Source organism: Flavobacterium segetis (assembly GCF_900129575.1).
Lineage (GTDB): Bacteria > Bacteroidota > Bacteroidia > Flavobacteriales > Flavobacteriaceae > Flavobacterium > Flavobacterium segetis.
This window is the reverse complement of sequence record NZ_FQWE01000001.1, coordinates 57,672-115,342: the sequence shown is the minus strand read 5'-3', so window position 1 is coordinate 115,342 and position 57,671 is coordinate 57,672. Positions and strand designations below refer to the sequence as shown.

The window sequence follows — 57,671 nt, the reverse complement described above, 5'->3', positions numbered from 1 at the left end:
TTTCATTCGGAAACTCAAAATATGTTGAAATAATTTAGTACGAATATCCTTTACAATATCCTGTCCGAGCCAGTTTGCCCAGTAAACAAAGTAAAATTGTGAAAACACTTCAAATAAAAGCACTATTCCCATAAGCACCACATACAGTAGCAAACCATGCTGATCTTGGGTTGAAATATAACCATCTACCGTTTGTTTAAGTAAGTAAGGTCTTAATGCTGCAAATACGGATAGCGAAATGGCAAATACAATCACACCATTGAATCGATACTGGTATGGCTTTGTGAATTTTAATATTCGTTTGAATAATCTAGTATCAAATGCTTTTGCTTTCATTTTTTTAAGTCCTTAGTTTTTAGCCCTTGGCATTATCCTACTATTTCTAGGAATTAATCACGGGACTAATCTATTTTATTTCAAATAATCGTATTCTATTTCGATTAAGTACAAACCATGGGCTGGAACCGAAAAACCAGCTCTATCTCTATTTTTACTTTTTATGATGTTTTCAAAATCATTCACCGTAATTTTACGTAAACCAACATTGACGAGCGTGCCTACAATTGCGCGAACCATGTTTCTCAAAAACCGATTTGAAGAAATGGTAAAAATTAATTTTTCATTATCTAATATCCATTGTGCCTGATAGATGGTACAATCAAAAGTGTTCACATCAGTATTTACCTTTGAAAAACACTGAAAATCAATATAATTAAATAATAACTTTGCCGCCTCGTTCATAAGAGTAATATCTAAGGATTGATAAAAATACCAACTTTGCCCTTGTGAGAACGGATCTTTACCTAAATTGATTTGGTATTCATATGTTCTTTTTATGGCGTCAAAACGGGCGTGTGCCTCATCAGCAACCAGAATAATATCGTGAACTGCAATATCTTTAGGTAAATAAGAATTTAGTTTATGAATTATGTTAGGAGCGTCAATTATCTTGTCAAAATCAAAATGTGCAAACATTTCTTTAGCATGAACGCCCGTATCTGTTCGTCCTGCTCCCATTAAATTGATTTCAGTGTTTAATATCGTAGATATAGCTATATTAATCGTTTCTTGAACTGAAGTTGCATTTGGCTGCTGTTGCCAACCATGATAATGAGTGCCGCTGTACGCTAGTTTAATAAAATACCTCAAATCTATTATTTTGAAGGCACAAAGATACTTATTAATTTTATGGCTACGAAGTGGGTAAGAAGTAAAAAATGTTAAGATTTTATTAGATTTTTTATTTGAGGACGGAAAGTTTATTTTTACCAAAATTCCTAGCCTAGACTGTCCCGATATTTCGATAAAAATCTTTTTTATTCGCCTTTGCGGCGAAAAATATTAAAACGGCAAGCTGGAAATAGCACTTAGTAAAATTGTTCTTAGTCTCAACCTTAATTATGAAAAAAATACTTCTTCTCTCTGATACCCACAGTCATAGTGATGACACGATTTTAAAATATGTTAACCAAGCTGATGAGGTCTGGCATGCAGGTGATATTGGCGATTTACAAGTAACCGATACAATCAAAAAGCTAAAACCTTTGCGTTGTGTTTATGGTAATATTGATGATGCTCAAGCTCGGCTTGAATTTCCGTTGCATAATCGATTTATGTGTGAGGGTGTTGATGTATGGATTACGCACATAGGAGGTTATCCAGGAAAATACAGTCCTACAATCAAATCTCAAATTAGTTCAAATCCGCCAAATTTATTTATTTGCGGACACTCACATATCTTGAAAGTGATTTTTGATAAGAAAAATAATTTCTTGCACATGAATCCAGGAGCTGCGGGAAAAAGTGGTTTTCACCAAGTACGAACGATGTTACGATTTGTTATTGACGGTGATAAGATCAAAGATTTAGAAATTATTGAGATGGAAAAGCGGGCGTAGCATTTTTAGGATAAACGATGGGAACAATTATTTTGATTGCTGTTCCTTTATTTATTTCGGAGTTTATTTCAATACTTCCCTTTAAGTTATTTAAACGCGCTTTAATTTGGTTTAAACCAAAACCTTCTAGAATATGAAATTTATTAGAGTCAAAGCCTTTTCCATCATCGATTGTATCAATTTTTAGGGATCCTTCGTATTCTTTTAAGCTTAATTTTGCATTTTTGGCTTCACTGTGCTTTATAGTATTATTAAGGAGTTCAGTGATAATAAAATAAATTTTCATTTCGAATTCTTCTTCATATCTGATCATATGGTCTATCGGAGTGTAAAATTCAAATTGCAAAATTGAATTAGAATTTTTTTTACATAACTCGCTTAATGCTTCAAATAAGCCAAATCGAGCTAGAAGCGAAGGCATCAATTCATGAGATAAATCACGGATCTGGTCGTGGGCTTGCTCTAAAATAGATTTAGTATTTAGGATTTCTTGTGAAGAGTTTTTATTTTGAGAGATGTGAGCAAAAAGATGCATTCCAGCTGAGGAAAGTAATGCACTAATATTATCATGAAGGAATGACGCAATCTTTTTTCGTTCCAATTCTTGGCCATTTATAGTTGCATTTATTAAGTTTTCTTGAATTTTACTTTGAATATCTTGCAATCTGTTATTGTGTTTCAGTTTAGCATTTTGAACATAATAATAGAAAACAAAAAATAATAGTATAAGAACAGCGGTTAATGTAATTACAATTTTTTTATTTGTAGATTGTTCCTGAAGAAGTAATTCTTCTTTCGTTTTAAATTCATTGCCAATTTTGTCAATCTCTCTCTTATATTCGTCTATTTGAAGGTTTATGCCTGCAACATTTGCTTTACTTTTTTTCTCCTCATTGTTCAGCTCCTCAGTAATTGTATTGTACCTAGATAAGTTAGTGTAAGCATCTTTAAAGTTACCATTCTTAACTAAAAATTTTGAAAATTCGAGATGTGAGTATGATAAATCAGATTTTTCATTACCTTGAATTCCTAGTGAAATTGCTTTTTCAAAATAAAATTGACTTTTTTTAGTATCGTTGATGAAGTTATTGTACATACCGTTTAACATGTTTAAAACAACTTCTGTCGATGGTGATCCGTACTTATCGTGATGCTTATTTAGATACTTTAAATAAGGCAGACCTTTTTCAAATTGACTTATATCAAAATAAGCCCAAGTTAAATTGATTTTTGTAAAAACCATTTGAGCGGGATCGTTAATTTTAGCGCTGTAATCTAATGCTTTTTTGTAATAATAAATCCCTTTTTCATATTCCTTTTTATCAAAACAGTAAATATTACCAAGATTATTATTTAACCAATTTTTCATAACATCATCATCAGTTTTATTTGCATAAGCTAAACCTTTATGATAATAATAAAATGCTTTATCATATTCAGATAATTGGTCAAAATTGGCTGCAATTGTATTGTAGCAACTCGCGATAAGTTTATTGTCTTTATAGAAAATAGCCAAACTAAGCGCACGTCTTGATAAGATTAAAGATTTTTCATAATTGCCACTTTTCAATAAAGTTATTGCTTCTTTGTTCATCGCAGTAGCATCAGTTTTCATTTTTAATTCTGTCTTTGCAAAAGCAAGAAATGAAACAAGATAAATTATTGAAATCAGTGTAAATAAAACCTTCTTCTTAGACATAGGTTGATTTTTCAATTTTAAAAATGGTTGATATAAAAAAATTTCAAATACCTATAAATGTCTTTTTGATAACTAAAAAACATCTTATAAAGTAATTTCAATTTAGCTTAAGGATTAACTAAATTGTGTTTTATAGCATACTTTACTAGGCTAATAGAGTTTTTTGCATCCAGTTTTTTCATAATGTTTTTTCGATGTGTTTCAACTGTGTTTGCGCTAATAAATAGTTGGTCACTGATTTCCTTGCCACTAAATTCAAGTGAAATTAAAATAATGATTTCTAATTCTCTTTCAGTGAGATTAGAATTTCCCGTAATTATAGTTTTATTTAATTTTGGGTTACCTTTTGTTATGGTAGTAAATATTTTTTGCCTCACATCCTTACAAAAATATTCCTCACCATTATTAACGGCTAAAATTGCATTAATAATATTTTCACCTGCACATTTTTTTGTTAAGTACGCACTGCTTCCCAGCTTCATAACTTCTTTTATAATACGCAAATCATCGTGACTTGAAAGCACTATAATCTTGCATGGAAATCCGTTTTTAGCAAATTCCTTGATAACTTCAATACCATCTACACCCGGCATATTGATATCAAGGATTAATATATCTGCCTTATTGTTTTTTACTTTTTCATATAAATCTGTTCCGTCAGTTGAAAAGCCTACTACTTTAAAAGAACTATTAGTTTGAAGTAAAGTTTTTATTCCATCAATAAGAATTTGATGGTCGTCAGCAAGGTGGATTCTAGTTATAGTTGTCATATTGTAGTTGTTGTAACCAAATGTATAAAAATTTAATAAATATGTGCTGTTTTTAAAATATTTCTTAATAAAATTCGTTTTTAAGCACAAAAAAACCCGAATTGTTACATTCGGGTTTCCTTCGCACTAATAAACTAAAGTTTATAGGTTTACCTCAATCTATCCACTGATTTTACAAGATCTTCGTCCTTTTTAATTGCCTTATTAGCTAAAACCAATAATACAATAGCAAAAACAGGTAAAAACATCCCAATACCTTTCTCAGAAACAGCAGGTGTTTCTCCAGATAAATTTAGTGAACGATATACAAATAATCCTAATAAAATCAAATTTAATATTATATTCAGTCGGCCTACAACAAACTGATTCTGTCTCTTTTTATAGGATAAAATACTTAAAATTGATAGTGTTGTACTCAAACCTAGTAAAATTGTATAAGTTTCGCTTTGCATAAAATAAAAAGCCTTATTGTTACTCATGGTCCAAAGTGGAATGAAAAACAATAAAATTCCAGTAATTACGAAAGCTAAAAATAAATAAACGGTTTGAATTCTTTGTATCATTTTATAAATATGTTACACAAAAATATATTTTCTTTTTTAAAAATACTATTGTCTGATTAAAATTTATTCGTATTATTGCAGTATAATACCGTAAGCACTTCATACTGCGGTCCGTTCAATTTAAAGTTACTACTTATTTTTTACATTTTCCAAAAAAAATTAATTAAACTCATAGGACATTCATGTTTGATATTTCTGCATTAAAAGAAATGAAGCTTTCTGAGCTTCAAGAAATTGCCAAGGCGGCTAAAACAATAAAATTTAATGGTGTAAAAAAAGAGACTTTAGTTGGTCAGATTTTAGAACATCAAGCAAATAAAGCAGACGCTAAATCTGATACTATTTCGGAAAATACAGTTGAAGTTGATAAAACTAAACGCGCTCGTATTATACCCGTAAAGAAAGTAGCTATTCAAAAATCGAAAACAAAATCTCTTTTTGAAACTGATGAAGACGCAACTGATAATATGATTATCGAAAATATTATTACAACTCAATCTTTAATAAAACAGGAAGAAACAGCAGTTCTAATACCTGTGCAGGTCGAAGACAACTTAGAGGAGAAAAAAGCCGGAAAAGCAATTAAATTTAATAAATCAGCTTACGATAAAAAAATAGCTTTAAAAAAGACAAAAGAGGAAGTTAATGACATTCCAAAAGCTGAGCAAACAGTTGTAGAAGTTTTAACCGACGACAAAATAGAAGCTGCATTACCAATAAAAAAAATTAATCCAAACCAGTTGCACAAACAAAATGCAAATGGAAGCCAAAGCACAAATCAAAATCCAAACTTTAAAAATAAAAAAAATAATTTCGCGGCTTCTGATTTTGAATTTGACGGGATTATTGAAAGTGAAGGTGTTTTAGAAATGATGCCAGATGGTTATGGCTTTTTAAGATCTTCTGATTACAATTACTTAGCGTCACCAGATGATATTTATTTATCAACTTCTCAAATTAGATTATTTGGTCTTAAAACCGGAGACACGGTAAAAGGTGTGGTTCGTCCTCCTAAGGAAGGAGAGAAATTTTTTCCTTTAGTTAAAGTTTTAAAAATTAATGGTCATGATCCTCAAGTGGTGCGTGATAGGGTTTCATTCGAACATTTAACTCCTGTTTTTCCCTCTGAAAAATTCAAATTAGCCGAGAAACAAAGTACTATTTCTACTCGAATTATCGACTTGTTTTCTCCAATAGGAAAGGGACAACGTGGTATGATTGTAGCACAGCCAAAAACGGGTAAAACAATGTTGCTTAAGGATATTGCAAATGCAATTGCTGCAAACCATCCCGAAGTATATTTAATTGTTTTGTTAATTGATGAACGACCTGAAGAAGTTACTGATATGCAGCGTTCTGTGCGTGGTGAAGTAATTGCTTCAACATTTGATAGAGAACCTCAAGAACATGTAAAAATTGCTAACATTGTACTTGAAAAAGCAAAACGATTAGTAGAATGCGGTCATGATGTAGTGATTTTACTAGATTCGATTACTCGTTTAGCACGAGCTTACAATACAGTTCAACCCGCATCAGGTAAAGTTTTAAGTGGTGGTGTTGACGCTAACGCATTGCAAAAACCAAAAAGATTTTTTGGTGCTGCTCGTAACGTAGAAAATGGAGGCTCATTAAGTATCATTGCAACGGCACTGACTGAAACTGGTTCAAAAATGGACGAAGTCATCTTCGAAGAATTTAAAGGAACTGGTAATATGGAATTACAATTAGATAGAAAGATTGCCAATAAACGAATATTCCCAGCAATCGATTTGACATCTTCAAGCACTAGACGGGATGATATGCTTTTGGATGCAAAAACTCTACAGCGTATGTGGATTATGAGAAAATATCTTTCAGATATGAATCCTGTGGAAGCAATGGATTTTATTAATGATCGCTTTAAGAAAACAAGAAATAACGAAGAGTTTTTAATATCTATGAATGATTAGAAAATTAAAATTTAAAAATTAAACGAAAAAAAAAAACTCCAATTTTCAAAGCTGAAAGTTGGAGTTTCTTTTTTTAATTAAATTATCAACATTTAATCTTTTTGCTCTTTTCGCTCCATTAAAGCCATGTAAAAACCATCAAAACCTGATTCTGAAGCAAGTATTTTTTGATCTTTAATAAAATTGAATTGTTTCCCAATATCAGTAGCTAAGAAACGAGCAACTTGATCTTGATTTTCAGATGGTAAAACCGAACAAGTAGCATAAACTAATTTCCCACCTGGTTTTACAATTTTTGAATAACTCTCTAAAACTTCTGATTGTACTTTACGGATGTTTTCAATAAATTCAGGTTGTAATTTCCATTTTGCATCGGGATTTCTTTTTAAAACTCCTAATCCACTACAAGGCGCATCAATAAGGACACGATCAGCTTTTTCATGTAGTTTTTTGATAATTTTAGTAGAGTCTATAATTTTATATTCAATGTTAAAAGCACCATCTCTTTTAGCGCGTATTTTCAATTGCTTTAATTTGCTTTCATACAAATCCATTGCAATTAATTGACCTTTATTTTCCATTAAAGCAGCGAGGTGTAATGTTTTCCCACCAGCACCAGCACAAGTGTCAACAACTCTCATACCTGGTTTAACATCAAGGAAAGCAGCTACTAATTGCGAATTAGCGTCCTGAACTTCAAAGAAACCTTGTTTAAATGCATCAGTCAAAAACACATTTGCACGTTCTTTCAACACTAAAGCATCAGGTTGATTTTTCAACGTTTCTGTTTCTATATTTAAATCCATCAAAATAGCACGAAGCACTTCTCTTGTAGTTTTAAGCGTGTTCACACGAAGGATCACTTTTGCTGGTTGATTCTGAGCTGTAATCTCTGTTGTCCAAACTTTTTCTCCTAGCTCTTTTACGCCTAATTCATCCATCCAGTCTGGGATAGATTCCTTCAGGGCTCTCACTTTAGAAAGCTCATCAAAACGCCCTTTAATTTTACGTTCTGGAGTTCCTTCAAGTTGGCGCCAATCTGGAATAGGGTAACCCCTTAAAACTGCCCAAACCGAAAACATTCTCCATAGATTGTCTCGATCAAAAGGTTCTTTCACTTCTGCAATTTCCGCATATAATCGTTTCCAACGCACAATTTCATAGATTGTTTCTGCAACAAACTTTCTATCTGAACTTCCCCAACGTTTGTCTTTTTTCAAGGATCGTGCAACAACTTTATCTGCATATTCGCCTTCATTAAAAATTGCATTTAATGCGTCTATTGTTGTGTAAACTAAATTTCTGTGTAATCTCATTTTAAATTATTGAGGTGCAAAGGTACTATTAATTGATTAAATGTTTTGTCATTAGTACTGAATGTTGATTTTTAATTTGGAAACAAAAAAAAACACTGATTAATAAACAGTGTTTTTAATTTATAAGACCTATTTGTAGTTATTTAATTCTTTTTAAATCCATTTTTTCAGGTGCATGAAGCACTAATGGAAATTTCTCAATTTTTACGGAGCTACTATCTAAACCAAAAGCTTTTTCCTCAGATAAACTCAATTTTTTAATTAAGAAATAAGAATTCATAATTATTTTTTCATGCCATAATAATCGGCTATCATTAGAAAGAAATTTTTCAGATAATACAAATTTGAAATCTCCTATTATATTGTTTTTATTCAGCGATTCGTATCTACTGGTAATATCTACTTCTCCTTTTTTAACCATGTCTTTAATTACCTCTCTAAACATTAAATTTATTTTAGTAGGTTCTCTAAAACCAAGATTGAAATCAACTCGATACAAGTCGTCTTTTAGAATTTCAGTTACTTTATATTCTGCTTTGTAGGGTTCAGTTAAAATATTTACATGTACAAACCAATATATATCAGCTCTTTTTGGTCGTTTTTGCAAAATAGAATACATTACTTTTTCTTCTATTTCATCAGCTCTTCCCGCATTAGTCATGTAAACTAAGTGTGTTGCGTATTTAGGAATTGATAAATCTGCACTTAATTCAACTAGTACTTTTTTATAATCTTCTATTTTGACAATTTTTGTATAACTCTTATTAATTTGTTTAGCGAGATACCAAATTGTCATGATACTAATTAATGCAAAAGCGATAAATAACGTAACGTAGCCACCCTCTGTAAATTTAGTGATGTTAGCCGCTAAAAAACTAAATTCAATCATTAAATATATAGTGATTAAAGGGATTATAAAGTATAATTTCACTCTTTTCATTATCAAATAAAAATTGAGTAAAATAGTGGTCATTATCATGCATAAAATAATGGCTAATCCGTAAGCGTGTTCCATATTGCTGGATTCTTCAAAGTGTAATACTATACCAACACAACCTAAAAATAACAACCAATTTATAGAGGGAATGTACAATTGCCCCTTTAATTCGGTAGGATATTTTATTTTTACTTTAGGCCAAAAATTCAATCTCATAGCTTCATTGATAAGAGTAAAAGAGCCACTTATCAATGCTTGTGATGCTATTACAGCAGCTAAAGTTGCAATTACAATTCCAATAGGCTGGAACCAGTCTGGCATAATGAGATAAAAAGGATTTCCATTTTTTCCTCCAAGACTTTGTAAAGTTTGCCCTTCTTTATGAATTAAATAGGCAGCTTGTCCAAAATAATTAAGCACTAGCGCTGTTTTGACAAAAATCCAACTAATTCTTATATTTTTTCGACCGCAATGACCCATGTCAGAATATAATGCTTCAGCACCTGTTGTACAAAGAAATACGAAACCTAAAACGAAAAATCCCTCAGGATGGATGCTAAGTAGGTGATAAGCATAATAGGGATTTAATGCTTTCAATACTTCAACATTTTGAACAATTTGGCTTAAGCCAAGAACGGCGAGCATTCCAAACCAAATCATCATCATTGGTGCAAAAAATTTACCAACTAATTTTGAGCCAAATTGTTGTATTGCGAAAAGTACAAATAAAATTCCTATCACTATAGGAATAGTATTGATCTCTGGATAAAAAGTCCTAATTCCTTCCACAGCAGATGAAACCGAAATAGGCGGCGTGATTATTCCATCAGCTAGTAGTGCGCTTCCACCAATGATTGCCGGTACAATTAACCATTTAATTTTAGTTTTTTTGACTAAGGCATATAAGGCAAATATACCTCCTTCACCATGATTATCAGCGCTTAAAGTAATAAGTACATACTTTATTGTAGTTTGCAAAGTAAGAGTCCAGAAAACTGCTGAGACTCCACCTAGAACAATATCAGCATTTATAATGTGATCACCCAAAATAGCTTTCATAACATATAATGGAGAAGTTCCAATGTCACCGTATATTATTCCTAATGAAATTAATAAACCACCTAATGTCAATTTACTATGTAAGTCCTTGTGCGCAGCGCTCATGTAATTATTTTAAAAAACTTGTCAAAAGTACACTTTTAAAATAAATTGGAGCTTTTTATAGAACAAAAAAAACACGGTCTTAAAAGCCGTGTTTTTAATAATTCAAATACTCATTTAAGACCTTCTATTCTCAGTTCTTCCGGTTGATGATTCTCTTCGAGATTCCATTCGTTGCGGAGTTGCTACTCTTTCAGAATTTCTTCTTGATTGAGTTTGTATCCTTTCAGGAGTGGAGTCAATTGAACGGCTTGCTCTATTTTCAGAATTTCCTCTTGATTGAGTTTGTATCCTTTCAGGAGTGGAGTCAATTGAACGGCTTGCTCTATTTTGAGAATAATCTTTGGCAGATTCTGTTCTTTGAGGAGCGGAGTCAATTGAACGGCTTTCTCTATTTTGAGAGTAATCTTTTGTAGATTCTGTTCTTTGAGGAGCAGACTCTAATACTCGACTCGCTCTATTTTGAGAGTATTGTCTTGCGTTTTCGTTACTTCGCTGAGTAGACTCAGTTGAGCGACTTGCTCTATTATAAGAATATTGCCTTGAAGATTCCGTTTTTTGTGGAGCCGACTCTATTGAACGACTTGCTCTGTCTTGAGAATAATCTCTTGCTGAATTGTTTCTTTGAGTGGTGATTTCTCTCGAAGAATTTATTCTATTTTGAGAATTTTCTCTTACTGATGAACCTCTTCTACTTGCATAATTGTTTTCATATCTAGAATTTCGGCCCTGCACTAATTCATATCGGTTCGCAACGTTTGCATTTCTTCTTGAAAAAGAATAGCTAGGATTTAAGCGTTCATAACCATTTGAGCTTCTTGAGCTATATAAAATTACTGCACGATTACTTCTTCTGTAATTTACATAATTATAGTAATTATTGTTTGTCAAACAAATATTAATATTATTTCGGTATCTAAAAACTGGAAATGGATTCCAAGCATAATAATAAGAAGGATAATAATTCCAGTTCCAAGTCGAATAATACGGACGATAATTATTTGACCAAAATGATCCATATATTACTGGTGTATTATAATAAACGGGCTCATAAATGTAATTTTGTCCATACATAAAAACATTTCCTACCACTTGTACATGGATCTTATTGTTTCTATCTTTTTCCACATCAATAGTCGCTACGTCTTGATAAACATCTTGATCTAAAACGGATTGAATAATTATCACGTGTGTTCTATTTTCAACGGTTTCAATAACTCGTAAATAATCTACTTGATCATCATTATTCAAGTCTAAATTGGATATTTGTAATTTAGGATCGTTTAATCTTCTTTCAAAGTCTTGTAAATCTCTGGAATCTCCAAAGATTGAAGCCACAGCTCTCAAGTCAAGATTATCGCTAATTTCAGCATTGAAAGCATTTACAGAAGTTCTATTTTGCGCTTGTATTTGTGTTGCGAAAACAGTAGTAAATAAACTCAATAGTAGTAGTTTCGTTTTCATAATTTTTGTGTCTAAATGTTTATTTTTAGGAACTTTCAATTACTGTGCCAATACATTTTTTGCCTACAATTCCAATTCTTTTAAATATTGTAAATTAGCACCTTAAAATAATTATTATGCAAAAATTTTTTATATTTCCATTGCTTCTGCTTTGTTTTGCATCCTGTAAAACAGCAATTTATAATTCTGATAAATCTTCATCTTTAAATTATAAATCTCTTACGATCGATACTTTATTTCAGGATGAAATCAGTATTCGAGCAATAGAATTAGATAATAATAAAATTTGGTATACCGCTAATAAAGGAAGATTTGGTTTTTTTAACATGGATAGTAATTTTAAAAAAGAAATCATCCTATCAAAGGATTCGCTCAAGCTAGAATTTAGAAGTATAGCTCAAACTATGGATAATCTTTATATCGTAAATGTTGGAAGTCCTGCTGTACTTTACAAAATTTCAAAAAACGAATTAGATCCTAAATTAGTATATCAAGAAAATAATGATAAAGTGTTTTTTGATAGTATGAAGTTTTGGGATCATGATAATGGAATTGCGATGGGAGATCCTATTTCTAATTGCTTAAATATAATTATTACAAAGGACGGTGGCAATTCATGGCACAAAATTCCTTGTGAAAAACTACCAAAAACAGAAGAGGGAGAAGCTGCATTTGCGGCAAGTAATACAAACATTATTATAAAGGGCAATAGCACTTGGATTGTCTCTGGTGGAAAAAAATCAAGAGTTTTTCATTCGCCTGATCGAGCTTTAAACTGGAAAGTTTATGAAACACCCATTGTCCAAGGTAAGGCAATGACTGGAATATTCACGGCTGACTTCTACAATGAAAAATTAGGCTTTGTTGCTGGAGGGAATTATGATGTTCAAGGTCAGAACTTTGCTAATAAAGCAGTGACAACAAATGGTGGAAAAACCTGGAAACTTATTGCTGAAAATTTAGGATTTGGTTATGCGTCATGTGTGCAATATGTTCCCGAGAGTAAAGGAAATTCACTTGTCGTTGTAGGAACTTCTGGAGTGTATTATTCCGCTAATGCTGGAAAAACATGGAAGCTTTTATCTGAGGATACAAGTTTTTATACCTTGCGTTTTATAAATGAAAATACAGCAATAGCAGCAGGGAAAAATAAGATGGTTCGACTAAATTTCAAGTAATAAAAAACCCTAAACATAGATTATCATTTAGTTCAGGGAATTTAGAATTAATAAAATTTATTTTTTTAAGTTTTTATTTCTGTACTGTTGTAATAATTTTCGATTGAAGTCTTCTTCAGCTTTTTTCAATTTAACAATTTTTACCGCCGGTAATACTGATTTTACATTCTGCATAAATTTTTTGCGAAGTAAAAATAATTCTTCTTCTGTATCTTCTATTTGGGAAAGAAAATAAGTTGCTTCTTTTTCAGTGATTTTGTCCAAAGAGCCATCATTCATCCTTCTACTAAAAGCTTTCATTTTATTGTGCCTCAATTCAAATTGATTATCATCAAATGTGTTATAAAGAGGCCAGAATTTTTCGGCTTCATTGGTGGTAAAGTCTAATTCTGTCGTGAAGAATGCAACTTTCAAACTTCTTATTTGTTCTTTTTTATCTTTCATACTTTCGCTTTGAGCGAAAAAAGTAAAAGAAATTAAGAGCAATAAAAAGGTACTCAATTTTCGATTATTCATTTTTTTTATTTTTAGTGCGTAAATGAGTTATTCAGTAATTAAATTTTCCACATTAGGATTATAGGATAATATCTCTTCTATGGTTTTATCTTCAATTGCTAAACTTACATTCATGCTGTTAATATCATCTTCTTCTAATGCATTTATTAAATCGTACTGGTTTACATTTGTTTGATATGTAATGTAATTTTCTAATGCAACAGCATCTAATTCCGTTGACTTTGCTGACCAATTGTTAACTATTGGAATCATTAAAGCAAATAGTAACAGCGCGGCAGCACTAAAAAACAAATATTTTCTTTTTTGAAAAATAGAAATAACTTTTGTTTCATTAGTCACTATTTGATCCATCATTTTTAACGAAAAATTTTTAAAATAGTGATCCGGCGTTATAAATCCTGATTCGATTTTAGGTTCGTTTTCTAACTTAAATGTTTTCATATGCTTTAGACACTTTTACTTTAAAAAGGTTTAATTTGTGTTGAGGAATGCTTCAATTTTTTTTACAGCTATATGATACGATGCTTTTAAACCACCTACAGAAGTTCCTAAAATTTCAGACATAGCATCGTACTTCAGTTCCTCAAAATATTTCATCTTGAAAATTAATTGTTGTTTTGCAGGAAGAAGAACAATTGCTTTTTGTAATTTTAGTTGGATTTCATCACCGTCAAAAAAGACATCGGCTTCTAAATTGTCAATTATTTTACTTTGAAGTGCTTCAGAAGAAATTCCACTTTTCTTAGATTTTTGCTTTAAAAAAGTTAAAGCCTCATTGGTAGCTATCCTATACATCCAGGAGAATAGTTTACTATCGCCTTTAAAATTTTTTAAATTTTGGTAAACTTTTACAAGTGTGTTTTGTAAAACATCATCAGTATCATCGTGATTTAAAACTATATTTCTAATCTGATTGTAAAGTGGTCTTTGATACATTTGTATCAGTCTTTCAAACGCTTGATTCTGCGTTTTCGAATCTAATAGTTGTTGTATAAATTTCTGCTCTTCTTGCAAAATTATTTTTGTTTATTAGAATAGCATTTAGATAAAAGGTTTAATAGATGATAAAGTATTTTAGAATTCAGAAGGTTCTTCTTCTTTAATAATTTTTGAAATTGGTATTTTTACCTCCTCTACTTTCTTAACGGGAACATAAATTCTCACAGGAATTACCTTTGGTTTTATAGGAAAATAAATTTCAGTAACCCATTTGGAAGGGCTTTTGTTTTCTAATTTACTTACTTTATAGATTTCCAAAAATGAAAACGTCACATCTAAGTCAATTGTATTAGCATTAACATAAGCAATTGTTTTGTCAATTGCTTTTTTACTATGAGAATAGTCTCCTGTTAAAGTTGTTTTTACCGCATCAAATGCTTTAAGTTCTCCTGTTAAAATATCGCTACCAGCGCTAGTTAACATTTTGTTTTTAATGGGAACACAAAAAGATACTCGAGTTACATCATTTATGAGATCGTATGTATGATAAAGTAAAAATGGATTTCCGTTCCTCTCGATGTTATTTTGATCACAAAAATTAATGATCTTCCTAAATACGATTCTCGAATTTTTAGTGACATTAGAAATTTTACTTGTAAAGGACTGTCGTAAATAAAAAGTACTATCTTTCTTTACTAATCCGTCTACTTTGATATCAAAAGTATTTATTTCAAAATCTAGGATTTTATCAAGATTGGCAAGACTTTTTTCATACATCGTTCCAATTATTTTATTTATTCCACCGTTGAATACATTGTAAACTTTCATCGAAAAATTCATGCTTCCTACTGTTTTCCAAGTGACTTTTGTCCCACCAACGGTATCTTTAAAACTCCAGAACACTGAGGAAGTGGTATTATCAAAATTCATTTTCTGTGAAATACTGTCATTCTCATTTATAAAATAAGTTCTAACATCTCCAGATCCACTTTTACCTTGCCAGGAGAAAGACGCGCCGGAACCAATTGTTTTATTAGAATAAGTGATTTGTGCTGTAGGATCATCAGTGATCCAAGTGCTAAAGTCGCCCCAATTTCGATAATCGTTTACAAAATTAAATACAGTTGATTTTGGAGAATTTATAATTTTACTTTTCTCAACTGTATATTCTCCTTTTTGAGTGGCAATAAAAATAGTTACAGCTACAAAACTAAGTAGTACCAAAAGAAATAAATATTTTAAAATCCTCATAATTTGTGCTTTAATTGAATTTGTAAAGTTATTGATTTAATTTAGATGTAATTGTAACAGTTTAAAAAAGATAATGATATTTTCTGAATAAATAAAATTAAAATCCGCCATAATTTTACTGCTAATTATCAAAAAAACGTTTGCAGTCAAAGAAGTGTTATCTTTTCTTTGTAACTCAGAAAATGGAAGGTTGTTTATTTACTCTTCAAGCACGTTGATTATGTAGATTAGATTTTCGACCTAATGGAGTTTGAAAATAAACTTAACAGAATTTAAATAGTGGATTTTTTAATTTCCAAATCTAACGTTTAAAAAATATTTTTATCAAAAACAGAACAGCAATAAAACCAACAAAAGCAATTAAGATTTTATAATTATCTTTGTAAAATATCTTATGTAACGCTAAGTCTTTTCGATAAGCATAATACACAGCTATGACAAACGCAATAAAAAAGAGACCTGCAAACACTAACTGTCCTTGACTAAACATAGTTTAAATTTTTTTTACAAATTTAGCTATTTGTTTAATAAAATTTAGCTAAAATATATTTCATTTAACAAAAATTATAAAATGCAAAAACAACTTAATGCCGTTAAAGAATTTCATAAAACTTTTAAAATCGACTTTAGTGAAACTATTACTGCAGATTTAGGAACTAATAAACACAAACTTCGTTATGATTTAATGAAGGAGGAAAATGAGGAATATTTGGATGCCGTTGAAAAGAAAGATATTGTAGAAATAGCTGATGCTCTTGGTGATATGTTATACACACTATGTGGAACTATAATTGAGCATGGATTACAGTATAAAATCGAAGCTATTTTTAATGAAATTCAGCGCAGTAATATGAGTAAATTAGATCATGAAGGAAACCCAATTTATCGTGAGGATGGAAAAGTTATGAAAGGTTCTAATTATTCTAAACCTGATTTTTCAAAAATTCTTTAAATAAATTCATATTTGCATCTTCTTAATAGAATAAATAAATTGTGGTCACCTTAAATATAAAAGGCGATTTACATCATGAAAATCGCCTTTTATATTTGAATTATAAATGTTACACTTTTACAGTCCATCCAAATTTATCTTCTTCTAATTTATTTTGGATGTTTGTTAATTTATTTTTGAGGTGAGCCGCAACAGAATTGTCAATTTTTGGCAATTCATAGTAAATATCTTGATATGAAAACCCAGAAATTTGACTCACAACAGCCGCTGTTCCCGCACCGAAAATTTCTTGTAAAGTACCATTTTTCGCAGCCTCTACAAGATCCGAAACTAAAACTGGACGAACTTCTACATTTATATTTTCGCTTGTAGCTAGATCAATTAAGGTTTTTCTAGTTACACCATCTAAAATTCGTTCGCTTACTGGTGCTGTTAGTAAAACATTATTAATTACAAAGAAAACATTCATTGTTCCTGCTTCCTCGAGTTTTGTATGCGTTGCATCATCCGTCCAAATAACTTGTTGAAATCCCGCTTCGTTAGCTAGATTAGTTGGGTAGAATTGAGCAGCATAATTTCCCGCAGCTTTAGCAGCTCCAATTCCTCCATTAGCAGCACGACTAAAATGCTCTGCAATCAATACTTTTACCTCACCTGCGTAATACGAAGTTACTGGTGATAAAATGATCATAAATTTATATTCGTTTGATGGATTTGCAATAACTCCTTTTCCTGTTGCAATCATAAAAGGCCTGATATACATTGCGTTTCCACTTCCTTTTTTAATCCAAGCTTCGTCTAATTGTAACAATTGGTTCAAACCGTTCATGAATATTTCCTCAGGAACTTCTGGCATTGCCATTCTAACAGCTGATTTATTAAAACGCTTGTAATTTTCATCAGGTCTAAAAAGCCAAACAGTCTCTTGAGTATCTTTATATGCTTTCATACCTTCAAAAATAGCTTGTCCGTAGTGAAAAACTCTACTTGATGGATCTAGTAAAAATGGCGCATAAGGTTTTATAATTGGTTTTTGCCATTCACCATTTTTAAAATCACATTCAAATAAATGATCGGTAAAAACGGAGCCAAAACTTAAGTTTTCAAAATCTACTTCATTTATTTTTGTAGTAGGAGATTTTAAAATTTCAATTTGGTTGGTTTGAGTTGTGCTCATAATAGTGTATTGTGTTTTAATTTTTAGCCTAAATTATTAATAATTGTATTTTAAATACCTAAATTAATCTTTTGCAAAATTAAATAAAAATCGGCAAATTGATTGTCAAAAAAACATTTATAACGACTAATATTTAATTATTGTTTGAATTTTAACTAATTTTAAAAAATTGTGTGTTATTATGGTTTATTTACAATAATTAGTCTCTTTTCGAAGGTAAAATCTCAACTTTTCATTAATTTTACGTTGTTTGAAAAACATTACAATCACCTAAATCTACAATCAAACTTTGAAAAGGGAAATTATACAAACTTTAGATGGATCTACAACGATTCATTTACCAGAATGGAACGAATGCTATCATTCAAAACACGGAGCAATACAAGAAGCGCAACATGTGTTCATCAAAAATGGATTGAAATTATTTGAAAATAAAAAAGTTGCCATTCTTGAAATTGGCTTTGGCACCGGTTTGAATGCTTTTATAACATTATTAGAATCAAGGAAATTAAATCAAAATATTGAATACGTTGGAGTCGAGGCTTACCCGATTTCTGCGGATGAGGTAATAAGTATGAATTTTGTTAACGAATTAGATGCTAATGCTGAAGGTAATCTTTTTAAAAAGATGCACGAGAGTAATTGGGAAGAGGAAATTACACTAGAAAATGATTTTAAACTTGTAAAAAGGAAACAGTATTTTAACGAAATTAATGATGAAAATAAATTTGATTTAATTTATTTTGACGCTTTTGGGTACAGAGTACAACCAGAGTTGTGGAGTACCGAAATTTTTAGGAAAATGTATAATGCTCTTAAAGTAAATGGAATACTAGTAACTTATGCTGCAAGAGGAGTTGTTAAGCGTAGCATGATAGAAGTAGGTTTTACAGTTGAAAAATTAGCTGGACCTCCTGGTAAAAGGGAAATGTTTAGAGCTATAAAAAGTAAATGACAACTTTAAATTGTGCATAAGTCGTTAAAAATCAATAATGTAAAATTGTTGAAATATAAAACTAAATACTACGTTAAATGTTTATAAAGTAATTTGAAAAGAATGTATTTTTACATCAATTTCAATTTGGGTATTAACCAAAATATATGTTTTACCATGACAAAAATTATGTTTGATTATACAAAATCAGTTTTAGAAAGAGTAAGTTTTGATCCGAAGCTTTTTTGTAAAGAGTTGGAAAAAGCAATAAAAATGTTGTTGCCTTATGAAATGGAGCAACTGAGAGAGTGGTTAATAAGTTTTACTTTAGAAAAACCAGAATTAAGACAATATTTATTAATAGTTAATTCATAAAAAAAAGGGAATCGTTTATCGGTTCCTTTTTTTATTTCTTGTGTACTGAACTTATAATTTGAACGTTTTGAAAAACAATTGCACCTTTTATGACTCCTGCGATTGTAGCTCTTAAAGCTTCTATAATTTGAATTTTTAATTCATTTTTAGGATAAATTAAACTAACTTCTCGGGCAGGCTTTGGCTCTTTGAAATGTCTCAATTTCATCTTATCGCTTTCCTTTAAATCTAATGTGTGTAAATAAGGTAGTAAGGTTGTGCCAAGACCTTCATCAGCAAGTTTTATTAGGGTTTCAAAACTCCCGCTTTCAATTTGAAAATGTCCATTATCGGTTCGAGTGCTATTTTTACAAAGATTTAAAATACCATCCCGAAAACAATGTCCGTCTTGCAATAATAATATTTCGTCTAAATTTAAATCTGAAATTTCAATTTCTTCTTTTTGATAATGATGATGACTTTCTGGAATATAAGCCACAAACGGCTCGAAATATAGGACTATTTCTTTAATTTTTTCCTCCAGCAGTGGTGTAGCAGCAATTGCAGCGTCTAGATGACCATTATTAAGTTTAACTATTATTTCATCTGTATTAAGCTCTTCAATAATCAACTTAACTTTTGGATATTTTTTAATAAAATTATTCAAAAACATAGGAAGTAGCGTTGGCATTATCGTGGGAATAATTCCTAATCTAAATTCGCCACCAATAAAACCTTTCTGCTGTTCTACAATATCTTGAATTCGATCTGCTTCATTAACAATATTTTTGGCTTGATTCACAATTTTTTGGCCAATATCAGTCAATTGAATTGGTTTTTTTGTGCGGTCAAATATCTGAATGCTTAATTCTTCCTCTATTTTTTGGATTTGCATACTTAAAGTAGGCTGAGTAACAAAGCACTTTTCAGCCGCTAGAGTGAAATTTTTATGTTCAGCTACCGCTAAAACATATTTTAATTGAGTAATTGTCATGTTATAATCTTTTCTAATGCAAATTTAGTGAAACAATAACTTTTTGTTATGCTGTTTCTCTTATTATTTGATTAAATTTACATAAATAAATAATAAAAATACTATAAAATGAAAACAAATATCCTAGGGTTACCCGTGAAAGAATCAGAAGCAATTGTAAATGAGTTAAATGTCTTATTATCAAATTTTCAAGTGTATTACCAAAACTTAAGAGGGATACATTGGAATATCAGAGGTAAAAGATTTTTTGATCTTCATGTGAAGTTTGAAGAATTATATACCGACTCGCAAATAAAAATAGACTTAATTGCAGAAAGAGTTTTAACCGTTGGCGGTACGCCACTACATACGTTTGAAGATTATGTAAAACACAACCAACTTGTCGTAGGTAAAAATATTTCTATAGATGAAGAAGCAGTACAATTAATTGTGACATCCTTATCCCATTTATTAAAGTTAGAGCGGGAAATTTTAAATAAATCGGCAGAAATCAATGATGAAGGTACTAATGCACTGATGAGTGATTTTATTGCTGAACAAGAAAAAACAATCTGGATGATGCAAGCTTGGTTAGAAGAAAGTTTATAAGTTTCTGAATATTTTTATAAAAGCAAAATAAGATATAACTATTTTATTTTGCTTTTTTTTGTCGTTGTGATACTTAATTATTATTTAAACAAAAGATAGAAATAAGCAAAAGATATTTTTTTTAAAAAAAAAATCAATTGATTAAACCATAATAACACCAATTGTGAAATTTATTTACTTGTCAAGCGATATGATTTAATAAAACATAAATTTATTGAAGATAAAAATAATTACTTTAGCAAAAATTTAAATGCTGTTCAATACTTAGTTTATCGATTATTGAATACGTTACACAGCTATAATTATTTAATTTATGACAGATTTTTATAATCAAATCTTAGAAAATAATAAAAAATGGGTTGAAACCACTTTGGAAAGTGATCCAAATTATTTTAAGGATTTAGCTAAAGGTCAAACGCCACCTTTATTATGGATAGGTTGTTCCGATAGTCGTGTTCCTGCAAATGAAATTATAGGAGCAAAAGCAGGCGAAGTTTTTGTCCATAGAAACATTGCTAATATGGTTGTACATACCGATATGAATATGTTAAGCGTTTTAGACTATGCGGTGAATGTTTTAAAAGTGAAGCATGTATTAGTTTGCGGGCATTATGGATGTGGAGGTATAAAAGCTGCAATGGGCAATGATTCTATTGGAATAATTGACAACTGGATTAGGCATATAAAAAATGTCTATAGATTACACAGTAAATATTTGGATTCGATCCATGACGAAACTAGCCGATTTAATAAGTTTGTTGAGATCAATGTTCAAGAGCAAGTAATTGATCTTGCTAAAACATCAATTGTTCAAAACGCTTGGCGTAATGGGCAAATTCTTACGTTACATGGCTGGGTTTACGGTCTAAATTCAGGTTATGTTACTGATTTAGATGTAAATATGAGCAGCAATGATGATCTAGATGACACTTATAAATTGAAGTTTAGCATTTAATAAGCCATTATAATTGACAAATAAATAGGCATTCCAAAGGTGATATTAAAAGGAAATGTCACTGCAAGTGCCATAGGTAAGAATAAACCTGGATTTGCTTTTGGCACGGCAATTTTCATCGCCGCTGGAACTGCAATATAAGAAGCACTCGCTGCAAGAACGGCTAATATGAAGCGATTACCAATATCATGGGTAACAAATTGACTTGTAATTGCAACAATACAGCCGTTTACTAATGGAATTGCTATTGCAAAAATCACTGCAAACCAACCACTTTTAATAAAATCATTTAATTTTCTCCCGCTTACAATTCCCATATCCAATAGAAATATTGCTAAAAATCCTTTAAATAAATCAGTGGTAAATGGTTTAATTCCTAGTGCTTGCTCTTCACTAGCTAGCATACCAATTATTAAACTTCCTAAAATTAGTAGAACGCTTCCATTGGTAAAGGAATGTTTAACTAAAGATATTATAGATGTACTGGATTCATTTTTTTTATCGAACATTCTTATTAAAATAACTCCTACTATAATTGCTGGTGCTTCCATCAATGCCATTACCGCTACCATGTGACCACTAAAAGTCATATTTTGTAATTCAAGAAAACTGGCTGCCGTGACAAAAGTTACTGCACTAACAGAGCCATAAGCTGCAGCAATTGCTCCAGAATCATAAATATTAAATTTTCTTCGTAAAATAAAATAGGAATAAACAGGAATGACTAGTGCAATAAAAACCCCAAATAATACTGACCACACAATTTCCATAGTAAAATCGCTATGCGCTAATTCTTGACCACCTTTAAAACCGATAGAAAATAGTAAATAAAGAGAGATGAATTTTGAAGAGCCTTCAGGAATTTCCAGATCGCTTTTTAATTTAACTGCTACAACGCCTAGTATAAAAAATAGTAATGCAGGATTGGTAAGGTTTTCAAATAGTAAATCTAAGTTCATATTTTATTAATTTTTTGTCGCGCGTTCTAAACGATCGTTTATTGATTTTCCTAAATTGTTTTCTGGAAATTTTTCGGCAATTATAACATCTAAATTTTGCTTATCTAAGCGATGCATTGCGGCATATAAATTTGACATTGCTTCTTTTAAATTTCCTTTTTCTGATAATATCTCCTTCGATAAAATAATTGGATTGTGCGAGGAATCTTGGAATAATAAAACACCTATTTTTTTATTGGGATGCAAATCTAATTCTTTTTCAACATTTTCAGCTAGTATGGTTTTCGTTTTTGGTGCATAATGTCTCGATAACATTCCAGGAGCATTAGGTGACTTTTCTTCATTATTTTTAATCTTTATTTTGCCAATGACATTCTCTACCTCCTCAATAGAAATCGAACCAAGACGGTATAAAATAGCCTCTTCACCTTCAAAGCCAACGATTGTAGATTCTATTCCGTTTTTACAACTTCCACCATCTAAGACTAGTGATAAATCATTAGGAAAATAATCGGCTACGTGTTGCGCAGTGGTTGGACTAATAGATCCAAAGGGATTTGCACTTGGCGCTGCTAATGGAAAATCTAATGATTGTAATAATGCTAAAGTCATAGGATGGTTTGGCACCCGAACTGCAACTGAATCTTTTCCGGCAGTGATCAAATCAGGAATGTTGTTTTTCTTTTTTAAAACTAACGTTAGCGATCCAGGCCAGAAAGCTTTGGCAAGTTTTTGAGCTTTTACAGGTATTTCAGCAGCTATGGTATGTAATAAATCTTTGGAATAAATATGCACAATCAAAGGATTAAAAAAAGGTCGATTTTTAGTCTCAAATATCTTTTTTATCGCTTTTTCATTATAGATATTGCCTGCTAATCCATAAACGGTCTCGGTAGGAATAGCAACTAATTCATTGTTTTCAAGAATTTTTTTTGCTTTATTGATATCAGTAGAAATTTCAATCATCATATTTATTAGGGATTACAATAGTCACAATAAGTAGGTTCTTCAAATTGAAGACCTCGTGGAAATATTTTTTCTTCTTTGAATTCGCATTTTTTACATTGATAAATATGACTTAAAGTTGATCGCGTGGGCGAGCCACAACTCCTGCAAGGTAAGCCAGAAATTGTATTTATTATATCAAAGCCCGGTGTTTCACAACGAGTACAACAGTTTTTTATTTTTTTTAAAAGGGCCAATGTTGCTTTTTCTATTACCTTCATACGAGTTGGATTGAATTGAGCACGCATATCAGTTTCTACAAACACAGATGAAAAAGTTTTATGCAATTCTCTATATTTTTCCAATAAAATTTTGTTAGAAACAATTCCTTTTTCAATAATCAGCGGATTTATTTCTGTTGATTTTAAAATGATTCCATGCGCTGGAAAGTGCGATAAAGTTGCAAATTCTAAAAGCTCATCTTCTGAAAAAACAATCTTTCCATTAAAATTTGTATCCAAACTAATTTCCCTAGCTATAATTTCTATATCATTCTTGAAGTCCTTTAACATTACCAACTCTTCATTGGCAGAAGCGAAAAATAAAGTAGGATGTGCACCAAAAGATCCTTCGCTGGCAATAACTAAATCACAATTAGTGTTATTGAACCCTAATTCGCATTTCGTTCGTAAAGTATTTAAAGCGTTGTCTTTTCGCAAAATTTCTCCTGAAAAAGTACCTAAACTATCAGTATCAAAAAAATCTGAAGTAAAACAATGCACTCCCATTTCATTTTCTAAAATTGGCGCGATCACTGTTTCTTTCTGATGTTTAGTAGCGATTAAAACTGTTCTATTTAAAAAGATGTTATTTTTCAAAGCTTATGGTAATTGTACTTTTTATGACCAAGTTTGAAGGATTCATTTTTGATTCTTCTAGCATTACTTTAATTGCATTTTTCGCATCAATAAGTTCTTGAATTCGTTGTTTTGAAGTCGAAATGTCTTTATTAAATCGAATATGGTTGCTAAAATCTTCTCTATTGTGGTAATCAATTTTATAATTGAATAATGCAGTCAAAATATTTCCCGCTTCTTCATTAGAAAATATGCCATCAATTAATTTATAATCCTTCTTTAATTCCATATTTTCCATTTAAAATTTGATTAAAAAGATGTGTTGCAATAATATCTTTGTTTTTACAAAAGTTTACTATTTAAAATAAGATTTATTTCTTTTGCCACAAAGTCTTGTTGACTTTGTGGCAAAAGAAATAAAAAAGATTCACTACTGTTTAAAATATAAAGATCAATACTTACTGGATGTGAATCGAGGATTCTAGCGTCACGTTATTAGTTTTAGTGTTCAAAAATACTCTTATTTCATAAAGCGATTTTTGTAGTTTTTTTATTTTATTTTCACGACTTTTGATATCTTCTTCTTGATGGGAGTTGCATATTTTACTCTCATGAAATTTTATTTTAATATCAATCATTTTTACAATTAATTCTAAAGCTTCATTAGAATTGAATTCACCTTCAAGAAGTTGTATATCCATTTTTTTGTGATTTAAAATTATTGTCCTTGTCCTAGAGAGTAACCTGACTTTCCATCAAATTCGTATAAGTTTTCTGTTTTGATAACATCAACTTGAGTGTCGATTGCATTAGACAACAACTCTATAATTTGCTTTTTTGTAATCGTTTTACCATCGTTTGGTTTAAACCTACAACGCCAATGATCTGTGCAAAAAGTCTCTTCAAAACCTTCTGGCCATACTTTAATACCTCTATTGGTTATCATTGTCAAATCAGTATTAGGTAAAGTAACCGCTTTTAATTTTTTAGCTATCTCATTAGGATTTGTTCCGTTCCAGTGTACAAATAAGTCTACACCAACTAACTCTTTTTTAGCAGCAGGTTTTTTAACGTACTTTGGAAGATTCAAAACTACATTTTTATCAAATGAAACCTCTTTTAAAATAGAAGGCTTATTTCCTAAATTTTTTATAACTGCTTCTGCAAACTCTTTAGTTCCTACTTTTTCTTTACTAATACCTTCTTTGTAAATGTCATATGTATGAATTCCGTCCTCAATAGTTTTTAACCACGCGTTTTGAACTTTTTCTGCAACTTCAGTTTGCCCGATATGATTAAGCATCATTACTGCTCCTTCTAATAAACCAGATGGATTGGCTAAATTTTGCCCGGCGCGTCTTGGGGCTGAACCGTGAATTGCTTCAAACATAGCACATCCCTCACCTATGTTAGCCGATCCGGCAAGTCCTACTGATCCTGCAATTTGGGCAGCAATATCAGATAAAACATCGCCATAAAGATTCAGTGTTACAATTACATCAAAAATTTCTGGAGTGTCGGCCATTTTAGCAGCTCCTATGTCAATAATCCAGTGTTCATTTTCAATTTCAGGATATTCTGCAGCTATCTCGTCAAAAACTTGGTGAAACAATCCGTCTGTTTGCTTCATGATATTGTCTTTAGTAAAGCAAGTCACTTTTTTTCTACCATAAACTTTAGCATATTCAAAAGCATACCGTACGATTTTCTCACATCCAGGACGGCTTATCAATTTTAAACATTGGATTACCTCATCTGTTTGTTGATGCTCAATTCCAGCATATAAATCCTCTTCATTTTCACGGATGATTACAATATCCATTTTAGGATGTTTAGTCTCTACGAAAGGATGTAAACTCATACAAGGTCTGACATTTGAGTACAACCCTAGAAATTTTCTCGTGGTAACATTCAAACTTTTATATCCACCACCTTGAGGAGTTGTAATAGGAGCTTTTAAGAAAATTTTGTTTCTTCGGATAATATCCCATGACTCAGCTGCTATTCCTGAACTATTTCCTGACAAATATACTTTTTCACCTACTTCAATTTCATCAATTTCAATTTCTGCTCCTGCTGCTTTGATAATTTCTAAAGTGGCATTCATGATTTCTGGACCTATTCCATCTCCTTTTGCTACTGTAATTCGTGTCATATTAGTTTGCGTTTTATTATTTGATGGAACAAAAGTCTAGATTTTATTTCATATATTTTTATTTATCTTTGTAATGAAATACATAAACTTTTTTTATGAACTATACTTTACACCAACTTCAAGTTTTTTTAATAGTAACTAAAACATTAAGTATCACTCGTGCTGCCGAAGAGCTTTTTTTAACTCAGCCCGCTGTATCTATTCAGTTAAAAAATTTTCAAAATCAGTTCGAAATACCTTTAACAGAAGTGATTAAAAAACGCTTGTATGTGACTGATTTTGGGAAAGAAATCGCTCTTGCAGCCGAAAATATTTTGAACGAAGTATATGCTATAAATTATAAAACGTTAGCGTTTAAAGGAAAATTATCTGGTAGACTGAAACTTTCAGTTGTGTCAACTGGAAAATATGTTATCCCATACTATTTAAGTAATTTTCTAAAAAATTATAATGAAATAGAACTAGAGATGGATGTCAACAATAAAAAAAATGTAGTAAAAGCTTTAAAAAATAATGAAGTTGATTTTGCTTTTGTTTCTGTTTTGCCAAAAGAATTGGACATTGAATCAGAGATTTTATTAGAAAACAATTTGTATCTTGTTGGTGACGCTGCGGTTTATAATAAAACTAATACTGATTTTTTATCTCTTTTCTCTTCATCGCCTTTAATCTCGCGAGAATTAGGATCAGCAACACGTACTGCAATGGAAGATTATATTGCACAGCAAAACATTCAACCTAAAACAAGAATAACACTCACTTCTAATGAAGCGGTAAAACAAGCAGTTATAGCTGGAATAGGTATTTCTATTATGCCAATTATAGGACTCAAAAACGAATTAGATAACGGTAGTTTGTTCTTATTGCCGGCTAATGGCCTACCTATTGTTACCTCATGGAGATTAATTTGGTTAAAAGGAAAAAAAATGAGTCCCGTAGCAAGTGCTTTTTTAGACTATATAAAAAGTAATAAAAATGAAATAAAAGAAAGTCATTTTTCTTGGATAAAAAATTATTGATCCACTTTATTCTCGTTGAATGTCGATGGAAGCAGTTGAGGTATAAATTTTATTAAAATGGGTAATAATAAGCTGCCTCCTGGCAGTAAAAATATTGCTAATGATGGCACTGTCTTACAAATTTCTAAAAGTTGTTTTTTAACTTTTTTCTTTTCTTTATCGTCTAAATCTCTAATTGTGGAATTACTCAGCAATACCATAAGTTCCTTACTTTGCATTAATTCCTTTACCAGCCTGTTTTTATTCCTACTAATTATGGTAATAACATTTTGAGTGGTTTGACCATAAAAATGTTTTACTGGATTTGAATAATTAAAGTATGGAATTTCCTTTTTGTGCGTGATTATAAAATCATGTGTGCTTTTAATACTATTACTTACAAAATTATCTGAAATTGATAGAGTAGAAGCCAGTGAATGTAAAAAATATAACTCTTCATTTTCAACTGTTGTATCACTCCACAATGCCATTCCCGCCATGTCTAGCAGATAATTTTTTTCTAATTCATTTGTAAAATAATCTAGTTGTATAGTTTCTAAATTTTGGACAGAGACTTTCGAAAATTTACTATAACGGATAGATGCCTCAAAAAGTTTGATTAATAAATCATCATATTGTGATTTTTTAGATTTTACTTTGAGAGCAAGCGTTACGATATTTACAATAGTTTCCTCAATTTTCTTTAGATATTTTTCAGGAATTTCTCCATGTATCATAAACTGATGGAAGGCTAATACATCTATGAATAATAATGCATTTGTAACTAAATGAGAAAAGTTTTTTGAAATTATGCTATTATTTGTCTGGACTCTTTCATCAATTATTTTTTCTAAAGTTAAAGATGTTGAGTTTTTCGGTAGTATTTTTTTGAAAATATTATAACCTTGCGGATTCATCTTATTATAAAAATTGACGGCTTTTTCGAGAAAAATAGCTTCAGATAAATCTTTATTGTTTATGCAATAAATACCATACATCGTATTAAGTAAGGCAACTTTTGAGACCTCATCTTTAAACCAGCCTTTAATATCAATTAATTTTTCTGTATTAAATGATATGATGTGACCGTAAATAAAACCAGTACTTCGGGTGTTATTATAAAATATAGTTGGATCGGTAGAAACAGTTTCTTTTGTAAATTTTTGTACTATGAAAAATTTATCAATCCAACCAGATGCAGAAGGGTTAATCATTTTATTAATTTGATGCTACAAAGCTATACTTTTTTTTCATAGATATGGCGAGCATTTTTTAGTTTAACAATGTGATGACATTTACTTAGTATGGTTTTTAAATTCAGTTAAAAAAGATATATTTTCATAATTTATCTCTGAATATTATGAATTAATTGAGCTCTGAATATCAACTGTAATTCAAAGCTCAATTAGATTACTAGAATTAAGAATTGAATAGTTCTTCTGCTTTATCCCAATTTACAACATTCCAAAATGAAGATACATAATCAGCTCTTTTATTTTGATTTTTTAGATAATAAGCATGTTCCCAAACATCTAGTGCGAGTACTGGCTTTCCTTTCAAACCTTTTCCCCGTAATCGCATTAATGGATTATCCTGATTTGGTGTAGAACCAATAACTAATTTATCGTCTTGCACAACTAACCAAGCCCAGCCGGATCCAAATCTTTTCATTGATGCATCAGCAAACTGTTTTTTAAATTCATCAAAAGATCCAAAAGTAGTCATTATGGCATCGGCCAATTTACCTTTTGGAGTGCCACCTCCGTTTGGCTTCATCAAGGTCCAAAATAGACTATGATTGTAATGTCCACCACCATTATTTCGGACAGATTCAGGAAATTTAGACATTTTTTCAAAAATATTCTCTAATGATTTTGAATGAGCAACTAAATTAGCATCTAAAGTTTCAAGTGCTTTATTTAAGTTCGTCACATACCCTTTATGGTGTTTACTATGATGGATTTCCATAGTCATTTTATCTATATGTGGCTCTAATCCATCGTAATTATATCCCAATTTAGGAAGTGTATAAAGACCATCCGTTACAGAAGTTTCTACTTCTAATATGCTATTGATATTCGTTCGTGATTCATCACTTGCATAAGCATTTGTAAATAGGCTGCTACCTATAATTGTTCCAGTTGAGAGAATTGCTGTTTGTTTTAAAAAGTTTCTTCGTGTGTTATTATTTTCCATAAGTGGTATATTATTCTAATGATTATTTTATTAAGATAAATTTAGTTATTATAATTTACTATGTGGTTAAGAAATAGATAAATTATCTACTTAAATTTATATTTTACGATGGTATGGAATGAAGTAGCGAAGTGAATTATATAAAAATTTCTACATAACTCTATGAAGTATTTTTGTAATTTTGAACTATTTAATGGTACAAATTATAATATGAAAGTCAAAAAATTTACTGCTACAAGTTGGAGATTATTAAAGCAAACTTATACAGAATTTGATAAAGATAATGCTATAAAATTAAGTGCTTCTTTATCATATTATACGATATTTTCATTACCTCCTTTATTAATTATTATACTATCTATTTTTAGTTTTTTCTTTGGCAGAGATGCGGTAACAGGAAGATTTTTTGGACAAATTAACGGTCTGGTTGGGAACTCGGCTGCGATACAAATACAGGAAACAATAAAAAATATAGAGTTATCTGATTCTAATACTTTTGCTGCTATATTTGGTGGTATTATGCTTTTGATAGGAGCATCTGGAGTTTTTGCTGAAATTCAAAGTTCGATAAATTTTATTTGGGGACTTAAAGCAAAACCAAACAAAGGAATAATGAAATTTATCAAAAATAGATTAATGTCGTTTTCGATGATTGCTTCTGTTGGTTTCTTGCTAATGGTAAGTCTAATGGTAAATACCGTGATGGATTTAATAAATGCACGTTTAGTCCTTTACTTTCCGGATCTTACAGTTTACATATTTTATGTCGTTAATATTATAATCCTATTTGCAACTACTACAGTATTATTTGCCACCATTTTTAAAACATTACCTGATGGCGAAATTGGATGGAAAGATGCTTTAATAGGTTCTGGCTTTACTTCGTTCTTTTTTATGTTTGGAAAATTTGCCATCGGCTTCTACCTTGGTAGTTCGTCCATTGCTTCTATTTATGGAGCTGCTGGTTCTGTTATTATAATTTTAATTTGGGTTTACTATTCGGCTATTATATTATATTTTGGCGCTGAATTCACCAAAGTCTATGCTTTTGAGAAGGGAAACAAGATTATTCCAAATTCTTATGCGGTCGAGATAAAAACAGCGGTCTTAGAGGTTAAATAAGACTAGATAAATAGCTACGCTCGATAATAGATTGTGTTGCATCTAAAAAGTTAGAAGCTATTTAGGAGAGCTTTTATTTTTATATCGCCTCTTAGTAATAGAGCGCTTTTATTAGGTTTTTTGAATTTCCATAACTGCTTACTTTAGGTTTTACAGGTTAGGATGCGTCATTTTAATTTTATAAAACAGTATTTTAATTCTCTTTTTAGAGATTTGAAATACCTAATTGTACAAATTTATTTTTTATTAATGAAAGTTTTTATCAGTTAACATCCAGTTAATTTTGTCTGCTTAATTAATTTCACAATATTCGCTTTAATTCGTAATATTGAGCTTTAATAATAATCAGTAACCGCTCAATTTTCTTAAAGATTCTCTTCCTAGGTTGTAACATTATTTAATGGGCTGAAACAACACTATAATCTGCTATTAATAACTTGTTGTAAAGGCAATAATGATGTAACTTTTTACAATAATTTCGTAAGTTTTTTTAGACTTTTGTTCTTTCCTTTGCTGATATAAATTAAACAATTTAAATCAAAAAAAACAAAATGAAAAATTTAAAAAAGAATTTCAGCGCAGTATTTTTAACGATTTGCGTTTTATCAGGTTTCTTATTTACATCATGTGATAAAGAGGAAACTGAAGCAAATTTAATTGTGAAAAATTGGACATTAGAGTCTAAAACCGTTTTAGGAGCTAGCGTAATAACTGATTGTGAAAAAGGTTCTACTTGGAATTTTAAAACTGGTGGCAAGTATGAAATTAAAGATTGTCAAGACACAAAAACTGGAACTTGGAGAATAGCAGATGATGGAAAAACACTAACATTAGACGATGTAAAAGCGTACAAAGTTGTTGAAAAAAGCTTCTCTAACCTTGTGATTGAATTACAAGCGGGTGACTTAGGCCTTGTTCGTTGGACATTTAAATAATTCTTGTTTTATAGGGGGTCAAAACACAAAACTCTAAATTTTTCATTTTTATAAGTGAATTATTTAGAGTTTTTTTTATCATAAATTTCAATTCATTTTTAAACATTAGAATGTTTTTTAAAAGTAGATACTAAAATTGAAAATAAAGTTTTATCAAAAAATCACTTAGCCCACAATTGTTTTGATAATTTCTGAAACTGGCAATATCGCTTTCGTATTTTCAATTGTGGGACCAGCAACCCACACCGTTTTATATGTAACTTCAGTAGCAGCTTTTGTAACTGTATTCGATCCAAGTAAATAGCGAATCATTTTAACCCATTTTTTGAGTGTCTTATTTTTGCTTAAAGTCCGCTCGATCCAAGATTGCTTTGTACCAACTTTTTGAACATAGGGTGTATTGATAACAGTGCAGGGTGTTCCAGAAATTTTTTCAGTTAGTACAATATCTTTGGCACCATAATCTACGCAAGCTTGCTTATAATCCTGCGAAACAGCAGATTCAGTTGATGCTATAAAAGGACTGCCTACCGAAACGCCAACAGCTCCATAATTCATCATTTTTTCTAAATCCAATCTTGTACTTACTCCACCAGCTGAAATAACGGGTAAAGTTGTATTTAAATTCAACGCTCTAATTAAGTCTTCAGGAGCAAAGTTACCACGATGTCCTCCAGCAAGATTATTAACAGCGATCAAAGCATCAGCTCCTAATGCTTCTACTTTTTTGGCGAAAGCCAAATCAGTCACGTCACAAAAAACTTTAATTCCTACCTTATGAGCTTCTCTTATGGTCTCTTCGGGTGAACCTAAGGAAGTAATTATAAAGTCAACTTTTTCTTCGCACAAAACAGTTAATTGATCCTTGTATTTAATATTAGATTTATTAACAATCAAATTGTATCCAAAGCTACCTCCATCTACTTTTGCAGATTTAAGTTCGATAATTGAATTTCGCAATTCTGCCAACGTGCGATAATTTAGCGCTGGAATGCAGCCGGCAACACCTGATTTCATTCCTTCAATTATCATTTTAGTATTCGAAACTAGAAACATGGGTGCAATTATAAGCGGCTTTTCAATTTTTAAAAGTGCTGTTAAAGAAGTTTTAATCATGAGCTAATTTTTGTAAAAACAAATATAGATTAATTTACTATGCGTGCCTACTATTTTTACAACTAATAATAAAGTAGTTACATTAATATAATTATTACCATTTAAAATCTAAAATTTACAGCTCTTAGTTCCCACTAACAACGCACAAAAATGAAGTCATAAAAAAAACAATTAGATAGTAAACTACAGTAGACAAAAACTAACAATTTATTAAGAATCAGATTCTTGTCATAACAAATAAGAAATCGATTTCGTTGATCCCGAAAATATTTTTTTTTAATTTTCTTTTTAATTTAAAAAAGTAAACGTAATTCTATATTTTTAATTAATTTGCGACAAAATTAAATCTAATAATCATGATTGCAGTTACCAGACTTTTTGATTTTCCATATTATCAGCAAGAAAAATACGCCAACATTCCTGATGCGCTGGTAACTAAGCAAAACGGTATTTGGGAAAAAACTTCTACCGAAACATACATACTTAAATCGAATACCATTTCCAGAGCATTACTGAGAATGGGAATTCAAAAGAATGATAAAATCGCCATCATTTCCACTAATAATAGAACTGAATGGCATATCATGGATATTGGTATTTTGCAGACCGGTGCTCAAACAGTGCCAATTTATCCTACTATTTCTGAGGATGATTACGAGTACATCTTGAATCATTCCGAGGCAAATTACTGTTTTGTATCAGATGAAGAAGTTCTGAGAAAAATAAATTTGATTAAGCATAAAGTTCCTAATTTAAAAGAAGTTTACTCTTTCAATACTATTGAAGGTTGTAAAAATTGGAACGAATTATTGATTCTTGGCGAAGATCAAAGCAATCAAGACGAGGTTGAAAATCGCAAAAACAGTGTAAGTGCACACGATTTAGCAACTATAATATATACTTCTGGCACAACAGGTAAACCAAAAGGAGTGATGCTTTCCCACGATAACATTGTTTCAGATGTTATTAATAGCGCTCCAAGAATTCCTTTTGCTGCTGGTGCAAGTCGGGCTCTGAGTTTTCTTCCTATCTGCCATATTTTTGAGAGAATGATTTTATATCTATATCAATATTATGGAGTTTCTGTTTATTTTGGAGAAGCAATTGACAAAATTAGCGATAATTTAAAAGAAGTTAAGCCTACCGTGATGACAGCAGTTCCTCGTTTACTTGAAAAGGTTTACGATAAAATATATGCAAAAGGAACCGAGTTGACCGGAATTAAAAAAAATCTGTTTTTCTGGGCAATTGATTTAGGGCTAAGATATAAGCCTTACGGTGCTAATGGAGCCTGGTATGAATTTCAACTTAAAATAGCTCGTAAATTGATTTTCAGTAAATGGAAAGAGGGTTTAGGTGGTAATCTGGATCTGATGGTATCAGGAAGTGCTGCATTGCAACCTCGATTAGCTAGAATATTTGCTGCGGCAGAAATTCCAGTCATGGAAGGTTACGGTTTAACCGAAACTTCACCTGTAATTTCTGTCAATGATATGAGAAATAAAGGATTTAGAGTAGGGACTGTTGGGAAAGTAATATCAGGCGTAGAGGTGAAAATCGCAAGCGACGGCGAAATTCTTTGTAAGGGACCTAATGTTATGATGGGTTATTATAAAGATGAAAAGTTAACTAATGAAGCTATTATTGATGGTTATTTTCACACTGGTGACATAGGCGAATTTGATAGTGATGGTTTTCTGAAAATTACGGATCGTAAAAAAGAAATGTTTAAAACCTCCGGCGGGAAATACATTGCACCTCAAATAATTGAAAATACGATGAAGCAGTCACGTTTTATCGATCAACTAATGGTTATTGGTGATGGACAAAAAATGCCCGCTGCGTTTATTCAAATTAATTTTGACTTTATTAAGGAATGGGCTCAAATACATAAATTAGAAATTGGTAGCACGAATGCGGAAATAATTTCTAATGAAAAAGTAATTGAAAGAATTCAGGAAGAAATCAATTTGTATAATGAGAAATTTGGTCATTGGGAACAATTGAAGCGTTTTGAACTAACTCCAGAAATTTGGTCAATAGAAGGTGGAGAAATGACGCCAACTCTTAAACTGAGAAGAAAACCAATAATGGAAAAATATAAATCCTTATTTGATAAAATTTACAGTTAATCCTTTTGATCAGCAAGCCCAGAAATTATTATTTGGATAATTACTTTTAATTCAATACAAAACTCCTCAAATGCTGAGGAGTTTTTTTTATATTACTTTTTAACAAAAAAATAATGCAATATATTATGCATGCATAGTATTTTTTATTATATTTGAAATCCTTATAGTTAGTTATGAAAGATAAAACAATAGATTATATTTTGCGCGCGACGTGGCAAGCCGTTTCCCGAATGTATAATGAGGAAGCGTCAAAATATGGTGCTACAATGGCAACTGGATTCGCATTGCTAAGCATGGATAAGGAGAAAGGAACTCCTTCAACAGCTTTAGGACCAAAAATGGGAATGGAGGCTACAAGTTTGACTCGAACCTTAAAATCTATGGAGGAAAAAGGTTTAATTGTTCGTAAAAAAAATCCAGAAGATGGTCGAGGTGTCTTAATTTACCTGACTGAATTTGGCAAAGAAAAAAGAGAATTATCAAAAAATACGGTACTTAGATTTAATGAAAGTATTAAACAAAATGTTTCTGAAGAAAAATTTCAACATTTTGTAGAAGTAGCTGAAATCATAAATGAGTTAATTTTAGATAAAAATATATTCAATCCAGCTTCTAAAAACGAAGTTTTATAAAAAAATAGTGAAATTAATTCACTGCTATTCGACAATAAATAGCGCATCCAAATAGAAATAAATAGTAATTAGATATGAAACGCACTATTAAAAAAGTTGCAGTAATTGGATCCGGAATAATGGGATCAGGGATTGCTTGTCATTTTGCAAACATTGGGGTCGAAGTTTTACTTCTGGATATCATTCCTAGAGAACCCAATGAAGCCGAAACTAAAAAAGGGCTTACTATAGAAAGTAAAATTGTTAGGAACCGCCTGGTGAATGAGCATTTAGCCAATTCATTAAAGTCAAAGGCTTCTCCTATTTACAGTCAGAAGTTTGCTTCTAGAATCACTACTGGAAATACTACGGACGATATGTCAAAAATCGCTAACGTTGATTGGATTATCGAAGTTGTTGTAGAGCGTTTAGACATTAAGAAAATGGTATTTGAGCAAATTGAAAAATTTAGAAAGCCTGGTACATTAGTAACTTCGAACACTTCAGGGATTCCAATTCATTTTATGAGTGAAGGTCGAAGCGAAGATTTCCAAAAACACTTCTGCGGAACGCACTTTTTTAATCCTGCGCGTTATTTAAAATTATTCGAAATTATTCCTGGTCCACAAACTTCAACTGAAGTGTTGGACTTCCTTACTATATATGGTGAGAAATTCTTAGGAAAAACTTCTGTTGTTGCTAAGGATACTCCTGCTTTTATTGGAAACAGAATTGGTATTTACGGAATTCAGAGTTTATTTCATTTGGTGAAAGAAATGGGATTAACTATTGAAGAAGTTGATAAGTTGACTGGTCCAGTCATTGGTCGTCCAAAATCAGCTACTTTTCGCACCGTTGATGTAGTTGGTTTAGATACATTAGTGCATGTTGCAAATGGTATTTATGAAAACTGTCCAAACGATGAGCAACACGAATTGTTCAAACTTCCTGAATTTGTCAATAAAATGATGGAAAATAAATGGTTAGGAAGTAAAACAGGTCAAGGTTTTTACAAAAAGGAAGGAAAAGAGATTCTGACTTTAGATTTAGATACTTTAGAATATCGTTCCGCTAAAAAAGCTTCATTTGGAACCTTAGAACTAACAAAAACAATTGATAAGCCAATCAATCGCTTTAAAGTTTTAGTAAAGGGAAAAGACAAAGCGGGAGAATTTTATAGAAAAAGTTTTTCTGGCATGTTTGCTTATGTTTCAAATAGAATTCCTGAAATCTCAGATGAGTTATACAAGATTGATGATGCCATGAAAGCTGGTTTTGGTTGGGAAAATGGTCCATTCGAAATTTGGGATGCTATTGGTGTTGAAAAAGGAATTGAAATCATGAAAGCGGAAGGTCTAGAACCTGCTGCCTGGGTAACTAAAATGATAGCTTCTGGAAGCAAAAGTTTTTATATCATTAAAGAAGGTGCAACTTTCTTTTATAATATTCCAACAAAAGCACAAACTAAAGTTCCTGGTCAAGATTCGTTTATTATCCTGAACAACATTCGCGAAAGCAAAAAAGTTTGGAGTAATAGTGGTGCAATCATACAAGATTTAGGAGATGGAATTTTGAACTTAGAATTCCAATCTAAAATGAATACTATTGGTGGCGATGTTTTAGCAGCTATTAATAAAGCGATTGATTTATCTGAGAAAGAATATCAAGGGTTAGTTATTGGTAATCAAGCAGCAAATTTCTCTGTGGGTGCTAATATCGGAATGATATTTATGATGGCGGTGGAACAGGAATACGATGAATTGAACATGGCGATCAAAATGTTCCAAGACACTATGATGCGCGTTCGTTATTCTGGAATTCCAGTCGTGGTTGCCCCACACGGAATGACTTTTGGAGGTGGATGCGAAATGAGTTTGCATGCTGATAAAGTAGTTGCTGCTGCAGAAACATACATGGGATTAGTAGAGTTTGGTGTTGGAGTAATTCCTGGCGGTGGCGGATCTAAAGAGTTAGCTTTAAGAGCTTCTGATTTATTCCATAAAAATGATGTTGAGCTGAATGTATTGCAAGAGTATTTCTTGACAATTGCTATGGCAAAAGTATCGACTTCTGGTTATGAAGCATTTGATACTGGACTATTACAACATGGAAAAGATATTATAGTTGTGAATAAGGATCGCCAAATTGCAGAAGCTAAAAAGCATGCTTTAATTATGGCTGAAGCTGGTTATACACAACCAATAAGAAGAACTGATGTAAAAGTTTTAGGAAAGCAAGCTTTAGGAATGTTCCTAGTAGGTACAGACCAAATGGAAGCTGGAAAATACATCTCTGAACACGACAAAAAAATAGCTAACAAATTAGCTTACGTAATGGCGGGTGGAGATTTATCCGAACCAACGCTAGTAGCGGAGCAATATTTATTAGATCTAGAACGCGAAGCTTTCTTATCACTTTGTACAGAAAGAAAAACGTTAGAAAGAATACAATTTATGTTGACCAAGGGGAAACCTTTAAGAAACTAGTATCAAGTAATAAGAATTAAGTATTAAGAGATGCACCAATTTGAAAAATTAAAAATTTGGCAAAAAGCATGGATGTAGCGGTTCATGTTTATGAAATTTCTTCGTTGTTACCCAATGATGAAAAATTCAATTTAATTCATCAAATAAAAAAATGTGCGGTATCAATTCCTTCAAATATAGCTGAAGGTTCTGGTACAAATTCAGACAAAGAATTCATGCATTTTCTAGGAATTGCAAATGGTTCAACTTTTGAATTAATAACTCAATTAATACTTGCTAAAAGACTTAATCTTGTCAATGAAGATTTAATCCAACCAACTATTAATCAATTAGTAGAGGTTTCAAATATGAATTTTTCATTTCAAAGAGCATTAAAAGATAAAATAAACACAAAAATTGGAAAATCTTAATTCTTAATTCTCCAATCTTAATACAATCATTTATGAAAACAGCCTATATAGTAAAAGCATACAGAACTGCCGTTGGTAAAGCACCAAAAGGAGTTTTTAGATTTAAAAGACCTGATGAATTGGCTTCAGAAACCATTCAATATATGATGAATGAGTTACCAGATTTCGATAAAACTCGCATCGATGATGTGATGGTTGGAAACGCCATGCCAGAGGCAGAACAAGGACTTAATGTTGCGCGATTAATTTCTTTGATGGGTTTAAAAGTTGAAGATGTTCCTGGTGTAACTGTTAATAGGTATTGTGCCTCTGGATTAGAAACGATTGGTATGGCTACGGCCAAAATCCAATCAGGAATGGCACATTGTATTATTGCTGGTGGAGCAGAAAGTATGAGTTTTATACCGATGGGAGGTTATAAACCAACTCCTGATTATGCTGTTGCAAAAGCAGGAAACGAAGATTATTATTGGGGAATGGGGCTTACTGCAGAAGCTGTTGCCAATCAGTTTAAAGTATCTAGAGAAGATCAAGATGAGTTTGCTTATCATTCGCACATGAAAGCTTTAAAAGCGCAAGCAGAGGGAAAATTTGACAAACAAATTGTACCTATAACTATTGAGCAAACGTTTATTAACGAAAACGGAAAGAAAGAAACTAAGTCTTACGTTGTTAACAAAGATGAAGGTCCTAGAGCTGGAACTTCTAAAGAGGCTTTAGCAGGTTTAAGACCCGTTTTTGCAGTTGATGGAAGTGTAACAGCAGGTAACTCTTCACAAATGAGTGATGGTGCTGCTTTCGTTTTAGTGATGAGTGAAGAAATGGTAAAAGAATTAAATTTAGAACCAATTGCTCGATTAGTAAACTTTGCTTCAGCTGGAGTAGAGCCAAGAATTATGGGAATGGGACCAGTAAAAGCAATTCCGAAGGTTTTAAAGCAAGCAGGAATGGATTTGAAAGATATTGATTTAATTGAGTTAAACGAAGCTTTTGCTTCTCAAGCTATAGCAGTTACACGTGAGCTAGGATTAAATCCTGATATAGTTAACGTAAATGGTGGTGCAATTGCTTTAGGTCACCCATTAGGATGTACTGGAGCAAAATTATCTGTTCAATTATTTGATGAGATGAAACGCCGTGGAAACAAATACGGAATTGTCTCGATGTGTGTAGGAACTGGACAGGGTAGTGCGGGTATTTATGAATTACTATAACTAAGAACTTTTAAAAAAAATAAAAAAATGAGTGAGATAACAAGAGGAGGTCAATTCCTAGTTAAAGAAACAAAATGTGAGGATATATTCACACCAGAAGATTTCACAGATGAGCAACTTATGATGCGAGACTCTGTAAAGGAATTTACAGACAAAGAATTATGGGCACATAAAGACAGATTTGAGAAAAAAGATTATGCTTACACTGAAGCATCTATGCGTAAGGCTGGAGAAATGGGGTTTTTAGGTATAGCAGTTCCTGAGGCTTATGGTGGTTTAGGAATGGGATTTGTAGATACTTGTCTTGTGTGTGATTATATTTCTGGCGCTACAGGTTCATTTTCAACCGCTTTTGGAGCGCATACTGGAATTGGAACAATGCCAATTACTTTATACGGAAATGAGGAACAAAAATTGAAGTATGTTCCAAAATTAGCTTCGGGAGAATGGTTTGGTGCTTATTGCTTAACTGAACCAGGCGCGGGATCTGATGCCAACTCAGGAAAGACAAAAGCAGTGTTATCAGAAGATGGAAAAAGTTATTCGATTACTGGACAAAAAATGTGGATTTCTAATGCGGGATTTTGTTCCGTATTTATAGTATTTGCTAGAATTAGCGATGATAAAAACATTACAGGTTTTATTGTTGAAAATGATGCTTCAAATGGAATTTCAATGGGCGAAGAAGAGCACAAATTAGGAATTCGTGCTTCATCTACGCGTCAGGTATTTTTCAATGAAACGAAAGTTCCAGTTGAAAATATGCTTTCTGAAAGAGGAAATGGATTTAAAATTGCAATGAATTCATTAAATGTAGGACGTATAAAATTAGCAGCCGCGTGTTTAGATGCGCAACGTAGAGTGACTTCAGGAGCTGTAAAATATGCAAATGAACGAGTGCAATTTAATACTGCAATTGCACAATTTGGAGCCATTAGATATAAATTAGCTGAAATGGCTACCTCTACTTATGCTGGCGAAAGTGCAACATATCGTGCTGCAAAAGCTATTGAAGATCGTATTAACGCGAGGGTAGCGGAGGGAAATTCTCATCAAGAAGCAGAATTAAAAGGTGTTGAAGAATTTGCAATAGAATGTTCAATATTAAAAGTTGCGGTTTCTGAAGATGTCCAGAATTGCGCTGATGAAGGTATTCAGATCTTTGGTGGAATGGGATTTTCAGAAGATACTCCAATGGAATCTGCGTGGCGTGATGCACGTATTGCAAGAATTTATGAGGGTACAAATGAAATTAATAGAATGCTATCAGTAGGAATGTTGATAAAAAAAGCAATGAAAGGTCATGTAGACTTATTAGGACCGGCATCAAAAGTTCAAGAAGAATTGATGGGTATTCCATCATTTGACACGCCAGACTTCACTGAATTGTTTGCCGAAGAAAAAGCTATAGTAATTAATTTGAAAAAAGCTTTTTTAATGGTTGCTGGGGGAGCAGTACAAAAATTTGGACCAGATTTAGATAGCCACCAACAACTTCTAATGGCTGCTGCAGATATGCTTATTGAAGTTTATATGGCAGAAAGTACTATTTTACGAACTGAAAAATTAGCTAAAAAAGAAGGTGAAGATAAAGTAAAGGAGCAAATTGCAATGGCAAAATTATATCTTTACAAGGCAGTAGATATTGTTAATCTAAAAGGAAAAGAAAGTATAATATCTTTTGCGGAAGGCGATGAACAACGAATGATGCTTATGGGATTACGCCGTTTTACTAAATATACTAATATGCCAAATGTTGTGGCACTACGAGAAACAATTACTTCAAAACTTGTTTCAGAAAACAATTATTGCTTTTAACAGCACAAAAAATTATATTAATTAAAATTTATAAAAATCCGTTAGTTTAGTTAAGGCTAAAATGGCGGTTTTTTTTATAAAAATTACTAATTCATTATTACTTAAACTAGTCTTTTTTGATGATGTGACATGTATTGTTCTCTTGATTTTAACAACTTTGTTGATTGAATTAAATCATATTTATGTTAAGTAGCCATATGCAAATCAGTGATTTAAAATAAAGTCGATTTCTTATTTAGTGAGGCAATAAAAAACGGTATTTTAATAAAGTTTAAATACCGTTTTTATACAATAAAAGAATATTACTTTAAAGCCTTTACAAACGCATCAATTCTTCCAATTCCATTTGTTGTTAAATCCTTTATAAAAGCACTTCCTATAATTGCGCCTTTAGCAAATTGCGTGGCTTGCGTAAATGTTTGTTTGTCACTAATACCAAATCCAATTACTTGAGGATTTTTTAAATTCATATCGGCAATGCGTTTGAAATACTCCTCTTGTACGCTTCCAAAACCAGTTTGCGATCCTGTTACGCTTGCAGAACTCACCATATAAATGAACCCATCAGATACGCCATCGATAAAATGGATGCGTTCCACTGATGTTTGTGGCGTAATCAGGAATATATTCTTTAAACCATATTTTTCGAACGTGGTTTTATATTCGTCAGCAAATACATCAACAGGTAGATCTGGAATTATTAAACCGTCAATTCCTATTTCAGAACATTTTTTGCAGAAATTCTCGATTCCATATTGTAGCATTGGATTAAAATATCCCATAATTATCAAAGGAATACTAACTGTTTTCCGAATGTCTTTTAACTGATTAAATAGAACTTGAGAGTTCATTCCGTTATGTAAAGCTTGAGTAGAACTTTCTTGAATAGTTGGTCCATCGGCCAACGGATCACTAAATGGCAACCCAATTTCGATCATGTCAACACCATTTTTTTCTAAATCTTGAATGATTTGGACAGTATCGTTTAGGTTAGGATACCCAGCTGAAAAATAGATAGATAGTATTTTTTTAGATTCTTGTAATTTTTTATTTATTCTATTCATTTTATTTTAATAATCGATTTAAAACCTGAAAATAAATCTTTAATAAATTTGATTTAAAATATCAGCTTCTTATTTAGTACTGTAAATTCTTGTAGTTTCTTTTAATGTAACATTTAATTTTCATGTAAAAATAGTAGTTTAAATTGTACAATAATACTACCTCATTTGTCCTGTAAAACGTAGATAATTCTGGCTTTATTTTGATGAAGTTTATTATATTTACTACTTCAAATAAAATTTGTTAAGATAGTCCGTGATTCTAATTGTATCGTACTAATTCTTAGTACTCCATTGAAAAAAAAAGTAAATCTTAAAACTTCATATCTCGTTTCTTAAAAAGCTGCGCTGTAAGCCCATGCTTTTTGATTGGATTGCAATTGTACCTCAATCCTTTTGTAATGTAACCCTTCATAAAGATCGACTTGATTCAGTTCTTGTTTAGTAATATCATAAACAATACCCGAAATTGTATCTTCTGGTTTGTGAGTTGCAGTAATAATAGGATATTGAACTAGTCCAAATTCCTCTTCAATTTGGATTTCTTTCAGCATATAACCAACTAATGTTTCGTGCGTACCGATAAGAATACGACCAAAAAGATCTTTTTGATGGTCTTCATTTTTTAAGCTGGCGTATGCAAATAATTTCTCCATAGTTTTAGTTTTTTAAAATGTAAATTTAACTTTATTTGGTTTTGGTTAGTTTGCATTAAAATTGTTCTAGGTTTTTTTCAATCGTAATAGGAATTAGGCAAACTTTCTTTACGATGATTTTTTTTTATTGTTAAAATGGCAAAAATTGTAACGATATACTTAATCAAGCTGTATAAAGTGGTGAAATATCGTATAAAAATACTTATAATTTAAAATAATCGATATAAGTATTTAAATCTTTGTCTCCACGACCCGAAAGATTAATTACAACAACATCATCTGGTTTGAATTTCATTTCGTCGAGTACTGCAAAGGCATGAGCGCTTTCAATAGCTGGAATTAGTCCTTCTTTCTGGGATAATTTGATGCCCCATTCCATAGCTTGCTCATCAGTAATGGAGATAAATTGTGCTCTGCCAGTTTTGAATAAATTAGCGTGCATAGGTCCTACACCAGGATAATCTAATCCTGCTGAAATCGAATAAGGTTCTGTGATTTGGCCATCAAGCGACTGCATCAACAAGGTTTTACTACCGTGAATAACTCCCACTTTTCCTAATGCAGATGTAGCAGCGCTTTCTCCAGAATCAACTCCTAATCCTGCAGCTTCAACCGCTATAATATGTACATCCTTATCATCTAGAAAATGGTAATATGTTCCAGCCGCATTACTGCCTCCTCCTACACAAGCTATTACATAATCAGGGTTTTCACGACCTTCTTTTTCTAATAATTGTTCTTTTATTTCCTTAGAAATAACCGATTGAAAACGAGCTACCATATCTGGATAAGGGTGCGGTCCTACTACAGATCCAATAATATAATAGGTATCTACAGGATTGTTAATCCAATCCCTAATTGCTTCATTTGTTGCGTCTTTTAATGTTTTTGAACCAGACATAGCAGGACGAACTTCAGCTCCTAGCATTTTCATGCGAGCTACATTTGGAGCTTGACGTTTTATGTCTACTTCACCCATATAAACAATACATTCTAATCCCATCAAAGCGCAAACAGTTGCCGTTGCTACACCATGTTGACCAGCACCAGTTTCTGCAATTATTCTAGTTTTACCTAAGCGTTTTGCTAATAAAATTTGTCCAATTGTATTATTGATTTTGTGCGCACCAGTGTGACATAAATCTTCTCTCTTCAGATAGATTTTAGTATTATATTCTTCTGATAATCGTTTTGCAAAGTAAAGGGGAGTTGGTCTACCCACATATTCCTTAAGTAATTCCTCAAATTCAGCTTGAAACTCAGGTTCAGCTGTTATTTTCAAATAATTCTGACGTAATTCTTCTACATTTGGATATAGCATTTCAGGAATGAAAGCACCACCAAATTCTCCGTAATAGCCTTTTTCATTGACGTTGTAACTCATTTTATTTAAAGTTTAAAGGTTTAAATTGATTTGAAAATTTTCAAATAGTAATTTATCTTTTAATCCTGGCTCTGTTTCAAATTTACTATTTAAATCCAAAGCATGGATAGGTAATTGTGTTTTTAAAATTTCTTTTATTGAATTAAGCTCTTCAGGACCAATACCACCACTTAAAAAAAATGGTTTGTTAGATGGATATTTTTCTAATACTTTCCAGTCAAAAGTCCTTCCGTTTCCTCCCGGTAATTTCCCTTTTGTATCAAAAAGGAAATAATCGCAAACAGTTTCAAATGGTTTTAAAAGGTCGAAATCAAAGCCATCACTTATTGAAAATACTTTAATAATTTTAATTTCATTTGATATTTTATTTTTTAAAATTTCACAAAAGTCAGCCTGTTCTTTTCCGTGCAATTGAATAGCTTGTAAATTGTATTTTTCGGCTTTTGCCAAAATAATATCAATTGTCTCATCTACAAATACACCGACTTTTTTAACCGACTTTGGTAAATTGGGAATTAGATCATCAAAATAACGAGCTGACTTCTTCCAAAATATAAATCCCATATAATCTGGTAGGAGTGAACCTATTTCGATTATGTTTTTGGTGAATTTCATGCCACAGATTTTAATGCGTACGTCTGTGGAAGCAATATGAGCCAGAATATTTTGCTGATCTTTAACTTTTTTCATAACTTGGATGTAGCTTAGATTTTCGTATTTTAAAAAATTAAATTTGTAAAAATTTATACAATCTGTGTTTTATTTTTTTGTAAATCATAAATGAATTCTTTAGCTGCTTTTCCGGCGTTGTCGGTTTTCATAAAGTTTTCACCAATTAAAAATCCTTTGTAACCAAATGGCTTTAGTTCGTTGATTGCTTCGATTGAACTAATACCACTTTCAGAAATTTTTACAAAATCCTTTGGGATTTGTGCTGCTAACTGCTTGCTAAAATCTAAACTCACCTCAAACGTTTTTAGATTCCTATTGTTTACACCTATCATGTCTAATGTTGGCATAATTGATTTTTGTAGCTCCTCTAAACTGTGCACCTCTAATAGTACTTCAAGTTCTAAACTCTTAGCAAATTTCGATAAAGATTTAATTTCCTCCCGAGTCAATATTGCTGCAATCAGCAAAATCAAATCGGCGCCATGAGCTTTTGCCTCAAGAATTTGATATTCATCGACTATAAATTCCTTGCGCAATAACGGAATCTTTACGGTAGCTCTGGCTAATAGTAAATCGTCTAAAGAACCTCCAAAATATTTTCCATCCGTTAAAACTGAAATTCCACATGCACCTGCATCCTCATAGCCCTTAGTTACTTCTTCTACGGTGAAACTATAATTTATTTCTGCTTTAGAAGGGGAACGACGCTTATGCTCTGCAATAATTCCTGTTGTACTTTTTAGCAAACCGTCACTCAAAGAGATCGTCTTTTTTTCGAAGAAAATTGAATTTTCTAACTGCGATATTGGAATGATTGATTTTTTTAGAATCACTTCCCGTTTTTTATCAACTACTATTTTGTCTAAAATATTCATGTATTTTTACCTATGAAGAATTCTACTTATTTAATTTTTTTAATGCCTGAAAGGCACAAGTTTTTTAATCGGGTTTAGTCTTTGCTCAATTCTTGTAATTTCTTCAAAGATAAATGTGCATTTCCAGATAATAAACTTTCTTTTGCTATTTGAAATCCTTCTAAAGGAGAATATTTACTCACAGTCGCAATTGCCATTCCTGCATTGGCACAAACCACATTATTTTGTGCTTCACTCCCTTTTCCAGAGATAATATTTATAAACATTTGAGCAGAATCATCGATAGTTAATCCGCCTGCAATCTCACTTTGCTTTAATAGACTAACACCAAAATCTTCCGGATTTAACATTCCTTCCGTTTTACCGGTAATAATTTTTGTAGACCCAGTCAATGAAATTTCGTCATATCCGTCAAGCGAATGCAAGATGGTAAAATTAGTATCAGTGTTTTGGTATAGATAGGCGTACATTCTCGCTAATTCAAGGTTAAATACACCAACTAACTGATTTTGAGGAAATGCAGGATTTACCATTGGTCCAACCATATTAAAAAAAGTCTTTATCCCTAATTCTTTTCGAATTGGTCCCACATTTTTCATCGCGGGATGAAATAAAGGAGCATGCAATATCGCAATTCCCGCTTTATCGATACATCGCTCTATAAAATCAGCGTCATTTGTGAACTTTATACCCAGTTTTTCCATCACGTTACTGGAGCCTGAAATGGACGAAAGACCATAATTACCATGTTTTGCCACTTTCACTCCAGCGCCAGCTGTTACAAAAGAAGACAAGGTAGAAATATTGAAGGTATCTTTTCCGTCGCCTCCCGTTCCGCACAGATCAATGGTGTTGTATGCCGATAAATCAATTTTAATACACAATTCTAATAATGCTTCTCTAAAGCCCGAAAGCTCCTCAATGCTAATACTTCGCATCATATAAACGGTGAGGAAAGAAGCGATTTGACTGGTGTTATAATTCCCATTTGATATATTGACCAACACATTTTTAGCCTCCTCTGCGGAAAGTGTTTCGTGATTGATGAGTCTGTTTAATATGTTTTTCATTTTATTTTGTGATCCTAATTTTTATTTAACTGAAAGCTATAACTAATTTAATTTTCCTTTTTATGTTCTGCCATATATTTTAAATAGGCAACTATTTCTAGCGACTGTTTTTTATTTAATCCAGTTTTAGGCATTTTCACCTTATGTCTAAAAGCTGCGGGATTTACAATATAGTCTACTAATTCCTTTTCTTTCCAATATTCGGTAACACTTTTGGGATAATTCAATTCTGGTCCCATTGTTCCACCAATATCATTGATAGCATGGCACGTAATACAGTGATTTTGAAATAAATTATAACCAATTACTACGTTTTTGTTCTCCGCTGGATACAATGATTTTTTCGAATCATTTAGTGGCTTCAAATGAACTTTTATCAGATTATAAGGCCATTTATAACGCGCATCATTCTCTGAAATCAATGTATAAACTAAATAAAATGGTGCAGCATCCATCTCATTTCCATCTTTCACTATTTTTTCCCAAATTAATCCTTTTGCAGCGCCTAGATCTTGGAAGGCTAAATATGATTTTGTATGTAAAAAGAGCTCAAGCGGCATTTCAGGTTGATAACCATCCTTACATTCAAAAATAATTTTAGTATTTTTGATATCAATTTTATGAAAGTCAATTTTACTTCTTAATAATCTTAAAGCATCGACAGCTTGGTATTTTTTTGTTTTGTGATAAACAGGGTCATTATCAATAGTTACTATGGTATCTTTTCCCAATTCTTGCTTTAATTGTAAATCAAGCAAATCCAATACTATTTTATTTTCAGCATAAGCTTTAGGCTCATTTTTTAACTCTTTATTCTGATTACAAGAAATAAAGCCAAAAATAAACAGAGAAATAAGGACACTATAGATGTTAGCTATTTTCATATGCTTAATATTGAGTTCTGTTTATTTTTTTAATGTTTATAAAAAATTCAATTTACAAAACTAATTATTCAACCAATTCTCTAAAATCTTTTTCCCGTTTGGAGTGAGCACACTTTCCGGGTGAAATTGAACGCCACGCACATCGAACTTTTTATGGCGCAACGACATAACTTGCCCGTTCTCGTCAAAAGATGTTGCTTCTAAAGATTCAGGTAAAGTTACGTCAACAACCCAAGAGTGATATCGACCTACTTCAAACTCGTTTCCTAAGCCGTCAAATAAATGTTCGTCAATAACTGATGTCTTTACCATAGAAGAAACGCCATGATAAACTTTGTCTAAATTGGATAGCGTTCCGCCATATACTTCACCTATAGCTTGTTGACCTAAACAAACCCCTAAAATACTTTTAGTTGCTCCATATTTCCGAATCACTTCTTTCAACAATCCTGCTTCATCTGGAATTCCTGGACCAGGAGAAAGTAAAATTTTATCAAAGATTGCTATTTCATCGATATCAAATTCATCGTTTCTGTAAACCGTAACTTCGCAACTTAAATCCTCTAGATAATGTACTAAATTGTATGTGAAACTATCGTAATTGTCTATGACTAATATTTTTTTCATTTTATTATTTTTTTATTATTGGCGTAACACTCCAAGCGCTTAAAATTAAAAAGGGAAAACTAACTATTATTCTAAATTGTTTCTGCTAAATCTAACGCTTTGTTCAGCGCTAATAACTTATTATATACTTCTTGCATTTCGCTTTCTTCATCTGAACTTGCTACAATTCCTGCACCTGCTTGACTGTGCAGTTGATGATTTTTACTTAAAAAAGTTCTTATCATTATGGCATGATTAAAATTTCCTTCAAAATCCATAAACCCTATTGCACCGCCATAAAAATTACGGTTAGTTTTTTCATATTCCTCTATTAGTTGTATTGCACGATGTTTTGGTGCTCCGCTCAAAGTTCCAGCGGGGAAAGTGTCGGCAACAACTTGCATCGTGGTTGCGTTTTCATGCAAATGTCCAGTAACTTTAGAAACCAAATGAATGACGTGAGAAAAAAATTGAACTTCTCTATATTTATCTACATTCACGTTGTGACCGTTACGACTCAAGTCATTTCTAGCTAAGTCAACAAGCATGACATGCTCACTATTTTCTTTTTTATCCTCCGACAACTGTTTGGCAAGAACGGCATCTTTTTCATCATCACCGGTTCTTTTAAAAGTACCTGCAATAGGATGAATTTCAGCTTTACGATCTTTTACAATGATTTGCGCTTCGGGTGACGAGCCAAATATTTTAAAATCGCCGTAGTCAAAAAAGAATAAATAGGGTGAAGGATTGATGCTTCTTAAAGCTCTGTAAACATTAAATTCATCGCCTTTAAAACCTTGAGTAAACCTTCTAGATAATACTAACTGGAACACATCACCTCTATAACAATGCTTTTTAGCCAAAGCCACATTATGCTTAAATTCTTCATCAGTCAAATTAGAAAAACCTTTACCTTCTTTGAAAAACTTATATGATGCTATGTTTCTCGATTGTAGTAATTGTTCAATTTCTGAAATATTATTTCTACCGTCAAGACTATGACAGAAAATAAAGGCCTCATTTTTAAAATGGTTGATAGCAATTATATTTTGGTAAACTGCATAATAAACATCTGGAATAGTATTGCTATTTTCTTTTTTAGCAATCGCAACTTTCTCAAAATATCGAACAGCATCGTAAGAGATATATCCAAACAATCCGTTATTTATGAATTTGAAATCATTCTTTTCTGATTTAAATTGATGAGAGAAGTCTTGAATGATTTTTGGAACGTTAGTAGTAGAATCAATTACTGTTTTTTCTGAAGTTCCATCAGGGAAAGTTTTAAAAACCGTTTCATTTTCTATCTTTATTGATGCAATAGGATTGCAGCAGATATAAGAAAAACTATTGTCGTTACCGTGATAATCACTGCTTTCTAATAGTAAACTGTTTGGGAATTTATCTCTAATTTTAAGATAAACGCTTACTGGAGTTATTGTATCAGCAAGAATTTGTTTGTATTTTGTGTTTAAGATAAAAGATTTCATTTTTGTGTTTATTTGCGATTGATTTATTACAATCTGACGATACTAATTAATTCGAATTTAAAACAAAAAAAAGGCCTGTCGTGATGACAAGCCTTTTAAATTTATAGTTTTAAATATTACTATAGGAGCTTAGTTCACGACGACTGACGTAAATTGTTCCACCACCAAGTATTATTTAAGATTGAGTTCATTTTTATTTTATTACGACAAATGTATAAATGAATTTTCATTTATCAAATATATCAATAGTTAAATTTAATAAATTTTAAGTTATTTTGTAAATTTAAGAAATTAAGTTTAGAATTTGGTTATACTTAATAACTGCGTTTATACTAAAATTTCAATGAAACTGCTAAATCAAAATTGTCGTTGATAGCCTTGTCTCCTAAATTATCAAAGAAACTGCCTGAACCATATTTAATGTCGTATTTCGTTCTATCAATTTTTACATTAGCTAAGGCAGTATTAACTGTGGTAGCAAGTTCAAAGGTTACCGGCTTAGTAATTCCTTTTATCGTTAGATCCCCATTAACCGTGTAAACATTAGGTGATTTTATACTTACTTTTTTGAATAGTAAAGTTGCAATTTCATGTTTGTCAGTTCCAAAAAAATCATCTGCTTTCAAGTGTCCTTCTAATTTCTCTTTCCCTTGTCCAGCTTTTAAATCAGTTACTGTCATGGAAGTCATATCAACATTAAATGTTCCACCTACTACTGTTTTTCCTTTGAAAACTAAATTTCCGTCTTTTAAATTTATTGTTCCTTCATGAGACCCAGTTACTTTTTTCCCAGTCCAGATGATAGAACTTTTTGCAGCGTCTACTTTTTTAGTTTGCGCTGAAACTGCTACTGTAGATAAAACTACTACTAATGCTAATGCAATTGATTTAAATTTTTTCATATTTTGAGTGTTTAAATTTATTTAATTTTTATAATGTGATAAAAAGTTCTTCGTTTGATTTTCTAACTTTTTTTAAATGTTGAGTTGCATCCTCTTCGTGTCTGTAACCTAAAGTTGCAATAAGAGTAGCATTTAATCCAAGTTGATTTAGTCCTAATATTTCATTAACTTGTTCTGGAACAAAACCTTCCATGGGTGTAAGATCAATTTTTAAATCAGCTGCTGCATTCAATAGGTTTCCTAAAGCTAAATAGGTTTGTTTCGCTGACCAATTATTTCTCTCATCAGGTGTAAGAGCAGTAATTGTTTTTTTTAGGAACTCAATGTATCCTTTCATGTTATCAAGTGTAGCATTCCTGGTTTCACTAACATTTTTGAAGTAGTTATCAATTCCTTCTTCTCCAAAATTGATTTCATTAGCAAAAATAATTATGTGTGAAGCATCTTTAATTTGCGATTGTCCCCACGCTGCTGGTTGTAATTGGGCTCTTAATTCTGGGTTTTCAACTATAATAACCCTGTAAGGTTGTAATCCGTAAGATGATGAACTTAGGCGGATAGCTTCTTTTAATATTGTAATATCCTCAGCTGCTATTTTTTTAGAGGCATCAAATTTTTTTGTAGCGTATCTCCAATTTTGATTTTCTATAAACGTATTCATTTTTTGTTCTTTATTTAATGGTTTCTGTATTTTTCTAACAAATGGTTCAATTGAATAATTTCGTCAGCGGTTAATTTATTGGATAAAGAATTTTCGTGATTGATTACTTTTGGATCTAATTCTTTTAAAACATCTAATCCTTTTTTTGTGACTAGTACCTCTATTTTACGTCTGTTTTCTGAACAAACTTTTCGAGTAACAAAATCTTTTATGAGCAATTTATCTACTAATCGAGTTGTATTACTAGTTTTTGCCAGCATTCTATCCTGAATAAGTGACATATTTGCAGGATTTCCTTTTTGTCCCCTCAATATTCTTAATACGTTGTATTGCTCGCTTGATATGTCATAGGGTTTTAAAATATCATTAAAATTTTCGGCAATCATGTGATGCGTGTATAAAATATTTAAAATAATTTTTTTAGAATTATCAATTGGGATTGTTGATTTTAAAATTTCTTCAATTTTCATATTTGTCTATATGTAATTTGTTGGGACAAATGTAACACTTTTTATTATTGTCTATACAAATGAAATGAAAATTTTTAATTAATTTTAATTTACATTCTACTTTTCGATCCTTTTTTAAATTCAAAACTTTGAATCTAGTGTGTATTTAAGTTGGTTTCATTGTCGAAAATGCGACAAATAGTATTTTTTAGTTTTATAATTTTTTTTTATATTTATCGAATAATTTATAAAATGAGTATGAGCACACCACAACGTACTTATAATGATCTTCTCAATATGTTACAGGAGAAGGATTTAGAGATAAATCGTTTACATCAAAAGGCGATAATGGACAATAACTTTGGAAATCTTATCCAAGGATCTCAGGATTTAGTGTGCCTTGTGGGATTTGATGGTTACTTTAAAAAAATAAATGCTGCTTTCACTGCTATCTTAGGTTATTCAGAGCAGGAATTACTTTCGCAACCTTTTCTATCATTTATTCACGAAGACGATCGGGAAAGAAGTGCTGCCGAAATCTACTCGTTTTCGGTGGGAAAATCATCTGCTAATTTTAATAATAGATATGTTAAAAAAAATAAAGAAGTCATCGCTGTCCATTGGATAGTAACGTATTCTAAATCAAATGAATTAATTTACGCGATAGGTAGAGACTTTACTGATTTTTTATTAATTGAAGACAACTTGATAAAAAGTGAAAATTTATTGAATGACGCTCAGCATAAAGCTAAACTTGGAAGTTGGGAGTTGATTTTAGAGTGTAAAAAAATGACTTGGTCAAGAGAGATGTTTGCTATTTTTGGATTAAAGCAAGAACATAATCTTAATTTATTGGATGAGTTTTTAAAAATACTTTCTGAAAAGGATAAATTAAATTTTTTAAATAAAATAAAAACTGCAACTAGTGACAAAAAGTTATTTGAGATGGAACAAGGTGTTTTGTTGTCAAATGGAAGTGAGAGATATTTTAAATCTAGCATTTTACCATCAGATAGTGAAGGAATAAAAATATTAGTCTTAAGAGGAACCACGCAAGATATTACAGAAAAAAAAGAGATAGAAAATACAATTGAGCAAAAAGAGACAGCTGTTATCGACCTTAAAGTTAAATTGATAGAGGAAGAGAGCAATGTTAAATTTAAAAATTATATTCAAAATGCTCCTGACGCAGTTTTTGTGTGTGATCAAGATGGAAATTATTTAGATGTTAATCGCGCCTCAGTTGTACTTACGGGTTATTCACGTGAGGAACTTTTAACGATGAAATTTGGCGATTTATCTACACCACTATATGCTGCAATGGTTCCTGATCTAATTGATGTTTTAAGGAATAAGGGTGCGGTAGAAATGGAAATGGAAATTTTTAGTAAAGATCATAAAAAAATATTTTGCTTACTGAACGCAGTGATGCTCTCTAATGATCGCTTTTTAGGTTTTGTAAGAGATATCAGTTTTAGGAAGATTGCTGATGAAAAAATTTTACAAAGTGAAAGAAGATTTAGAAGTTTAGTCGAATTTAATGATGGTATAATAACCGTTTTAGATAAAGACCTAAATACAATTTATAGAAGCCCCTCATCCGCAAGAACTACAGGATATACTGATGAAGAATTTGAAAAAATTAATAGCGTTGAATATTACCATCCCGACTACTTGGATTATGTAAAGCTAATGATTAAGAGATCAATAGAACAGCCCGATGTTCCTCTAGATTTAATATTTAAAGTCAAACATAAAAACGGGAAGTATATTTGGTTACAAGGAATACTAAATAATAAAATTTTAGATAAAAGCGTAGTAGGGATCATTGCAAATTTAAAGGACGTTACTGAATTTAAAAATGCAAATTCATCTTTAAGAAAAGAGCAGGATAAATTTATAAAAATTGCTGCGACTTCCCCTGGTTTAATCTATTCGATGCGTCAAAATAAAGATGGATCGTTGAGTTTTCCCTACGCCAGTAACGCGGTTGAAAAAGTTTATGGATTTACTTTTGCAGAAATTGAAAATAATTTTGACAAAGTTTTTCAACGTATTCATCCTGAAGATGCTGACCGAGTAATGCGAAGCATCAAAGAAACGAAGTCTAAGTTAATACCATTAAAAGAAGAATATCGTTATTTTCATCCCGTTAATGGGTTAGTTTGGCATAATGTACATTCATTGCCCGTCATTGAACAAGAGGGCACCGTAATTTGTCACGGGATTGTTACTGACGTCACCTATCGAATTCATGCTGAACAGAAAATTATCAGAGCTAATAGATTGTATTTATTTATTAGCCAAATAAACCAAATGATTGTCAGGACTAAGGATCAAAAAACTTTATTTTCAGGTGCTTGTTCTATAGCCGTTACTCTTGGGAATTTTAAAATGGCTTGGGTAGGCCTTGTCGATAGCGAGTCAAATAAAGTTATTCCAGCAATGATTGCGGGAGATGATAGTGGCTATTTCACTAAAATTAAATCTATCTCAATAGATGATGAGCCTACGGGTAGAGGCCCAGCAGGACGATGTATTAGAGAAGGAAAATCAGTTGTTATCAACGACATTGCAAATGATTTGATGATGTTACCTTGGCGCGAAGAGGCAATGTTGCGAGGTTATTTATCTTTAATGTCAGTTCCACTTATAAAATTTGGAAATGTAGTAGGTTCTTTCTCTTTTTATTCGGAAGATAAAGATTTTTTTGATCACGAAGAAATTGCATTATTAGAGGAAGCAACAAGGGATGTAGCATATGCCTTAGAAAATTTTGAAAAAGAGAATTTACGCAATAAAGCAGAGCAAGAAATAAAAGAAAGTGAACAAAGATTTCATACTTTGACGGAAGTTTCCCCTGTTGGAATATTTAGAACTGACCTGGCCGGTTTCACTACTTACGTCAATACATGCTGGTCTGAAATTTCTGGCTTAACTTTTCAAGAAGCGATGGGTAATGGCTGGTTTAAAGCAGTTCATCATGATGATTTACTTTCGATAACTGATAGTTGGAAAAAAGCTTCAATCAATCAAGAAGTATCGTTATCAGAATACCGCTTTATACGTCCTGATGGAACTACTGCTTGGGTAATAGGTAAAGCAATTCCAGAAATGAACTTTAAAAATGAAATTGTAGGTTATATAGGTACGATTACAGATATTTCTGAACGTAAAATTGCAGAGAAAACAATTTTGCGGGAAAAACAATTGTCAGAAATGATAATTAATAATTTGCCCGGTATTTTCTATTTATATGAAGCTTCAGGTAAATTTGTAAAGTGGAATAAAAATTTTGAAAAAGTCATAGGTTATGATGCTGCAACAATTGCAACGATGGGTGCTGTCGATTTTGTAGACGGTAAAGAAAAAGAAAAAATAAAAAAACGTATTAAGCAAGTTTTATCTAATGCGGAAAATTCGAATAATATTGAATCAAAAGGCATAGAAATTGAATTTTTTACTAAGAATAAATACAAAATCCCTTATTACATAAACTCAAATGCTATAGATTATAAAGGGAAACAATGCATCTTAGGTATGGGAATTGATCTCTCTGAAATTAAGAAAGCAGAGGCAAAAATTAAAATGGCTAATGCACGTTATGAGATGATTTCAGCAGCCACTAATGATGCAGTTTTCGAAGTAGATTTAACAACTGGACAGAGTTGGAACAATAAAAAATTTACTGATCTTTTAGGTTTTGGTAGTACTGAACCTGATGGTGTAGTGAACAAAGTGATATGGCGCTCAAGAGTTCATCCTGAGGATAGAGAAAGAGTAATAAAAAAGCTTGACGATTCGTATGCAGGAACTGAAAATTTTTGGTCTGATGAATTTCGTTTTTTAAAAGCAGATGGAACTTACGGTATTTTTTACGATCGTGGCATGATTACGCGTGATGAAACAGGTAGAGCAATTCGATTAAATGGCGCATTAATTGAAATTACAGAATTAGCGAATGTTAAAAATCAATTAATTAGTAGTGAGGAGAAGTACAAGAGTTTAATCGAGCAGGCCTCAGATGCAATTTTTATTAATGATACTGATGGCCACTTGCTAGAGGTTAATGAAAGTGCTTGTAGAATGCTAGGTTACACAAAGGAAGAGTTATGTACCAAAAGTTTACCCGATTTATATACATTAGAGGAATTAATTGAAAGACCGATTATGTATAAAGAATTGTTAAGTGGTGAACAAACACTGCTGGAACGGGAAATGTTGCATAAAAATGGAAATTTAATTGCTGTAGAGATAACGGCTAAAATGGTAGTTGACGGTCGTATTGTTGCAATTGTACGAAACATAAGTGAAAGAAAAATAATTGATGATGCATTTAAAAAAATGCATAAAAAAATTGAAGCAATCCTAGACGCTATTCCTGATCTCTTATTTGAAGTTGATTTGAATGGCAATATTTATAATTATCACTCCCGTCGGGAAGATTTACTTTTGATGCCATCCAATGAATTAATTGGGAAAAATTTTATTGATTTTCTTCCTTTAGAGTCGACAAATGTTATTCTTTCTTCGATACGAGAGGCTCAAATAGAAGGTTTTTCTGCGGGAAAACAATATACACTAGATTCAGGTTCTGGATTACAATGGTTTGAACTTTCAGTAGCACCTATGCATGAAAGTGTAGATAATGAGATACACTTTATATGTTTATGTAGAGATATCACTCAAGCTAAAAATGCAGATTTGGCGTTATTTAAAAGTGAGGAAAGATATCGTGGTTTGTTACATAATTTGGATGCAGGAATTGTAATTCATTCTGCTGATGCATCAATCATAAATTCAAATTCGAAAGCCGCTGAATTATTAGGTGTGACTGATGATCAAATGAAGGGAATTACAGCCATTGATCCTATGTGGAATTGTGTAAGTGAGGATAACACTATATTACCGCCAGATCATTATCCGGTTAGTCAAATTATAGCTACTAAAAAACCCTTGAAGAATTTCATAATGGGAGTGCATCGTCCTGTAACTAAAGATATAATTTGGATAGTCGTTAATGGATATCCAGACATCGATCAAAACGGGAATATTAATGAAATTGTAACAAGTTTTCTTGATGTCACTGAGCAACGATTGATGGACTTAGAACTCATTAAATCAAAAGAGTTAGCAGAATCTGCTAGTAAAGCTAAAACAGATTTTTTAGCGAATATGAGTCATGAAATTAGAACACCTTTAAATGGCATTATTGGTTTCACGCATCTTTTAATGAAATCGGATTTAAAGAAAAATCAAGCTGAGTACATGGCTACCGTGAACGAATCTGCAATTTCATTAATGGAAATTGTAAATGATGTTTTGGACTTTTCAAAAATTGAATCTGGAAAGTTGGAGCTAAATATAGAAAGAGTAAACCTTCATAAGTTAGCTAATCAGGTCGTTAAT

At 31.6% G+C, this 57,671-nt stretch carries 53 protein-coding genes (2 of these 53 cut by a window edge); 18 read left to right on the top strand and 35 right to left on the bottom strand.

Translation table 11 applies throughout. The features are described 5' to 3' along the window. Together BUA99_RS00535 and truA are read right to left on the bottom strand one after the other, a co-directional pair. Positions 1 to 336, bottom strand: partial view of an ABC transporter ATP-binding protein gene (locus BUA99_RS00535; protein ID WP_072986815.1) — the start only. 1,419 nt of this gene lie to the left of the window's left edge; only the first 336 of its 1,755 coding nucleotides appear in the window; the start codon lies at positions 334 to 336; its stop codon lies off the left edge, out of view. A 75-nt stretch (positions 337 to 411) separates the two neighbouring features. Continuing rightward, positions 412 to 1,149, bottom strand: a complete 738-nt coding sequence (truA, locus tag BUA99_RS00530; RefSeq protein WP_072986812.1) for a tRNA pseudouridine(38-40) synthase TruA — start codon at positions 1,147 to 1,149, stop codon at positions 412 to 414. A gap of 251 nt (positions 1,150 to 1,400) precedes the next feature. Here truA and BUA99_RS00525 point away from each other — a divergent pair, with 251 nt between their 5' ends. Continuing rightward, on the top strand, positions 1,401 to 1,898 hold the full coding sequence (locus BUA99_RS00525) for a metallophosphoesterase family protein (protein WP_072986810.1): 498 nt from the start codon (positions 1,401 to 1,403) through the stop codon (positions 1,896 to 1,898). Here the strand turns inward: BUA99_RS00525 and BUA99_RS00520 are convergent. From BUA99_RS00520 to BUA99_RS00510, 3 genes are all read right to left on the bottom strand, one after another. Continuing rightward, complete coding sequence (locus tag BUA99_RS00520; RefSeq protein ID WP_072986808.1) at positions 1,873 to 3,597, bottom strand: tetratricopeptide repeat-containing sensor histidine kinase; 1,725 nt, start codon at positions 3,595 to 3,597, stop codon at positions 1,873 to 1,875. The two genes, BUA99_RS00525 and BUA99_RS00520, sit on opposite strands and share 26 nt — an antisense overlap. Positions 3,598 to 3,704: 107 nt before the next feature. Further along, the gene (locus BUA99_RS00515; RefSeq protein ID WP_072986805.1) at positions 3,705 to 4,367 is read right to left on the bottom strand and encodes a response regulator; all 663 of its coding nucleotides are present in this window, start codon (positions 4,365 to 4,367) and stop codon (positions 3,705 to 3,707) included. 149 nt (positions 4,368 to 4,516) lie between these two features. After that, positions 4,517 to 4,930, bottom strand: coding sequence for a DUF4293 domain-containing protein (locus BUA99_RS00510; protein WP_072986803.1), 414 nt, complete (start codon positions 4,928 to 4,930; stop codon positions 4,517 to 4,519). A gap of 182 nt (positions 4,931 to 5,112) precedes the next feature. On the opposite strand from BUA99_RS00510, the gene rho reads away from it, so the two are divergent. Then, positions 5,113 to 6,879 (top strand): transcription termination factor Rho, encoded by a 1,767-nt coding sequence (gene rho / locus BUA99_RS00505; RefSeq protein ID WP_072986800.1) that lies wholly within the window; start codon positions 5,113 to 5,115, stop codon positions 6,877 to 6,879. A gap of 92 nt (positions 6,880 to 6,971) precedes the next feature. On the opposite strand, the gene BUA99_RS00500 is transcribed toward rho, so the two are convergent. From BUA99_RS00500 to BUA99_RS00490, 3 genes are all read right to left on the bottom strand, one after another. Continuing rightward, positions 6,972 to 8,195, bottom strand: coding sequence for an RsmB/NOP family class I SAM-dependent RNA methyltransferase (locus BUA99_RS00500; RefSeq protein ID WP_072986797.1), 1,224 nt, complete (start codon positions 8,193 to 8,195; stop codon positions 6,972 to 6,974). A 139-nt stretch (positions 8,196 to 8,334) separates the two neighbouring features. Beyond that, positions 8,335 to 10,296, bottom strand: a complete 1,962-nt coding sequence (locus BUA99_RS00495) for a KUP/HAK/KT family potassium transporter (RefSeq protein WP_072986794.1) — start codon at positions 10,294 to 10,296, stop codon at positions 8,335 to 8,337. Between the two features lie 114 nt (positions 10,297 to 10,410). Then, positions 10,411 to 11,757 carry a splicing factor U2AF large subunit gene (locus tag BUA99_RS00490; RefSeq protein ID WP_072987684.1) on the bottom strand — a complete coding sequence of 449 codons (1,347 nt, stop codon included), beginning with the start codon at positions 11,755 to 11,757 and terminating at the stop codon, positions 10,411 to 10,413. Positions 11,758 to 11,873: 116 nt separating this feature from the next. Here BUA99_RS00490 and BUA99_RS00485 point away from each other — a divergent pair, with 116 nt between their 5' ends. After that, positions 11,874 to 12,935 carry a WD40/YVTN/BNR-like repeat-containing protein gene (locus BUA99_RS00485; RefSeq protein ID WP_072986792.1) on the top strand — a complete coding sequence of 354 codons (1,062 nt, stop codon included), beginning with the start codon at positions 11,874 to 11,876 and terminating at the stop codon, positions 12,933 to 12,935. A 57-nt stretch (positions 12,936 to 12,992) separates the two neighbouring features. On the opposite strand, the gene BUA99_RS00480 is transcribed toward BUA99_RS00485, so the two are convergent. The 4 genes from BUA99_RS00480 to BUA99_RS00465 all read right to left on the bottom strand — a co-directional run bounded on the left by BUA99_RS00480 (position 12,993) and on the right by BUA99_RS00465 (position 15,641). Then, the gene (locus BUA99_RS00480; protein WP_234972864.1) at positions 12,993 to 13,379 is read right to left on the bottom strand and encodes a sensor of ECF-type sigma factor; all 387 of its coding nucleotides are present in this window, start codon (positions 13,377 to 13,379) and stop codon (positions 12,993 to 12,995) included. Between the two features lie 99 nt (positions 13,380 to 13,478). Continuing rightward, positions 13,479 to 13,892: a hypothetical protein gene (locus tag BUA99_RS00475; RefSeq protein WP_072986788.1), complete on the bottom strand. Its 414-nt coding sequence runs from the start codon at positions 13,890 to 13,892 to the stop codon at positions 13,479 to 13,481. 30 nt (positions 13,893 to 13,922) lie between these two features. Continuing rightward, the gene (locus tag BUA99_RS00470; protein ID WP_072986786.1) at positions 13,923 to 14,465 is read right to left on the bottom strand and encodes an RNA polymerase sigma factor; all 543 of its coding nucleotides are present in this window, start codon (positions 14,463 to 14,465) and stop codon (positions 13,923 to 13,925) included. 60 nt (positions 14,466 to 14,525) lie between these two features. Further along, entirely contained in the window at positions 14,526 to 15,641 is a 1,116-nt protein-coding gene (locus BUA99_RS00465; RefSeq protein ID WP_072986785.1) for an SRPBCC family protein, read from the bottom strand. Positions 15,642 to 16,212: 571 nt separating this feature from the next. Between BUA99_RS00465 and BUA99_RS00455 the strand changes: the two genes are divergently transcribed. Then, complete coding sequence (locus BUA99_RS00455; protein ID WP_072986780.1) at positions 16,213 to 16,593, top strand: pyrophosphohydrolase domain-containing protein; 381 nt, start codon at positions 16,213 to 16,215, stop codon at positions 16,591 to 16,593. 109 nt (positions 16,594 to 16,702) lie between these two features. On the opposite strand, the gene BUA99_RS00450 is transcribed toward BUA99_RS00455, so the two are convergent. Beyond that, on the bottom strand, positions 16,703 to 17,770 hold the full coding sequence (locus BUA99_RS00450) for a branched-chain amino acid aminotransferase (protein WP_072986778.1): 1,068 nt from the start codon (positions 17,768 to 17,770) through the stop codon (positions 16,703 to 16,705). Positions 17,771 to 18,059: 289 nt separating this feature from the next. Here BUA99_RS00450 and mnmD point away from each other — a divergent pair, with 289 nt between their 5' ends. Beyond that, on the top strand, positions 18,060 to 18,725 hold the full coding sequence (mnmD, locus tag BUA99_RS00445) for a tRNA (5-methylaminomethyl-2-thiouridine)(34)-methyltransferase MnmC2 (RefSeq protein ID WP_072986775.1): 666 nt from the start codon (positions 18,060 to 18,062) through the stop codon (positions 18,723 to 18,725). 156 nt (positions 18,726 to 18,881) lie between these two features. Further along, positions 18,882 to 19,079 (top strand): hypothetical protein, encoded by a 198-nt coding sequence (locus BUA99_RS00440; protein WP_072986774.1) that lies wholly within the window; start codon positions 18,882 to 18,884, stop codon positions 19,077 to 19,079. A gap of 31 nt (positions 19,080 to 19,110) precedes the next feature. On the opposite strand, the gene BUA99_RS00435 is transcribed toward BUA99_RS00440, so the two are convergent. Further along, positions 19,111 to 20,052: a LysR substrate-binding domain-containing protein gene (locus BUA99_RS00435; protein ID WP_072986771.1), complete on the bottom strand. Its 942-nt coding sequence runs from the start codon at positions 20,050 to 20,052 to the stop codon at positions 19,111 to 19,113. 108 nt (positions 20,053 to 20,160) lie between these two features. Here BUA99_RS00435 and BUA99_RS00430 point away from each other — a divergent pair, with 108 nt between their 5' ends. Next, entirely contained in the window at positions 20,161 to 20,640 is a 480-nt protein-coding gene (locus BUA99_RS00430; protein WP_072986769.1) for a Dps family protein, read from the top strand. A gap of 313 nt (positions 20,641 to 20,953) precedes the next feature. Next, positions 20,954 to 21,595: a carbonate dehydratase gene (can, locus tag BUA99_RS00425; RefSeq protein WP_072986767.1), complete on the top strand. Its 642-nt coding sequence runs from the start codon at positions 20,954 to 20,956 to the stop codon at positions 21,593 to 21,595. Here can and BUA99_RS00420 read toward each other — a convergent pair. The 6 genes from BUA99_RS00420 to BUA99_RS00395 form a co-directional block, all read right to left on the bottom strand. Next, positions 21,592 to 22,554 (bottom strand): sodium-dependent bicarbonate transport family permease, encoded by a 963-nt coding sequence (locus tag BUA99_RS00420; RefSeq protein WP_072986764.1) that lies wholly within the window; start codon positions 22,552 to 22,554, stop codon positions 21,592 to 21,594. The two genes, can and BUA99_RS00420, sit on opposite strands and share 4 nt — an antisense overlap. Before the next feature lie 6 nt (positions 22,555 to 22,560). Next, complete coding sequence (locus BUA99_RS00415; RefSeq protein WP_072986761.1) at positions 22,561 to 23,520, bottom strand: L-threonylcarbamoyladenylate synthase; 960 nt, start codon at positions 23,518 to 23,520, stop codon at positions 22,561 to 22,563. Positions 23,521 to 23,528: 8 nt separating this feature from the next. Then, the gene (locus BUA99_RS00410) at positions 23,529 to 24,377 is read right to left on the bottom strand and encodes a DUF6671 family protein (protein WP_234972863.1); all 849 of its coding nucleotides are present in this window, start codon (positions 24,375 to 24,377) and stop codon (positions 23,529 to 23,531) included. Next, positions 24,367 to 24,654: a hypothetical protein gene (locus tag BUA99_RS00405; protein ID WP_072986759.1), complete on the bottom strand. Its 288-nt coding sequence runs from the start codon at positions 24,652 to 24,654 to the stop codon at positions 24,367 to 24,369. Before BUA99_RS00405 ends, BUA99_RS00410 begins: the two co-directional genes overlap by 11 nt. Positions 24,655 to 24,814: 160 nt before the next feature. Then, positions 24,815 to 25,057 carry a hypothetical protein gene (locus BUA99_RS00400; RefSeq protein WP_072986756.1) on the bottom strand — a complete coding sequence of 81 codons (243 nt, stop codon included), beginning with the start codon at positions 25,055 to 25,057 and terminating at the stop codon, positions 24,815 to 24,817. A gap of 17 nt (positions 25,058 to 25,074) precedes the next feature. Continuing rightward, complete coding sequence (locus BUA99_RS00395; protein ID WP_072986753.1) at positions 25,075 to 26,511, bottom strand: NADP-dependent isocitrate dehydrogenase; 1,437 nt, start codon at positions 26,509 to 26,511, stop codon at positions 25,075 to 25,077. Between the two features lie 95 nt (positions 26,512 to 26,606). On the opposite strand from BUA99_RS00395, the gene BUA99_RS00390 reads away from it, so the two are divergent. After that, entirely contained in the window at positions 26,607 to 27,530 is a 924-nt protein-coding gene (locus BUA99_RS00390; RefSeq protein ID WP_072986750.1) for a LysR family transcriptional regulator, read from the top strand. Here BUA99_RS00390 and BUA99_RS00385 read toward each other — a convergent pair. Together BUA99_RS00385 and BUA99_RS00380 are read right to left on the bottom strand one after the other, a co-directional pair. Next, positions 27,524 to 28,723, bottom strand: a complete 1,200-nt coding sequence (locus BUA99_RS00385) for an LETM1-related biofilm-associated protein (protein ID WP_072986748.1) — start codon at positions 28,721 to 28,723, stop codon at positions 27,524 to 27,526. The two genes, BUA99_RS00390 and BUA99_RS00385, sit on opposite strands and share 7 nt — an antisense overlap. 205 nt (positions 28,724 to 28,928) lie before the next feature. Beyond that, positions 28,929 to 29,705: a superoxide dismutase gene (locus BUA99_RS00380; RefSeq protein WP_084673440.1), complete on the bottom strand. Its 777-nt coding sequence runs from the start codon at positions 29,703 to 29,705 to the stop codon at positions 28,929 to 28,931. 210 nt (positions 29,706 to 29,915) lie between these two features. Between BUA99_RS00380 and BUA99_RS00375 the strand changes: the two genes are divergently transcribed. Further along, complete coding sequence (locus tag BUA99_RS00375) at positions 29,916 to 30,827, top strand: YihY/virulence factor BrkB family protein (RefSeq protein WP_072986745.1); 912 nt, start codon at positions 29,916 to 29,918, stop codon at positions 30,825 to 30,827. Between the two features lie 551 nt (positions 30,828 to 31,378). Beyond that, positions 31,379 to 31,762 (top strand): lipocalin family protein, encoded by a 384-nt coding sequence (locus BUA99_RS00370; RefSeq protein WP_072986742.1) that lies wholly within the window; start codon positions 31,379 to 31,381, stop codon positions 31,760 to 31,762. Positions 31,763 to 31,927: 165 nt separating this feature from the next. Here BUA99_RS00370 and BUA99_RS00365 read toward each other — a convergent pair whose 3' ends face one another. Beyond that, positions 31,928 to 32,878, bottom strand: a complete 951-nt coding sequence (locus BUA99_RS00365; protein WP_072986741.1) for an NAD(P)H-dependent flavin oxidoreductase — start codon at positions 32,876 to 32,878, stop codon at positions 31,928 to 31,930. A 356-nt stretch (positions 32,879 to 33,234) separates the two neighbouring features. Between BUA99_RS00365 and BUA99_RS00360 the strand changes: the two genes are divergently transcribed. The 6 genes from BUA99_RS00360 to BUA99_RS00335 all read left to right on the top strand — a co-directional run bounded on the left by BUA99_RS00360 (position 33,235) and on the right by BUA99_RS00335 (position 41,549). After that, positions 33,235 to 35,010, top strand: a complete 1,776-nt coding sequence (locus BUA99_RS00360; protein WP_072986739.1) for an AMP-dependent synthetase/ligase — start codon at positions 33,235 to 33,237, stop codon at positions 35,008 to 35,010. 173 nt (positions 35,011 to 35,183) lie between these two features. Beyond that, the gene (locus BUA99_RS00355; RefSeq protein ID WP_072986737.1) at positions 35,184 to 35,642 is read left to right on the top strand and encodes a MarR family winged helix-turn-helix transcriptional regulator; all 459 of its coding nucleotides are present in this window, start codon (positions 35,184 to 35,186) and stop codon (positions 35,640 to 35,642) included. A gap of 74 nt (positions 35,643 to 35,716) precedes the next feature. Then, positions 35,717 to 38,107, top strand: a complete 2,391-nt coding sequence (locus BUA99_RS00350; protein WP_072986735.1) for a 3-hydroxyacyl-CoA dehydrogenase/enoyl-CoA hydratase family protein — start codon at positions 35,717 to 35,719, stop codon at positions 38,105 to 38,107. A gap of 56 nt (positions 38,108 to 38,163) precedes the next feature. Continuing rightward, positions 38,164 to 38,517, top strand: a complete 354-nt coding sequence (locus tag BUA99_RS00345; protein ID WP_317045023.1) for a four helix bundle protein — start codon at positions 38,164 to 38,166, stop codon at positions 38,515 to 38,517. Positions 38,518 to 38,549: 32 nt separating this feature from the next. After that, positions 38,550 to 39,731 carry an acetyl-CoA C-acyltransferase gene (locus BUA99_RS00340; RefSeq protein WP_072986733.1) on the top strand — a complete coding sequence of 394 codons (1,182 nt, stop codon included), beginning with the start codon at positions 38,550 to 38,552 and terminating at the stop codon, positions 39,729 to 39,731. 27 nt (positions 39,732 to 39,758) lie between these two features. Continuing rightward, the gene (locus BUA99_RS00335) at positions 39,759 to 41,549 is read left to right on the top strand and encodes an acyl-CoA dehydrogenase family protein (RefSeq protein WP_072986730.1); all 1,791 of its coding nucleotides are present in this window, start codon (positions 39,759 to 39,761) and stop codon (positions 41,547 to 41,549) included. Positions 41,550 to 41,851: 302 nt separating this feature from the next. Here BUA99_RS00335 and trpA read toward each other — a convergent pair whose 3' ends face one another. The 12 genes from trpA to BUA99_RS00275 form a co-directional block, all read right to left on the bottom strand. Further along, positions 41,852 to 42,613, bottom strand: coding sequence for a tryptophan synthase subunit alpha (gene trpA, locus BUA99_RS00330; RefSeq protein WP_072986728.1), 762 nt, complete (start codon positions 42,611 to 42,613; stop codon positions 41,852 to 41,854). A gap of 332 nt (positions 42,614 to 42,945) precedes the next feature. Beyond that, positions 42,946 to 43,266, bottom strand: a complete 321-nt coding sequence (locus BUA99_RS00325) for a gamma-glutamylcyclotransferase family protein (protein WP_072986725.1) — start codon at positions 43,264 to 43,266, stop codon at positions 42,946 to 42,948. A gap of 202 nt (positions 43,267 to 43,468) precedes the next feature. Then, positions 43,469 to 44,650: a tryptophan synthase subunit beta gene (trpB, locus tag BUA99_RS00320; protein WP_072986722.1), complete on the bottom strand. Its 1,182-nt coding sequence runs from the start codon at positions 44,648 to 44,650 to the stop codon at positions 43,469 to 43,471. A gap of 12 nt (positions 44,651 to 44,662) precedes the next feature. Beyond that, complete coding sequence (locus BUA99_RS00315; RefSeq protein ID WP_072986720.1) at positions 44,663 to 45,340, bottom strand: phosphoribosylanthranilate isomerase; 678 nt, start codon at positions 45,338 to 45,340, stop codon at positions 44,663 to 44,665. 53 nt (positions 45,341 to 45,393) lie between these two features. After that, entirely contained in the window at positions 45,394 to 46,197 is an 804-nt protein-coding gene (trpC, locus tag BUA99_RS00310; RefSeq protein ID WP_072986717.1) for an indole-3-glycerol phosphate synthase TrpC, read from the bottom strand. Positions 46,198 to 46,271: 74 nt separating this feature from the next. After that, positions 46,272 to 47,267 carry an anthranilate phosphoribosyltransferase gene (trpD, locus tag BUA99_RS00305; protein ID WP_072986714.1) on the bottom strand — a complete coding sequence of 332 codons (996 nt, stop codon included), beginning with the start codon at positions 47,265 to 47,267 and terminating at the stop codon, positions 46,272 to 46,274. Positions 47,268 to 47,314: 47 nt separating this feature from the next. After that, positions 47,315 to 48,151 carry a c-type cytochrome gene (locus tag BUA99_RS00300; protein WP_072986711.1) on the bottom strand — a complete coding sequence of 279 codons (837 nt, stop codon included), beginning with the start codon at positions 48,149 to 48,151 and terminating at the stop codon, positions 47,315 to 47,317. A gap of 60 nt (positions 48,152 to 48,211) precedes the next feature. Continuing rightward, positions 48,212 to 48,778, bottom strand: a complete 567-nt coding sequence (locus BUA99_RS00295) for an anthranilate synthase component II (protein ID WP_072986709.1) — start codon at positions 48,776 to 48,778, stop codon at positions 48,212 to 48,214. Positions 48,779 to 48,849: 71 nt separating this feature from the next. After that, complete coding sequence (locus BUA99_RS00290) at positions 48,850 to 50,250, bottom strand: anthranilate synthase component I family protein (RefSeq protein ID WP_072986706.1); 1,401 nt, start codon at positions 50,248 to 50,250, stop codon at positions 48,850 to 48,852. A 332-nt stretch (positions 50,251 to 50,582) separates the two neighbouring features. After that, complete coding sequence (locus BUA99_RS00285) at positions 50,583 to 51,152, bottom strand: YceI family protein (RefSeq protein WP_072986703.1); 570 nt, start codon at positions 51,150 to 51,152, stop codon at positions 50,583 to 50,585. A gap of 28 nt (positions 51,153 to 51,180) precedes the next feature. Continuing rightward, complete coding sequence (locus BUA99_RS00280; protein WP_072986700.1) at positions 51,181 to 51,813, bottom strand: NAD(P)H-dependent oxidoreductase; 633 nt, start codon at positions 51,811 to 51,813, stop codon at positions 51,181 to 51,183. Between the two features lie 14 nt (positions 51,814 to 51,827). After that, positions 51,828 to 52,283 (bottom strand): MarR family winged helix-turn-helix transcriptional regulator, encoded by a 456-nt coding sequence (locus BUA99_RS00275; protein ID WP_072986698.1) that lies wholly within the window; start codon positions 52,281 to 52,283, stop codon positions 51,828 to 51,830. A gap of 237 nt (positions 52,284 to 52,520) precedes the next feature. Here BUA99_RS00275 and BUA99_RS14895 point away from each other — a divergent pair, with 237 nt between their 5' ends. Beyond that, positions 52,521 to 57,671, top strand: partial view of a PAS domain S-box protein gene (locus BUA99_RS14895; protein ID WP_072986695.1) — the 5' portion only. 888 nt of this gene lie beyond the right edge of the window; only the first 5,151 of its 6,039 coding nucleotides appear in the window; it begins with the start codon at positions 52,521 to 52,523; its stop codon lies off the right edge, out of view.

Bases quoted from the DNA above. Each gene is read 5' to 3' on its own strand.
- BUA99_RS00370 (WP_072986742.1), top strand. From the start codon at position 31,379: ATGAAAAATTTAAAAAAGAATTTCAGCGCAGTATTTTTAACGATTTGC.
- BUA99_RS00415 (WP_072986761.1), bottom strand. From the start codon at position 23,520: ATGATTGAAATTTCTACTGATATCAATAAAGCAAAAAAAATTCTTGAA.
- trpD (WP_072986714.1), bottom strand. From the start codon at position 47,267: ATGAAAAACATATTAAACAGACTCATCAATCACGAAACACTTTCCGCA.
- BUA99_RS00480 (WP_234972864.1), bottom strand. From the start codon at position 13,379: ATGAAAGATAAAAAAGAACAAATAAGAAGTTTGAAAGTTGCATTCTTC.
- BUA99_RS00350 (WP_072986735.1), top strand. From the start codon at position 35,717: ATGAAACGCACTATTAAAAAAGTTGCAGTAATTGGATCCGGAATAATG.
- BUA99_RS00440 (WP_072986774.1), top strand. From the start codon at position 18,882: ATGACAAAAATTATGTTTGATTATACAAAATCAGTTTTAGAAAGAGTA.
- BUA99_RS00340 (WP_072986733.1), top strand. From the start codon at position 38,550: ATGAAAACAGCCTATATAGTAAAAGCATACAGAACTGCCGTTGGTAAA.
- BUA99_RS00395 (WP_072986753.1), bottom strand. From the start codon at position 26,511: ATGACACGAATTACAGTAGCAAAAGGAGATGGAATAGGTCCAGAAATC.
- BUA99_RS00390 (WP_072986750.1), top strand. From the start codon at position 26,607: ATGAACTATACTTTACACCAACTTCAAGTTTTTTTAATAGTAACTAAA.
- BUA99_RS00315 (WP_072986720.1), bottom strand. From the start codon at position 45,340: ATGAAAAAAGTTAAAGATCAGCAAAATATTCTGGCTCATATTGCTTCC.
- BUA99_RS00300 (WP_072986711.1), bottom strand. From the start codon at position 48,151: ATGAAAATAGCTAACATCTATAGTGTCCTTATTTCTCTGTTTATTTTT.
- BUA99_RS00400 (WP_072986756.1), bottom strand. From the start codon at position 25,057: ATGGATATACAACTTCTTGAAGGTGAATTCAATTCTAATGAAGCTTTA.
- BUA99_RS00285 (WP_072986703.1), bottom strand. From the start codon at position 51,152: ATGAAAAAATTTAAATCAATTGCATTAGCATTAGTAGTAGTTTTATCT.
- BUA99_RS00380 (WP_084673440.1), bottom strand. From the start codon at position 29,705: ATGGAAAATAATAACACACGAAGAAACTTTTTAAAACAAACAGCAATT.
- BUA99_RS00335 (WP_072986730.1), top strand. From the start codon at position 39,759: ATGAGTGAGATAACAAGAGGAGGTCAATTCCTAGTTAAAGAAACAAAA.
- BUA99_RS00355 (WP_072986737.1), top strand. From the start codon at position 35,184: ATGAAAGATAAAACAATAGATTATATTTTGCGCGCGACGTGGCAAGCC.
- trpB (WP_072986722.1), bottom strand. From the start codon at position 44,650: ATGAGTTACAACGTCAATGAAAAAGGCTATTACGGAGAATTTGGTGGT.
- BUA99_RS00375 (WP_072986745.1), top strand. From the start codon at position 29,916: ATGAAAGTCAAAAAATTTACTGCTACAAGTTGGAGATTATTAAAGCAA.
- can (WP_072986767.1), top strand. From the start codon at position 20,954: ATGACAGATTTTTATAATCAAATCTTAGAAAATAATAAAAAATGGGTT.
- BUA99_RS00295 (WP_072986709.1), bottom strand. From the start codon at position 48,778: ATGAAAAAAATATTAGTCATAGACAATTACGATAGTTTCACATACAAT.
- BUA99_RS00405 (WP_072986759.1), bottom strand. From the start codon at position 24,654: ATGGAAAATATGGAATTAAAGAAGGATTATAAATTAATTGATGGCATA.
- BUA99_RS00490 (WP_072987684.1), bottom strand. From the start codon at position 11,757: ATGAAAACGAAACTACTACTATTGAGTTTATTTACTACTGTTTTCGCA.
- BUA99_RS00450 (WP_072986778.1), bottom strand. From the start codon at position 17,770: ATGAGCACAACTCAAACCAACCAAATTGAAATTTTAAAATCTCCTACT.
- BUA99_RS00520 (WP_072986808.1), bottom strand. From the start codon at position 3,597: ATGTCTAAGAAGAAGGTTTTATTTACACTGATTTCAATAATTTATCTT.
- BUA99_RS00280 (WP_072986700.1), bottom strand. From the start codon at position 51,813: ATGAATACGTTTATAGAAAATCAAAATTGGAGATACGCTACAAAAAAA.
- BUA99_RS00430 (WP_072986769.1), top strand. From the start codon at position 20,161: ATGAAAACAAATATCCTAGGGTTACCCGTGAAAGAATCAGAAGCAATT.
- BUA99_RS00495 (WP_072986794.1), bottom strand. From the start codon at position 10,296: ATGAGCGCTGCGCACAAGGACTTACATAGTAAATTGACATTAGGTGGT.
- BUA99_RS00465 (WP_072986785.1), bottom strand. From the start codon at position 15,641: ATGAGGATTTTAAAATATTTATTTCTTTTGGTACTACTTAGTTTTGTA.
- BUA99_RS00275 (WP_072986698.1), bottom strand. From the start codon at position 52,283: ATGAAAATTGAAGAAATTTTAAAATCAACAATCCCAATTGATAATTCT.
- trpA (WP_072986728.1), bottom strand. From the start codon at position 42,613: ATGAATAGAATAAATAAAAAATTACAAGAATCTAAAAAAATACTATCT.
- trpC (WP_072986717.1), bottom strand. From the start codon at position 46,197: ATGAATATTTTAGACAAAATAGTAGTTGATAAAAAACGGGAAGTGATT.
- BUA99_RS00325 (WP_072986725.1), bottom strand. From the start codon at position 43,266: ATGGAGAAATTATTTGCATACGCCAGCTTAAAAAATGAAGACCATCAA.
- BUA99_RS00435 (WP_072986771.1), bottom strand. From the start codon at position 20,052: ATGACAATTACTCAATTAAAATATGTTTTAGCGGTAGCTGAACATAAA.
- BUA99_RS00525 (WP_072986810.1), top strand. From the start codon at position 1,401: ATGAAAAAAATACTTCTTCTCTCTGATACCCACAGTCATAGTGATGAC.
- BUA99_RS00290 (WP_072986706.1), bottom strand. From the start codon at position 50,250: ATGAAATCTTTTATCTTAAACACAAAATACAAACAAATTCTTGCTGAT.
- rho (WP_072986800.1), top strand. From the start codon at position 5,113: ATGTTTGATATTTCTGCATTAAAAGAAATGAAGCTTTCTGAGCTTCAA.
- BUA99_RS00360 (WP_072986739.1), top strand. From the start codon at position 33,235: ATGATTGCAGTTACCAGACTTTTTGATTTTCCATATTATCAGCAAGAA.
- BUA99_RS00500 (WP_072986797.1), bottom strand. From the start codon at position 8,195: ATGAGATTACACAGAAATTTAGTTTACACAACAATAGACGCATTAAAT.
- BUA99_RS00420 (WP_072986764.1), bottom strand. From the start codon at position 22,554: ATGAACTTAGATTTACTATTTGAAAACCTTACCAATCCTGCATTACTA.
- BUA99_RS00515 (WP_072986805.1), bottom strand. From the start codon at position 4,367: ATGACAACTATAACTAGAATCCACCTTGCTGACGACCATCAAATTCTT.
- BUA99_RS00365 (WP_072986741.1), bottom strand. From the start codon at position 32,878: ATGATTAAAACTTCTTTAACAGCACTTTTAAAAATTGAAAAGCCGCTT.
- BUA99_RS00485 (WP_072986792.1), top strand. From the start codon at position 11,874: ATGCAAAAATTTTTTATATTTCCATTGCTTCTGCTTTGTTTTGCATCC.
- BUA99_RS00475 (WP_072986788.1), bottom strand. From the start codon at position 13,892: ATGAAAACATTTAAGTTAGAAAACGAACCTAAAATCGAATCAGGATTT.
- BUA99_RS00385 (WP_072986748.1), bottom strand. From the start codon at position 28,723: ATGATTAACCCTTCTGCATCTGGTTGGATTGATAAATTTTTCATAGTA.
- BUA99_RS00510 (WP_072986803.1), bottom strand. From the start codon at position 4,930: ATGATACAAAGAATTCAAACCGTTTATTTATTTTTAGCTTTCGTAATT.
- BUA99_RS00455 (WP_072986780.1), top strand. From the start codon at position 16,213: ATGCAAAAACAACTTAATGCCGTTAAAGAATTTCATAAAACTTTTAAA.